The organism is Simplicispira sp. GW247-4R2A (assembly GCF_059424465.1).
Genome location: NZ_JBWKZM010000014.1, coordinates 1 through 56,705, shown reverse-complemented (window position 1 = coordinate 56,705; position 56,705 = coordinate 1). Strand labels below are relative to the sequence as shown.

The 56,705-nt window shown below is 64.5% G+C and carries 50 protein-coding genes and 1 riboswitch; of the genes, 38 read left to right on the top strand and 12 right to left on the bottom strand.

Translation table 11 applies throughout. The features are described from left to right. Positions 1–35 precede the first annotated feature (35 nt). The 6 genes from AC07ZH_RS11065 (at position 36) to AC07ZH_RS11040 (ending at position 4,810) form a co-directional block, all read left to right on the top strand. Positions 36–386 carry a hypothetical protein gene (locus tag AC07ZH_RS11065; protein ID WP_495199772.1) on the top strand — a complete coding sequence of 117 codons (351 nt, stop codon included), beginning with the start codon at positions 36–38 and terminating at the stop codon, positions 384–386. 227 nt (positions 387–613) lie between these two features. Further along, the gene (locus tag AC07ZH_RS11060; RefSeq protein WP_495199771.1) at positions 614–2,266 is read left to right on the top strand and encodes a cbb3-type cytochrome c oxidase subunit I; all 1,653 of its coding nucleotides are present in this window, start codon (positions 614–616) and stop codon (positions 2,264–2,266) included. After that, a complete protein-coding gene (locus AC07ZH_RS11055; RefSeq protein WP_119110340.1) occupies positions 2,256–2,915 on the top strand; it encodes a cbb3-type cytochrome c oxidase subunit II in 660 nt (219 codons plus the stop codon). Before AC07ZH_RS11060 ends, AC07ZH_RS11055 begins: the two co-directional genes overlap by 11 nt. Positions 2,916–2,931: 16 nt before the next feature. Then, positions 2,932–3,543 carry a c-type cytochrome gene (locus AC07ZH_RS11050; RefSeq protein WP_119110341.1) on the top strand — a complete coding sequence of 204 codons (612 nt, stop codon included), beginning with the start codon at positions 2,932–2,934 and terminating at the stop codon, positions 3,541–3,543. After that, positions 3,543–4,178, top strand: a complete 636-nt coding sequence (locus AC07ZH_RS11045; RefSeq protein WP_495199770.1) for an SCO family protein — start codon at positions 3,543–3,545, stop codon at positions 4,176–4,178. Before AC07ZH_RS11050 ends, AC07ZH_RS11045 begins: the two co-directional genes overlap by 1 nt. Beyond that, the gene (locus AC07ZH_RS11040; RefSeq protein ID WP_495199769.1) at positions 4,175–4,810 is read left to right on the top strand and encodes a hypothetical protein; all 636 of its coding nucleotides are present in this window, start codon (positions 4,175–4,177) and stop codon (positions 4,808–4,810) included. Before AC07ZH_RS11045 ends, AC07ZH_RS11040 begins: the two co-directional genes overlap by 4 nt. A 7-nt stretch (positions 4,811–4,817) precedes the next feature. On the opposite strand, the gene ctlX is transcribed toward AC07ZH_RS11040, so the two are convergent. Both ctlX and ocd read right to left on the bottom strand, forming a co-directional pair. Further along, complete coding sequence (gene ctlX, locus AC07ZH_RS11035) at positions 4,818–5,867, bottom strand: citrulline utilization hydrolase CtlX (RefSeq protein WP_495199768.1); 1,050 nt, start codon at positions 5,865–5,867, stop codon at positions 4,818–4,820. A 5-nt stretch (positions 5,868–5,872) separates the two neighbouring features. Continuing rightward, positions 5,873–6,922 carry an ornithine cyclodeaminase gene (gene ocd, locus AC07ZH_RS11030; protein WP_495199767.1) on the bottom strand — a complete coding sequence of 350 codons (1,050 nt, stop codon included), beginning with the start codon at positions 6,920–6,922 and terminating at the stop codon, positions 5,873–5,875. A 195-nt stretch (positions 6,923–7,117) separates the two neighbouring features. Between ocd and AC07ZH_RS11025 the strand changes: the two genes are divergently transcribed. Next, positions 7,118–7,549 (top strand): Lrp/AsnC family transcriptional regulator, encoded by a 432-nt coding sequence (locus AC07ZH_RS11025; RefSeq protein ID WP_495199766.1) that lies wholly within the window; start codon positions 7,118–7,120, stop codon positions 7,547–7,549. 44 nt (positions 7,550–7,593) lie between these two features. Next, entirely contained in the window at positions 7,594–8,820 is a 1,227-nt protein-coding gene (locus AC07ZH_RS11020) for a GGDEF domain-containing protein (RefSeq protein WP_495199765.1), read from the top strand. A 29-nt stretch (positions 8,821–8,849) separates the two neighbouring features. On the opposite strand, the gene AC07ZH_RS11015 is transcribed toward AC07ZH_RS11020, so the two are convergent. Beyond that, a complete protein-coding gene (locus AC07ZH_RS11015; protein WP_495199764.1) occupies positions 8,850–9,695 on the bottom strand; it encodes an HAD-IIB family hydrolase in 846 nt (281 codons plus the stop codon). Continuing rightward, positions 9,695–11,323 carry a peptide chain release factor 3 gene (locus tag AC07ZH_RS11010; protein ID WP_495199763.1) on the bottom strand — a complete coding sequence of 543 codons (1,629 nt, stop codon included), beginning with the start codon at positions 11,321–11,323 and terminating at the stop codon, positions 9,695–9,697. The genes AC07ZH_RS11015 and AC07ZH_RS11010 overlap by 1 nt, the downstream gene beginning before the upstream one ends. Before the next feature lie 121 nt (positions 11,324–11,444). Here AC07ZH_RS11010 and AC07ZH_RS11005 point away from each other — a divergent pair, with 121 nt between their 5' ends. The 4 genes from AC07ZH_RS11005 to metF all read left to right on the top strand — a co-directional run bounded on the left by AC07ZH_RS11005 (position 11,445) and on the right by metF (position 16,127). After that, a complete protein-coding gene (locus AC07ZH_RS11005) occupies positions 11,445–12,671 on the top strand; it encodes an MFS transporter (protein WP_495199762.1) in 1,227 nt (408 codons plus the stop codon). A gap of 10 nt (positions 12,672–12,681) precedes the next feature. Further along, positions 12,682–12,802, top strand: a riboswitch (S-adenosyl-L-homocysteine riboswitch). Between the two features lie 68 nt (positions 12,803–12,870). Beyond that, positions 12,871–14,304 (top strand): adenosylhomocysteinase, encoded by a 1,434-nt coding sequence (ahcY, locus tag AC07ZH_RS11000; protein ID WP_119110353.1) that lies wholly within the window; start codon positions 12,871–12,873, stop codon positions 14,302–14,304. A gap of 159 nt (positions 14,305–14,463) precedes the next feature. Then, positions 14,464–15,249, top strand: a complete 786-nt coding sequence (locus AC07ZH_RS10995; RefSeq protein WP_495199761.1) for a TlyA family RNA methyltransferase — start codon at positions 14,464–14,466, stop codon at positions 15,247–15,249. Then, on the top strand, positions 15,246–16,127 hold the full coding sequence (gene metF / locus AC07ZH_RS10990; RefSeq protein WP_495199760.1) for a methylenetetrahydrofolate reductase [NAD(P)H]: 882 nt from the start codon (positions 15,246–15,248) through the stop codon (positions 16,125–16,127). The genes AC07ZH_RS10995 and metF overlap by 4 nt, the downstream gene beginning before the upstream one ends. On the opposite strand, the gene AC07ZH_RS10985 is transcribed toward metF, so the two are convergent. Further along, positions 16,116–17,009 (bottom strand): 23S rRNA (adenine(2030)-N(6))-methyltransferase RlmJ, encoded by an 894-nt coding sequence (locus tag AC07ZH_RS10985; protein ID WP_495199759.1) that lies wholly within the window; start codon positions 17,007–17,009, stop codon positions 16,116–16,118. The genes metF and AC07ZH_RS10985 overlap by 12 nt on opposite strands. Before the next feature lie 228 nt (positions 17,010–17,237). Here AC07ZH_RS10985 and AC07ZH_RS10980 point away from each other — a divergent pair, with 228 nt between their 5' ends. The 6 genes from AC07ZH_RS10980 to erpA all read left to right on the top strand — a co-directional run bounded on the left by AC07ZH_RS10980 (position 17,238) and on the right by erpA (position 21,946). Further along, positions 17,238–19,163, top strand: coding sequence for a serine/threonine protein kinase (locus AC07ZH_RS10980; RefSeq protein ID WP_495199758.1), 1,926 nt, complete (start codon positions 17,238–17,240; stop codon positions 19,161–19,163). 219 nt (positions 19,164–19,382) lie between these two features. Then, a complete protein-coding gene (gene rplM / locus AC07ZH_RS10975; protein ID WP_119110356.1) occupies positions 19,383–19,811 on the top strand; it encodes a 50S ribosomal protein L13 in 429 nt (142 codons plus the stop codon). Positions 19,812–19,822: 11 nt separating this feature from the next. Further along, on the top strand, positions 19,823–20,215 hold the full coding sequence (gene rpsI / locus AC07ZH_RS10970; protein WP_119110357.1) for a 30S ribosomal protein S9: 393 nt from the start codon (positions 19,823–19,825) through the stop codon (positions 20,213–20,215). 143 nt (positions 20,216–20,358) lie between these two features. Beyond that, the gene (locus tag AC07ZH_RS10965; RefSeq protein ID WP_119110358.1) at positions 20,359–21,075 is read left to right on the top strand and encodes a DUF6776 family protein; all 717 of its coding nucleotides are present in this window, start codon (positions 20,359–20,361) and stop codon (positions 21,073–21,075) included. A 49-nt stretch (positions 21,076–21,124) separates the two neighbouring features. Continuing rightward, positions 21,125–21,523, top strand: a complete 399-nt coding sequence (locus AC07ZH_RS10960; RefSeq protein ID WP_119110359.1) for a bactofilin family protein — start codon at positions 21,125–21,127, stop codon at positions 21,521–21,523. Positions 21,524–21,583: 60 nt separating this feature from the next. Further along, entirely contained in the window at positions 21,584–21,946 is a 363-nt protein-coding gene (erpA, locus tag AC07ZH_RS10955; RefSeq protein WP_495199757.1) for an iron-sulfur cluster insertion protein ErpA, read from the top strand. Between the two features lie 6 nt (positions 21,947–21,952). Here erpA and AC07ZH_RS10950 read toward each other — a convergent pair whose 3' ends face one another. Both AC07ZH_RS10950 and AC07ZH_RS10945 read right to left on the bottom strand, forming a co-directional pair. Next, on the bottom strand, positions 21,953–23,077 hold the full coding sequence (locus AC07ZH_RS10950; RefSeq protein ID WP_495199756.1) for an anhydro-N-acetylmuramic acid kinase: 1,125 nt from the start codon (positions 23,075–23,077) through the stop codon (positions 21,953–21,955). Positions 23,078–23,210: 133 nt separating this feature from the next. Beyond that, complete coding sequence (locus tag AC07ZH_RS10945) at positions 23,211–24,569, bottom strand: peptidoglycan DD-metalloendopeptidase family protein (RefSeq protein ID WP_495199755.1); 1,359 nt, start codon at positions 24,567–24,569, stop codon at positions 23,211–23,213. Positions 24,570–24,770: 201 nt separating this feature from the next. Between AC07ZH_RS10945 and tyrS the strand changes: the two genes are divergently transcribed. Continuing rightward, positions 24,771–26,003, top strand: coding sequence for a tyrosine--tRNA ligase (gene tyrS / locus AC07ZH_RS10940; RefSeq protein WP_119110362.1), 1,233 nt, complete (start codon positions 24,771–24,773; stop codon positions 26,001–26,003). Positions 26,004–26,079: 76 nt separating this feature from the next. Here tyrS and AC07ZH_RS10935 read toward each other — a convergent pair whose 3' ends face one another. Further along, complete coding sequence (locus AC07ZH_RS10935) at positions 26,080–27,084, bottom strand: LysR substrate-binding domain-containing protein (RefSeq protein WP_495199754.1); 1,005 nt, start codon at positions 27,082–27,084, stop codon at positions 26,080–26,082. 116 nt (positions 27,085–27,200) lie between these two features. Here AC07ZH_RS10935 and AC07ZH_RS10930 point away from each other — a divergent pair, with 116 nt between their 5' ends. The 3 genes from AC07ZH_RS10930 (at position 27,201) to AC07ZH_RS10920 (ending at position 29,884) form a co-directional block, all read left to right on the top strand. Continuing rightward, the gene (locus AC07ZH_RS10930) at positions 27,201–27,572 is read left to right on the top strand and encodes a DUF2917 domain-containing protein (RefSeq protein WP_495199753.1); all 372 of its coding nucleotides are present in this window, start codon (positions 27,201–27,203) and stop codon (positions 27,570–27,572) included. Between the two features lie 87 nt (positions 27,573–27,659). Beyond that, on the top strand, positions 27,660–29,090 hold the full coding sequence (gene glmU, locus AC07ZH_RS10925) for a bifunctional UDP-N-acetylglucosamine diphosphorylase/glucosamine-1-phosphate N-acetyltransferase GlmU (protein WP_495199752.1): 1,431 nt from the start codon (positions 27,660–27,662) through the stop codon (positions 29,088–29,090). A gap of 26 nt (positions 29,091–29,116) precedes the next feature. Continuing rightward, positions 29,117–29,884 (top strand): sensor histidine kinase, encoded by a 768-nt coding sequence (locus AC07ZH_RS10920; protein ID WP_495199751.1) that lies wholly within the window; start codon positions 29,117–29,119, stop codon positions 29,882–29,884. 83 nt (positions 29,885–29,967) lie between these two features. Here AC07ZH_RS10920 and AC07ZH_RS10915 read toward each other — a convergent pair whose 3' ends face one another. The 4 genes from AC07ZH_RS10915 to AC07ZH_RS10900 all read right to left on the bottom strand — a co-directional run bounded on the left by AC07ZH_RS10915 (position 29,968) and on the right by AC07ZH_RS10900 (position 33,017). Then, complete coding sequence (locus AC07ZH_RS10915) at positions 29,968–31,071, bottom strand: diguanylate cyclase (protein WP_495199750.1); 1,104 nt, start codon at positions 31,069–31,071, stop codon at positions 29,968–29,970. After that, positions 31,068–31,412, bottom strand: coding sequence for a chaperone modulator CbpM (locus tag AC07ZH_RS10910; RefSeq protein ID WP_119110368.1), 345 nt, complete (start codon positions 31,410–31,412; stop codon positions 31,068–31,070). The genes AC07ZH_RS10915 and AC07ZH_RS10910 overlap by 4 nt, the downstream gene beginning before the upstream one ends. A 3-nt stretch (positions 31,413–31,415) precedes the next feature. Next, positions 31,416–32,408 (bottom strand): DnaJ C-terminal domain-containing protein, encoded by a 993-nt coding sequence (locus AC07ZH_RS10905; RefSeq protein ID WP_495199749.1) that lies wholly within the window; start codon positions 32,406–32,408, stop codon positions 31,416–31,418. A gap of 117 nt (positions 32,409–32,525) precedes the next feature. Further along, positions 32,526–33,017, bottom strand: a complete 492-nt coding sequence (locus tag AC07ZH_RS10900) for an Lrp/AsnC family transcriptional regulator (RefSeq protein ID WP_495199748.1) — start codon at positions 33,015–33,017, stop codon at positions 32,526–32,528. Between the two features lie 118 nt (positions 33,018–33,135). On the opposite strand from AC07ZH_RS10900, the gene glmS reads away from it, so the two are divergent. From glmS to lpdA, 16 genes are all read left to right on the top strand, one after another. Further along, entirely contained in the window at positions 33,136–35,046 is a 1,911-nt protein-coding gene (gene glmS / locus AC07ZH_RS10895; RefSeq protein WP_495199747.1) for a glutamine--fructose-6-phosphate transaminase (isomerizing), read from the top strand. A gap of 199 nt (positions 35,047–35,245) precedes the next feature. Then, a complete protein-coding gene (locus AC07ZH_RS10890; RefSeq protein WP_495199746.1) occupies positions 35,246–36,712 on the top strand; it encodes an MFS transporter in 1,467 nt (488 codons plus the stop codon). Positions 36,713–36,805: 93 nt separating this feature from the next. Further along, the gene (locus AC07ZH_RS10885; RefSeq protein WP_495199745.1) at positions 36,806–38,089 is read left to right on the top strand and encodes a M20 family metallopeptidase; all 1,284 of its coding nucleotides are present in this window, start codon (positions 36,806–36,808) and stop codon (positions 38,087–38,089) included. A gap of 26 nt (positions 38,090–38,115) precedes the next feature. Then, a complete protein-coding gene (locus AC07ZH_RS10880) occupies positions 38,116–38,751 on the top strand; it encodes a trimeric intracellular cation channel family protein (protein WP_119108639.1) in 636 nt (211 codons plus the stop codon). Positions 38,752–38,910: 159 nt separating this feature from the next. Further along, on the top strand, positions 38,911–39,360 hold the full coding sequence (locus AC07ZH_RS10875; protein WP_495199744.1) for a chemotaxis protein CheW: 450 nt from the start codon (positions 38,911–38,913) through the stop codon (positions 39,358–39,360). Positions 39,361–39,375: 15 nt separating this feature from the next. Then, complete coding sequence (locus tag AC07ZH_RS10870) at positions 39,376–40,818, top strand: CheR family methyltransferase (RefSeq protein WP_495199743.1); 1,443 nt, start codon at positions 39,376–39,378, stop codon at positions 40,816–40,818. Between the two features lie 12 nt (positions 40,819–40,830). Further along, the gene (locus tag AC07ZH_RS10865; protein ID WP_495199742.1) at positions 40,831–41,472 is read left to right on the top strand and encodes a chemotaxis protein CheW; all 642 of its coding nucleotides are present in this window, start codon (positions 40,831–40,833) and stop codon (positions 41,470–41,472) included. Between the two features lie 55 nt (positions 41,473–41,527). Continuing rightward, on the top strand, positions 41,528–43,165 hold the full coding sequence (locus AC07ZH_RS10860) for a methyl-accepting chemotaxis protein (RefSeq protein WP_495199741.1): 1,638 nt from the start codon (positions 41,528–41,530) through the stop codon (positions 43,163–43,165). Between the two features lie 37 nt (positions 43,166–43,202). Then, entirely contained in the window at positions 43,203–44,657 is a 1,455-nt protein-coding gene (locus tag AC07ZH_RS10855) for a methyl-accepting chemotaxis protein (protein WP_495199740.1), read from the top strand. A gap of 33 nt (positions 44,658–44,690) precedes the next feature. Beyond that, positions 44,691–46,988 (top strand): hybrid sensor histidine kinase/response regulator, encoded by a 2,298-nt coding sequence (locus AC07ZH_RS10850; protein ID WP_495199739.1) that lies wholly within the window; start codon positions 44,691–44,693, stop codon positions 46,986–46,988. A gap of 22 nt (positions 46,989–47,010) precedes the next feature. Then, positions 47,011–48,057: a chemotaxis-specific protein-glutamate methyltransferase CheB gene (gene cheB / locus AC07ZH_RS10845; protein ID WP_119108464.1), complete on the top strand. Its 1,047-nt coding sequence runs from the start codon at positions 47,011–47,013 to the stop codon at positions 48,055–48,057. A 13-nt stretch (positions 48,058–48,070) separates the two neighbouring features. Next, entirely contained in the window at positions 48,071–51,385 is a 3,315-nt protein-coding gene (locus AC07ZH_RS10840; RefSeq protein ID WP_495199738.1) for an EAL domain-containing protein, read from the top strand. A gap of 465 nt (positions 51,386–51,850) precedes the next feature. Further along, positions 51,851–53,086, top strand: coding sequence for a 3-methyl-2-oxobutanoate dehydrogenase (2-methylpropanoyl-transferring) subunit alpha (locus AC07ZH_RS10835; RefSeq protein WP_495199737.1), 1,236 nt, complete (start codon positions 51,851–51,853; stop codon positions 53,084–53,086). Positions 53,087–53,089: 3 nt separating this feature from the next. Then, positions 53,090–54,142 (top strand): alpha-ketoacid dehydrogenase subunit beta, encoded by a 1,053-nt coding sequence (locus AC07ZH_RS10830; RefSeq protein ID WP_495199736.1) that lies wholly within the window; start codon positions 53,090–53,092, stop codon positions 54,140–54,142. Between the two features lie 2 nt (positions 54,143–54,144). After that, the gene (locus tag AC07ZH_RS10825; protein WP_495199735.1) at positions 54,145–55,452 is read left to right on the top strand and encodes a dihydrolipoamide acetyltransferase family protein; all 1,308 of its coding nucleotides are present in this window, start codon (positions 54,145–54,147) and stop codon (positions 55,450–55,452) included. Positions 55,453–55,456: 4 nt separating this feature from the next. Continuing rightward, on the top strand, positions 55,457–56,705 hold a 1,249-nt coding region (gene lpdA / locus AC07ZH_RS10820), incomplete at its 3' end, for a dihydrolipoyl dehydrogenase (protein ID WP_495199734.1).

Sequence of the window (56,705 nt, the reverse complement as noted above, 5' to 3'; positions counted from 1 at the left end):
CCTACCATCGCACTTTTGCGTGAACGCGCGAACGCATGAAAGCCTCTCCCCAAACCGTTCTGTGGCTGCAGCCGGGCGCACCGCCCAAGCCGGCGCTCGGTGCGCCCTGCAATGGCTGTGGCTTGTGCTGCCTGAGTGCGCCCTGCCCACTGGGCATGCTGGTCTCGCGCCGGCGCACCGGGGCCTGTGCGGCGCTGCGCTGGGACGGCGCTGAGCAGCGCTATCTCTGTGGGCTGATCAGCCACCCAGCCGAATTGACGGGCTGGCACCGCCCCTGGTTGTTGGCCATGGTCCAGCGGGTGGCGCGGCGGTACATCGCCGCTGGCGATGGCTGTGATGCAGACATCGACGTGATTCGCACAGCCAAAGAGCTATCAGAAAAATAGCTAGCAGCGCTTTATCTATAAGCGCTGGAGCCTGATTTTGTCGATATTTTTTTCAAGAATACGCGTGCAGTTCATGCGGGAATTGCGCCCGGCAAAAAAATCATTCGCCATGAATCTTAGAATTCCGCCCGAATCCGCCTAGCCAGGCGGTAAATTTTTGCATTGCGGCAAATCAAACAACTAGCCAGCCGCCGTCGGTGCTGGCGCCATTCCACAAGGACTCCCCCATGGACAGTGCGCTCATGAGCCTGTTAGGCGCCTTTCTGCTTTCGCTGATCGGCTTGTTTGCCTTTATTTGGTCCATGCGCAGAGGGCTGCTGGTAGAGAACCCGCGCGCTGCCTCGGTCATCTTCGCGCCGGGTGAAATCGGCCGTGCGGACGACCCGGCACTGGCCGGAGACGCTCAGCAGCCGCTGCGCCAGGCGGCCGCCGAGGCCGGCGAGGCGGGCCACCCACCCGACCCGGACGAGCTGGAGCACCGCGTCGCGGCAGACCGATCGAGCGCATTTCCCGTCTTCATGTTCATTGCCTTTGCCTGCATGTGGCTGCTGCTGGGTTCGGTGGCGGGGCTGACCTCCTCGCTCAAGCTGCACATGCCGGACCTGCTGGTGAACGAAGCCTGGATGACCTTCGGGCGCATGCGCACCATCCACCTCACGGCGGTGCTCTACGGCTGGATCACCAATGCTGCGCTGGGCACCATCATCTGGCTGCTGCCGCGTCTGCTGCGCACGCCGCTGATGGGCGGGGTCTGGGTGCTGCTGGGCGGCGCGCTGATCAACACCGGCATCGCCAGCGCCATTGGCGCCATCGGCTCGGGCTGGACAGACGGCATGGAGTACCTGGAGATTCCCTGGCAGATTGGCCTGTTCATCGTCGCCGGCTTCATCTGCATCATCGGTCCGGTCCTCTATACGCTGGTGAACCGCAAGGTCGAGTCGCTCTACGTCACCGTCTGGTACCACGTGGCGGCGCTGCTCTGGATTTCGCTGCTCTTCATCGTCGCCAAGCTGCCGGGTGTGCACACCGGCGTGCAGCAGGCCACCACCAACTGGTGGTACGGCCACAACGTGCTGGGGCTGTGGTTCACGCCGGTGAGCGTCGGGGCCATCTACTACTTCCTGCCCAAGATCATCGGGCGGCCGGTGCGCTCGTACAACCTGTCCATCCTCGGGTTCTGGACACTGGCGTTCTTCTATGGCCAGGTGGGCGGCCACCACCTGATCGGCGGGCCGGTGCCCGGTTGGCTGACCACGCTGTCCATCGTGCAGAGCATGATGATGATCATCCCGGTGCTGGCCTTCACCATCAACATGGCCGGCACCATGTGGGGGCGCATGCACCTGGCGCGCTATTCGCCCACGCTGCGTTTCATGATGTTTGGCGGCTTCATGTACATGCTGTCGTCGCTGCAGGGTTCGTTCGAGGCGCTGCGCAGCATCAACCAGGTGACGCACTTCACGCACTTCACGGTGGCGCATGCCCACCTGGGGGCCTACGCCTTCGTCACCATGGTGCTGTTCGGCGCCATCTATTTCATGATGCCGCGCGTGCTTAACTGGGAGTGGCCGTATCCGCGCCTTATCACCCTGCAGTTCTGGCTGGCGGCGGTGGGTATCAGCATTTATTTCGTCGGCCTGTCCATCGGTGGCTGGCTGCAGGGCATGGACATGCTGGATGCTTCGAAACCCTTCATGGATTCGGTGGCGGTCACGATTCCCTATCTGCAGTGGCGCAGCGTGGGCGGTTCGCTGATGGTGGCGAGCCATGTCATCTTCGTCGGCCACTTCCTTGCCATGGCGCTGCGCTTTGGTCCGCAGCGTGCCGGCGCCGCCCTGTTCTGGCCCGGTAAAGCTCAAGAGGTCCTCTATGGAGAATGAAGTCAAGCTCGCAGCGGGCGCCATGGTGGCGCTGGCCGTGGCCACTACGGCGCTGGTCGTGCTGCCCTACATCCAGGTGCGCGACGTCCAGGCACCCGAGGGCCTCAAGCCGTACACCAGTGCTGAGCTGCGTGGGCGCGAGGTGTACATCTCCAACGGCTGTGTGTACTGCCATTCGCAGCAACCGCGTGACCGCAGCTTCGGCCCCGACACTGAGCGTGGCTGGGGCCGTGCCTCGGTGCCCGCCGACTATGTGTACGACAAGCCGCACCTGCTGGGCAGCATGCGCACGGGACCTGACCTGTTCAACATTGGCGCGCGCCAGCCCAGCCAGGACTGGCATCTGGGCCACATCTACCAGCCGCGCGCCTACGTGCCAGGCTCCATCATGCCGTCGTACCCGTTTTTGTTCGACGTCAAGCCCAAGGCGGAAGAGGGGGATGTGGTGCTCAAGCTGCCGCCTGGCACGGTGCCTGAAGGCCGCGTCGTGGTGGCACGCCCAGAGGCGCTGGACCTGGTGCGCTACCTCCAGGGGCTGAACCATACCTACCCCGTGCTGCCCCCGCAGCCGCGCGGTGCCGCGGCACCGGCAACTGCCGCCACGCCGGCACCGGCACCCGCTGCGGCGGCAAGCGCCGCGGCGTCCTGAACCTGGGAGCATCGCTATGGAACCGATACCTCAAAAATCTGACACGCATCTCGCCCAGGAGCGCGAAAACGCCGAACCCGAAGAGCGCATGCGCCCGATTCCGCTGACGGTGGTCGCCGTGGTGATCGCGATGGTGCTGTTCGGCGTTGTCTACCTGCTGACGGCCGATCCGGTCGGCGACACGAACCTGGGGGATCACCGCACGGTTGCCGACCTCTCGGGGCCGGCGCCGGCAGCGCCGGGCGCGGCCGTGGACGGCAAGGCGCTGTTTGCCGCGAACTGCGCGGCCTGCCACCAGGCCACGGGCAAGGGCCTCCCCGGCGTGTTTCCGCCGCTCGACGGCTCGGAATGGGTCAAGGGCGAACCGCGCGTGCTGGCCAATATCCTGCTGCACGGCATTGATGGCGAGATCGAGGTGGCTGGTGCCACCTACAAGGGCTCCATGCCCTCGTTCCAACATCTCGGCGATGCCGATCTGGCGGGCGTGATCAGCTACGTTCGGGGCGCCTGGTCGAACAAGGCCGAGCCGATCAAGCCAGAGGTGTTCGAGCACGAACGCAAGACCAGTACCCGCACCAAGCCGTTCGAGGGGGGCGCGGCGCTCAAGGCGCTGGCAGCCGGGTCCTGATGCTGCGCACCGCGCTCGCTGCCGCGCTGCTGGCCTGCGCCGGCTACGCGGGTGCGAGCTGGCTGACCGACGATTTCCAGGTCTGGACGGCCGAGGGCGCGCGCCGCCTGGAGGTGGCGCTGCAGCCGGTGCCCGTGCCGGAGGTGCGTATCGAAGGGCCGGGTATCCCGGTGCAGCCGCTGGCCGCATGGCTGCATGCACCGGGCCGCGTGACCGTGGTGGATTTCATCTACACCCGCTGCGAAACGCTTTGCCTGAGTCTGGGCGGTGTCTTCCAGCAAATGCAGCGCAGGCTGCAGCTGGGCGGGGGTGGCGCGGGCGATGGCGTGCGCCTGCTGTCCATCAGTTTCGATGGGGCGCACGACACGCCCGATCGCCTGGCGGCTTACGCGCGCGGCCTGGGCGCTGACCCGGCGCTGTGGCAGTTCGCCCGGGTGCCCGATGCGCACGAATCGGCCGCCTTGCTGCGTCGCCTGCAGGTGGTGGTGGTGCCTGATGGCCGTGGTGGCTACGAGCACAACGCGGCCCTGCTGGTACTCGATGCTCACGGTCGGCTGGTGCGCGTATTCGATCTGGCCGAGCAAGAACTGGCGCTCAACTACGCACGCCATCTGGCGGCCAAGGGGGGCGCGTGAACGGCCATCGCCCGCAGCCGCGCTTGGGCGGCTGGCCGATGGTGGCGGGGTGGCTGCTGGCCGCCTTGCTGGCACTGCCCCCGGCGCGTGTGCTGCTGGAGGCGAGCATGCTGCGCCACATGCTGCTGCAGGCACCCTTGCTGCTGCTGGCGGGCGCGCTGCTGGCCGGTGCCGCCGGGCCACAGGCACGCACCGCCATGGCGCGCTGGAACGCGTACGGCATCAGCGGCTTGCTGGCCGCGGGGTGCATCCTGAGTCTGCTGATGGTGCCGCGCGCGCTCGACCTGGCGTTGGTGGCGCCGCCGGTCGAGGCCGCCAAGTTCGTGCTGCTGCTGCTCGCCGGCGCAGCGCTGCGCCTGTCGTGGCAGCCCGCCGGGCTGCTGGTGCAGGGTTTTTTTCTCGGCAACGTCCTGCCGATGATGGCCGTGGCGGGACAGCTCTACGCGGATTCGACGGTGCGCATTTGCAACGCCTACCTGTTGGACGACCAGGCGCGGCTGGGCGAATGGCTGATCGCGCTGGCCTGTGGTTTTGCCGTGGTCTGGTTGGCCCAGGTGGCGCGCACCATGGTGCTGCGGGACGCCCACGCGGCGGCGCTGGATGCAGCACCTTCAATGCTATTGAAAAAATAGCTAAAAATTATTTCTCAATAAGCGCTGCAGCCGAATTATTCACAAGAATATTGTCTGCCTGCCCAATGCAATCGATGTCGCCCGGAGATGCGGCCGGCGTACCGGCAGGCTCGCTGACTGCCGCGCGGCGCCGTGCCAGGTGGATGCCCGCCAGCATGCAGCGCACCGAGCCGCCAGCCAGCTCCAGGGTGGGCACGCGCAGCGGCAGCAAGGTGGCGCTGCGCTCGATCACCGCCTTCTGCCCGCGCGTCAGGCTGGCGCAGGCGCGCTCGGACAGGGCCAGCAGTTGCTCGCCGCGCCGGCCGGTGAGCTCCAGCGCATTGCCGGCAAATTCGCCGATCTGGCGGGCATCGAGTTCGATGAGTTCGCGCCCGCCCTCGCGCAGGCGCTCGCGCACTACCGCGCGGCGCTGCGGGTCGGCGATTAGGTAGAAACCGCCGAGTGCGAAGTCCGTGCCCACGCACAGCATCACGTTGGTGTGGTAGCACGGCTGGCCCTGGGCGTCGGCCGTGGCAAAGGCCATGGGCTCGTAGTTGAAGTGCGTGCAAAAGCGCTCCAGCGCCACCGCGTTGGCACGGTTGGACTGGGCGGTATAGGCGATGCGGGCCACATGGTCGAGCACCATGGCGCCCGTGCCCTCCAGAAACATGCCGTCCTGCTCCAGGCCGGAATAGTCGATCACGTCCTGCACGCGGTACTCGGCTTTGAGCCCTTCGATGATGTCGCTGCGCCGCTCGCGCCGGCGGCTGGGGGCAAACATGGGGTAGAGCGCCACATGGCCGCCCGCATGGGTGGAGAACCAGTTGTTCGGGAAGACGCTGTCGGGCGTGTGGTGCCGGCCATCGTCCTCGAAGAGGTGCACCCGCACGCCGGCGTCTTGCAGCCGCGCGGCGGCGTCGCTCACCTCGGCATAAGCGCCGCGCGCGGTTTCATCGGGTGGCTGACCGGCCGTGCGCGCCTGGAAGGCGTTATCGGCGGCCGTTTCGGGATTGGGCGTGAAATGGCGCGGACGCACCATGACCACGGCGGCTGGTGCCTGCAGGGAGGGCGGCGGCATATCGGTCAGGCCACGCGGCGCAGACGCGTACTGGCCCCGGCGCCGCGCGTGCGCCCGAACAGGTCTTTCGGGTCGCCATCGCTTGGGACCAACTGCACGTCGCGCCCGATGCCGCGCTCCTGCGCCAGGCGGTGCAGGGTGCGCAGGGCGGCATAGTCTTCCAGCGCAAAGCCGACGGAATCAAAGACGGTCACTTCCTGCGCGGACGTGCGACCGGGCGCCTGTCCAGACAGCACGCGCCAGAGTTCGGTCACCGGATGGTCGGGCGCGAGCTGCTGGATGTCGCCTTCGATGCGCGTCTGCGGCTCGTACTCGACAAAGAGGTTGGCCGCACGCAGCACGTCGGGGTGCAGCTCGGTCTTGCCCGGGCAGTCGCCGCCCACGGCGTTGAGGTGCATGCCGGGCTCGACCATGTCGGGCGTGAGGATGGTGGCGCGGGCCTTGTCGGCCGTGACGGTGGTGACGATGTCGGCGCCGCGCACGGCATCGCGTACAGACGCCGCGCGCCGCACGCGCAGGCCGGGGAGGTCCGCGAGGTTGCGCAAGAGCTTGTCCGTGGCGGCCGCATCGACATCGAAAGCGCTCACCTCGCCAATGCCGAGCAGGGTGTGAAAGGCCATCGCCTGGAAGTCGCTCTGCGCGCCATTGCCGATAAGCGCCATGCGGCGGCAGTTCGGCCGGGCGAGGGCGCGCGCCGCCATGGCGGAGGTGGCGGCGGTGCGCAGGGCCGTGGTCAGTGTCAATTCGGACAGCAGCAGCGGGTAGCCTGTGTCCACTTCGGCCAGCACGCCAAAGGCCATTACCGTTGGCAGGCCGCGTGCCGGATTGCCGGGGTGGCCATTGACGTACTTGAAGCTGTAGTGCGTGGCGCCGGCCACCGGCATCAGCTCGATCACCCCGCGTGCGCTGTGGCAGGCGCTGCGGGCGGATTTGTCGAACTCGCTCCAATGCAGAAACTCGGCTTCGATGCTGTGGACCAATTGCTCGATGAGCGCAGCGGGGCCGATGTCCTGCGTCAGCTGCGCGAGGGCGGGAAGGTCGATAAGGCGGGTCATTTTTGTCTCCTGATGCCATTGCTCAATCAAACGATTGCTTTGTCGGCTTCGCTTCGCCTTCGCGTATTCGATGGATTGAGAAGCCGAATGAGATGGCTTCAGAAGATTGTGCTGTGCCACCTCAACCAACGAATAGCGGCAAAAATGTGCTGATTTGGTAGCACTTCTAGCGATATGGCAGTAATAATTATCGCTATGGCAAAAATTGATGACACTGACAGGCAGTTGCTCAGCCTGCTGCGCGACAACGCCCGCACGCCCCTGGCCACACTGGCGCAAAAGGTCCGTGTCTCGCGCGGCACGGTGCAGAACCGCTTGCGCAAGCTCGAAGACGCGGGCGTCATCACGGGCTACACCGTGCGCCTGCGGCCCGATTCCGAACCCCAGCGCATCCGGGCGTGGATGAGCATCGCGGTCGAAGGCAACGGCGCCCCCGCCGTCATACGCGCCCTGCGCGGCGAGGCGGCGGTGGGCACGCTGCACAGCACCAATGGCCGCTGGGACATCGTCGCCGAGGTGCGCGCCGAGAGCCTGGAGGCGTTTGATGCAGCGCTGGGGCGTATCCGCCTCACGCCGGGCATTGCGGCCACGGAAACCAGCCTATTGCTATCGACCTACAAAGCCTGACCGTGTCGGCAAGGTTGCGCCAGTCGCCTTACCATGCAGGCGCCATGTCCGAATCGCCCCCCACTTTTGCTGCCGACCAGTCGCCGGACCGTATCTGGCCCTTGCGTGGGGAGTTTGTCGAGCCCGCGCTGGAGCAGGATTTTCGCGCGAGCACGCTGTCCCGGGTGCTGCCGCAGCAGCGCGCGGGCCTGGTGCTTTGGGCAGCACTGATGGCTGTGTTTGCGGTGCCCGATTACCTCGCCCTGGGTGCCGTGCCGAATTTCTGGATTCTGGCGGCCTACCGGGGCGTGTTCGCATTGCTCCTTCTGGGTGCCGCAGAGGCATTCAAGCGCAGACCGAACCTGGCCTTGCAAGGGTACGTGCTTGTTGGCCTGGCCTTACTGGGGTATTCGTTCTTTTTTCTGCTCTACGGGCTGCGACCAGATATCCGGGCGTTCAATACCGGGGCGATCATGGTCATCCAGGTCATGCTGTTCCTGTTCGTACCGGTGCGTGTGGCCATGGCTGCTCCTGTGGCGCTGTTTGGTGCCATCGGCGCCACGCTCAGTGTCTGGGCCACGACAGCGGACGCGTCGGTGAAGGTCGGAACGGCTTTCCTGGTGGCCCTGCCGGCCGTGCTGGGCTACGCGGCAGCGCTGCGCCAGCAAAAGACGGAACGGCTGGAATTCCTGCTGCGCCGCCAGTTGCTGGACGCCAACCGGGAACTGAAAGATGAAGTCGTCCGGCGCGTGGCCCTGCAGGGCGAACTTGAGCGCCAGGCCTTCACGGATTTGCTCACGGGGCTGCCCAACCGACGTGCGCTTGCTGAACGCTTCGCTACTGAATCGGCACGCGCGCAGCGCCGCAGCGAGCCGCTGTCGCTGGCCATGTTTGACCTCGACCATTTCAAACGGGTGAACGACACCCACGGCCATGCCGGCGGCGATGCGGTGCTACGCGGGGTGGGCGAGGTGTGCGCTCGCAGCTTTCGTGGTGCCGACATGGCGGCGCGGGTGGGGGGTGAAGAATTCGCGGTGCTGTTGCCAGACGTCGATCTGCAACGGGCTGGCACGGTGCTGCAGCGGTTCAACGACTTGCTGGCCGCAACGCCTGCGATGGTCGGCGATCAGGCGGTTGCAGTGACAGCCACCGCTGGCGTGGCCCAGCACCAGCCGGGGGAAGACCTGAATGCGCTGATGGCGCGGGCCGATGCGGCCATGTACGCCGGCAAGCAGGCCGGGCGCAACCGCGTGGTGCTGGTGCCAGCGGACGCTGCGCCCGCGCCAAGTTGATGCTGGCTCCCTACCCCAGGTGGGAAGCGTCAAGCCGGATGTGTTGCCAGCAGGTGCCGCGCCAATTCGGCAAATCCCGTGCCGCGCTCGCCCCGTGTCACGAAGCGCGGCAAATGGGTGAGCTGGGGGACGAAGCGCGCAATGTTGGCGACGCCCACGCTGTGCCCGAAATGCTCGAACATGATCTGGTCGTTGCTTGAATCGCCCACATAGACCCAACGGGCCGTCTCCTGCGCCAGTTCGCGCCCGAACAGCTCGCGCACGATCCAGCGTGCACCTTCCCATTTGTTGTGCGCCCCAAACCAGCCGTTGATGTGGATGCTGCTCACCGTGGCCACCATGCCCGCCTCCCGCATCAGGCCGACACACCGATCGATCGTGGTTTGCGGCAGGTGCGTGAATTCGCTGTGGTCGATGGCGATGTCGGTTTCGCGGCCGGCCGAATCCTGCGCCCGCCGGGCACCGGGCACCTGGCGCTCGATAGCCTCCAGCACTGCGCGCATGGCAGCAAAGTTGACGGCCCGTGTAGCGGCATCTTGTTGGTATATTTTTGATAGCTGCAAGCGCTTGTCCGATAAGCGCTGGAGGCCATTTTCGCTTATATTTTCTGACGATTCGAGGCGCAGGGCGACCGCGCCGTTCTCGGCCACCACGGCGTCCACCGGCCAGGCCGCGGCAAAGCGCTCGCTCCAGCCCACGGGCCGCCCGGTGATGGGAATCACGTGCAGCTCGGCCGCCTTCAAATCGTGCAAGGCAGCCAGCGCGTCGGAGGTGATGGCCCCGTCCGTGGTCAGGGTGTCGTCGATGTCGGTGAAGATGCCGAGCAGATTGGCAGGCGGTTGCCAGGCCGGGAGAGGCTGGAGGCGTGTGCCCATCAACCGCCCGATTGCAGCGCCAGCCCCGCATGCTCGCGCAGCGGGTGGAAGTGGATCTTGGGAAAGCGTTCCTGTGCCAGGCGCACGTCGTAGGGGCTGGTGCACAGGTAGGCCAGCGTGTTGGCCGCGTCGTGCGCCATGCGCAGCGGGTAGGCATTTTCAAATTCGCGCAGCTCGGCCGGGGTGTCGGCGGTGATCCAGCGCGCACCCGTGTACTGGCAGCCCTCCAGCCGCACGTCGGCGTCGTATTCGCCTTTCAGGCGGTGCTGCACCACTTCAAATTGCAGCTGGCCCACGGCGCCCAGCAGCATGTTGCCGCCGGTGTCGGGTTTGAAGACCTGAATGGCGCCTTCTTCGCCCAGCTGGGCCAGGCCTTGCTGCAGTTGTTTGGTGCGCAAGGGGTTCTTGAGCACCACGGTCATGAACAGCTCGGGGGCAAAAAACGGCAGGCCGGTGAACTGCAGGTTGGCGCCATCGGTGATGGTGTCGCCCAGCTGCACGCCGCCGTGCGTGGTGAAGCCGATGATGTCGCCGGCGTAGGCTTCTTCGACAGCTTCGCGGCGCTGGCTCATGAAGGTGACCACGCTGGTGGGGCGCAGCTCCTTGCCGGTGCGCTGTACCTTGAGCTTCATGCCGGGCTGGTATTTGCCCGAGGCCACGCGCACGAAGGCGATGCGGTCGCGGTGGTTGGCGTCCATGTTGGCCTGCACCTTGAAGACCACGCCAGAAAAACCTTCGTCCTCGGGCTGGACGGTCTTGACCACCGGTTGCTTGTTGACTTCCAGCGTGCTGATGCGCGGGCCGGGTGGCGGGGCCATGTCCACCAGGGCGTCGAGCACTTCCATTACGCCGAAGTTGTTCACCCCCGAGCCGAAGAACACGGGTGTGAGCTTGCCCGCCAGAAACTGCGCATGGTCCCAGGTGGGCGACGCGCCCACCGCCAGTTCCATGCTTTCCATGGCGGTATCGAACTCGCTGCCAAAGCGTGCTTGCAGCCGGGCGGTTTCGGTGAGGGGAATGGTTTCGAAATCCTGGGGCCGGCGCTCGCTTCCCGACTCGAACACCGTCATCGCCTGGGTGCGTAGGTTGATGATGCCGCCAAAGCGCTTGCCCTGGCCCACCGGCCAGGTCATGGGGCAGCAGGGCATGCCCAGCTCGCGCTCGACCTCGTCCATGATGTCCAGCGGGTCGCGCACTTCGCGGTCCATCTTGTTGACGAAGGTGATGATGGGGGTGTCGCGCTGGCGGCAGACCTCGATCAGGCGGCGCGTCTGCGCTTCCACGCCGTTGGCGGCGTCAATCACCATCAAGGCCGAATCGACGGCGGTCAGCACGCGGTAGGTGTCTTCCGAGAAGTCCTTGTGGCCGGGGGTGTCGAGCAAGTTGATGACGTGCTCGCGGTAGAGCATCTGCATCACGCTTGACGCTACTGAAATGCCGCGCTGTTTCTCGATCTCCATCCAGTCGGAGGTGGCGTGGCGGCTGGCCTTGCGGCCTTTGACGGCGCCGGCGATCTGGATCGCGCCCGAGAACAGCAAGAGCTTCTCCGTCAGCGTGGTCTTGCCGGCGTCGGGGTGGGAAATGATGGCAAAGGTGCGGCGGCGCCGGGTTTCAGAGGCGTAGGACAAGGGAGATCCAGAATTCAGGGGGTGAGCAGGCGCACGGCAGGGCATGCGTGCTTAAAGCGCGTTGATTTTACGGGGCCGATAAGCAGAGCAGGGTTCGCGCGCCCGTGTCACAGTTGCGCCCATGCAGGAATCCGACCCATCGCCCGCCACCCGCACCTGGGTGCAAGCGGGTTCGCCCGCCTACCGGCGCATCAGCCTGGCCTTGTTTATGGCAGGTTTCGCAACCTTCTCGTTGCTGTACTGCGTGCAGCCGGTGCTGCCGGAGCTGGCGGCGCACTTTGGCCTGGGGGCTGCGGGCAGTTCGCTGGCGCTGTCGGTCAGTGCCGGGTGCCTGGCGGTGGCCATCTTTGTCGCCGGCGCCTTGTCGGAAGGGCGGGACAAACGGCGGCTGATGTTTGCCTCCATGGCGCTGGCGGCGGTATGCAATGTGCTAGCCGCCGTGGCGCCCACCTGGGGCGCGCTGCTGGTGGCGCGGGCGCTGGAGGGCATTTTGCTCGGCGGTGTGCCCGCCGTGGCCATGGCCTATCTGGCCGATGAGATCCACCCGCGCGGGCTGGGGTTCTCCATGGGCCTCTACATTGGCGGAACGGCTTTTGGCGGCATGGCCGGGCGGGTGGGGATGAGTGCGCTGGCCGACCAATTTGGCTGGCGCGCAGCAATGGCCACCATTGGCGCGCTGGGGCTGCTGTCAGCGATCGGGTTTGTGCGGCTGCTGCCCAAAACCAGCGGGGCAGTGCCGTCTGGCACGCGGCAGTCGCAGAGCTTGCGGTTTCATCTGGACGCCTGGCGCGCGCACTTGCACACGCCCGGCTTGCCATTGCTGTTCCTGTCGGGCTTTGCGCTGATGGGGGTGTTTGTCTCGCTCTTCAATTACGCGGGCTTTCGCCTGGCGCTGCCGCCCTATGGCTTGAGCCAGACGCAGATCGGCCTCATCTTTTGCGTTTACCTGTTTGGCATCCTTGCTTCGCCCACGGCGGGTGCACTGGCGGACCGGCTGGGGCGCGCGCCGGTGCTGGTGGGCGGTGTGGCGCTGATGGCCGCTGGCGTGGTGCTGACCTTGGTGGCGCCGCTGCTCTGGGTGATTGTGGGCATTGCCGTGCTCACTTTTGGTTTCTTCGTGGCGCATTCGGTCGCCAGTGGCTGGGTGGGGCAACTGGCGCGCCAATCCAAGGGGCATGCGTCCTCGCTGTATTTGCTGGCGTACTACCTGGGGTCCAGCGTGCTGGGTTCGGCGGGTGGCTGGTTCTGGGAGCATGGGCGCTGGCCGGCCTTGGTGGGGTTCTCGCTGGTGCTGCTGGCGGGCGCGCTGGCGATGGCACTGCGCCTGCGGGCACGCACGCCGATATAATCCGCGTTCTTCTCCCGAGGAGCGTTGCAGCGTCCCGCTATTTCAGCAGGCGTGAGGCTCGGGAGGCCGGGCCGAACGGTCTGTCAGTTCGACAGGCTCACAGATCCGCTGTGCAACGACGCTCATCCACCTTGCGTGCGATGGGCTCTCAATCCCCCTCGCGGCAGGTGGTGTTTCAAAACAGCTTTTGGAGCCACCCATGAACGCCCGTACCCCCCCACTTGATTCCATTGACTGCGCCATTACCGACATCGGCCTGGCTGCCTGGGGCCGCAAGGAAATCCGCATCGCCGAAACCGAGATGCCCGGCCTGATGGCCATCCGCGAGGAATTCGCTGCCAAGCAGCCGCTCAAGGGCGCGCGCATCACCGGGAGCCTGCACATGACCATCCAGACCGCCGTGCTGATCGAGACGCTGCAGGCCCTGGGCGCGCAGGTGCGCTGGGCCTCGTGCAACATCTTCTCGACGCAGGACCATGCCGCCGCCGCGATTGCTGCGGGTGGCACGCCGGTGTTTGCCATCAAGGGCGAGTCGCTGGCCGACTACTGGGACTACACGCACCGCATCTTCGACTTCGGCGCGGCCAACACCCCCGGCGAAGGCCCGAACCTGATCCTGGACGACGGCGGCGACGCCACGCTGCTCATGCACCTGGGCAAGCGCGCCGAAAAGGACGCCTCGCTGATCGCCAACCCGACCAGCGAAGAGGAAACCTGTTTGTTCGCCGCCATCAAGGCCAAGCTGGCCGTGGACCCGACCTGGTACAGCCGCAAGGGTGCCGAGATCATCGGCGTGACCGAAGAAACCACCACCGGCGTGCACCGCTTGAAGGAAATGTCGGCCAAGGGCACCCTGTTGTTCCGCGCCATCAACGTGAACGACTCGGTCACCAAGAGCAAGTTCGACAACCTGTACGGCTGCCGTGAATCGCTGGTGGACGGCATCAAGCGCGCCACCGACGTGATGATTGCCGGCAAGGTGGCCTGTGTGGCCGGCTACGGCGACGTGGGCAAGGGCAGTGCCCAGGCGCTGCGCGCGCTCTCGGCCCAGGTGTGGGTGACCGAGATCGACCCCATCAACGCCCTGCAGGCGGCGATGGAAGGCTACAAGGTCGTCACCATGGAATACGCCGCCGACAAGGCCGACATTTTCGTGACCACCACGGGCAACCGCGACGTGATCCGGCACGAGCACCTGCTGGCCATGAAAGACCAGGCCATCGTCTGCAACATCGGCCACTTCGACAATGAAATCCAGGTCGCCACGCTGGAACAGTACGAATGGGAAGAGATCAAGCCGCAGGTGGACCATGTGATCTTCCCGGATGGCAAGCGCATCATCCTGCTGGCCAAGGGGCGTCTGGTGAACCTGGGCTGCGGTACGGGGCACCCGAGCTTCGTCATGTCGTCGAGCTTCGCCAACCAGACCATCGCCCAGATCGAGCTGTTCACGCACAGCGACTACTACGAAAACGGCAAGGTCTATGTGCTGCCCAAGCACCTGGACGAAAAGGTCGCGCGCCTGCACCTGAAGAAGGTGGGCGCCATGCTGAGCGAGCTGACGGACGAGCAGGCGGCCTATATTGGCGTGCCCAAGCAGGGCCCCTACAAACCCGACACCTACCGCTATTAACGGGCGCTACTGCGCGGCCCGCAGGCGTCGTTGCGGGGCCTCCCGTGAATCCTCACGTAGCGCCGCTACGTTCCGGTTTCCGGGTCCTCCAGCGCCTAGCCTGCGGGCCGCTCGCTATGCGCTGACAGGGCAGAGAAACAAAAAAACCATCGGAACTCCATGCGAATTGACCAACTTCTTGTCGAACGCGGCCTCGCCGCTTCGCGCGCGCAGGCGCAGCGGCTGCTGGCGGGCGGCGCGCAGTGGCGCGTGGGGCAGGGCGCCTGGAAGCCGGTGGGCAAGAATGGCGACAACGTACCGGACGATGCCGAGTTGCAACTGCAGGACAACTCGGAGGCGCGCTACGTCTCGCGCGGCGGGCTCAAGCTCGAAGGGGCGCTGGCGGCTACTGGCCTCGATGTGGCAGGTTCGCAGTGTCTCGACATCGGCCAATCGACCGGCGGCTTTACCGATTGCCTGTTGCAAAAGGGCGCTGCGCATGTGGTCGGCGTGGACGTGGGCCAAGGGCAGTTGCACCCGCGCCTGCGGGGCGATGCGCGTGTTACCTGCATCGAGCAGGTCAACGCGCGGGCACTGGATGCTTCTGATTTGATAGCTTTTAGCGCATATGGAATAAGCGCTGGAGGCCAATTTGACCCTAAATTCTCGGTCATTGTGGGCGACCTCTCGTTCATCTCGCTGACCTTGGTGCTGCCCGCGCTGGTGCCGTTGCTCGCGGACGGCGGGGCGCTGCTGATGCTGGTCAAGCCCCAATTCGAACTGCAGCCAGGCCAGGTAGGCAAGGGCGGCATCGTGCGCGACGCGGCGCTGTACGCGGTGGTCGAGCAGCGCATCCGCGCCTGCTGTGCCGAGCTGGGGCTCACGGTCCAAAGCTGGTTCCCAAGCCCTATTGAGGGTGGCGACGGCAACCGCGAATTTTTTGTTTTTGCGAGGAGGGCCGCATGAGCGCTGCCAATATTCCTGATGCCTCTAATGCCGCCTGCCCGGTGAGCTTTGAATATTTCCCGCCCAAGACGCCCGAAGGGGCGGCCAAGCTGCGCGGCGTACGCCAGCAATTGCAGGCGCTGGCGCCCGAGTTCTGCTCGGTGACCTACGGCGCCGGCGGTTCCACCCAGCAGGGCACCTTCGACACGGTGCGCGAAATCCTGCAGGAAGGCGTGGCCGCCGCTTCGCATTTCTCCTGCATCGGCGCCACGCGCCAGTCGGTGCGCGAGCAGCTCGCCATGCTGAGCGCCATGGGCGTCAAGCGCCTGGTGGCGCTGCGCGGCGACTTGCCCAGTGGCTACGGCATAGGCGGTGAATTCCATTACGCCAGCGACCTGGTGGCCTTCATTCGCGCCGAAACGGGCGATGCGTTCCACATCGAGGTCGCGGCCTACCCCGAGGTGCACCCGCAGGCACGTTCGCCTGAAGCCGATCTGCGCGCCTACGTCGCCAAGGTGCAGGCGGGCGCTGATTCCGCCATCACCCAGTATTTCTACAACGCCGACGCCTACTTCCGCTTTGTGGACGACGCCACGCGCCAAGGTGCGCGCGTGCCGGTGGTGCCCGGCGTCATGCCGATTGGCAGCTCCAGCCAGTTGCTGCGTTTTTCTGATGCCTGCGGCGCCGAGGTACCGCGCTGGATCCGCCTGCGCCTGCAGTCCTATGGCGACGATGTGGCCAGTATCAAGGCGTTTGGCCTGGATGTGGTGACGCGCTTGTGCGAGCAGTTGCGCGCCGGTGGCGCCCCGGCGCTGCACTTCTACACCATGAACCAGAGCCAGGCGGTGCTGGAACTGTGCCGGCGCCTGGGACGTACAGCGCCTGTATCAGCCGCCTGATTCCAGTGTGAACGCCGCGTGCTGGTCCTGCCCCAGCCGTGCGACGAGCTGCGGCATGGCCGGCGCTAGCGCGGCCTTGAGCGTGTGCGGCGGGTTGATGAGGAACATGCCGCTGGCCGGCAGGCCAGGGCGCACCACCTTGCCGTCGGCGAGCTCCTTGACCTTGCCCGCCTTCACGGTCAGCGTGGCGTGCAGCCAGCTTTTGCCACTCTTTGTCGCCAGCGTTTTCAGGCGGCGTGGCAGGTCATGCGCTTCGGGCCGGGCAATCAAGGGGTACCACACGGCGTAGGTGCCGGTGGGGAAGCGCTTCATGCCCTCGGTGGCAAGGTCCAGCACCTTGGCGTAGTCGCTCTTGATTTCGTAGCTAGGATCGCAGATCAGCAAAGCGCGACGCGCTGGTGGTGGTAGGAATTTGCGCCAGCCTTCAAAGCCATCCTCACCCAAAACGACCACCTGCCGTCCGGCGCCCAGCTGCGCCACGTTGCCGGCCAGTGCACGGGCGTCGGTGGGGTGCAGCTCGAACAGTTTGAGCCGGTCGTGCGCGCGCAGCAGGTGCTGGACGATGAAGGGCGAGCCCGGATACACCTTCAAGTTGCTGCCATGGTTGAACGAGCGCACCAGGTCCAGGTAGGCCTGCAAGGCAGGTGCCAGGGGCTCGGCATCTGGCGCAGGCGCTGCCAGGCGCAGCAGGCCCCCGCCTGCCTCGCCGCTGGTGCGTGCGTAGTCGCCGTCGAGCCGGTACAGGCCGGCACCGGCGTGGGTGTCCACGACGGTCAGCGCGGCATCTTTCTCGGTGAGGTGCTGCAGGACGGCAATCAGCACCGTGTGCTTGAGCACGTCGGCGTGGTTGCCTGCATGGAAGGCGTGGCGGTAACTGAACATGGGGCGATGGTAACCATGCCTGCCCGGACCTTGGGCACTGCGGGCCGGTTTGGCATGTTTGTTGCTGAAAATCAGGAGATGCACCTGCGCGCCGGCCATGCGCTACGCAAAACGTGCAATTTTTGTCTCAGAAAGTCATTTTTGCTCTCACCGACCCTGGAAACCTATGATGATGGAGCCGGCCAGCGCCTTGGCCGGCCTGTGTCCCGCTACGTCTCCTTCGCCCGCATGACCGAAAGCTCCCGTTCAGAACACCGCTCCCAGGTGCGCCACCTTGATGCGCTGCCGGCGGGCACGCGCCTGGCCGAATTTGAAATCCTGTCGCTATTGGGCGTGGGCGGCTTTGGCATGGTCTACAAGGCGTTTGACCATTCGCTGCACCGCACGGTGGCCATCAAGGAATACATGCCGGCGGCGCTCGCCGCCCGCGCGGGCGATGGGACACTCTGGGCGCGTTCGTCTACCGACGAGCCAGCATTCCAGGCGGGCCTGCACTCGTTCGTGGACGAGGCGCGCATGCTGGCGCAGTTCGACCACCCCTCGTTGGTGAAGGTGTTTCGCTTCTGGGAGTCGCACAACACCGCCTACATGGTGATGCCGCTGTACCGGGGCATGACCTTCAAGCAGGCACGTACCCAGATGCGCGCACCGCCCCCGGAAGCCTGGCTGCGCCAGGTGCTGTGGGCCGTGCTCGACGCGCTGCGTGTGCTGCACGGCGCCAACACCTTGCACCGCGATATTTCCCCCGACAACATCTTCTTGCAGGATATGGGGCCTCCCGTGCTGCTGGACCTGGGTGCCTCGCGCCACGCCATCAACGACCGCGACCGCAAGCACACGGCGGTGCTGAAGGTGAACTACGCTCCCATAGAGCAGTATTCGGATGGCGAAGGTGAGGGCCACGCCGAGATGGCCCAAGGGCCTTGGAGCGACCTGTACTCCCTGGCGGCTGTGGTGCATGGTTGTTTGTGCAACGACGCGCCGCTGCCGGCCACGCTGCGGGCCCTGCGCGATCGTATGGTGCCGTTTTCGCGCGTGGCCAGGACGGTGCACAAGCAGTTTGGCCAGGAATATTCCCCGCCTTTTATCGAGGCCATCTCCCAGGCGCTCAAGCTGCAGCCTGAAGACCGACCCCAGAGCATCGACGCGTTTCTGGCGTTGATGGCGATGCCATCGGCGCCAGCGGGACTGGACCATTTCGACTTCCGCGCGGGTTTGGGGGACCTCTGGGTCGAGCCCACCGACCAGCCTGACGCCACCATGACGGCGAGTACCGTGGACCTCACGGGCCAGGCGCCTGCGGGGGGTGCTGCAGTGAAGCTGCCGGCGGGCCCTGCGTCCGCTCCCCTGCATGCCAAGCCCGTAGCTCCCCAGGTGACCGCTTCCACCGCCCCGGGGGCCCAGGACGCGGTGCAGACCGATGCCGCTGATACGGTCTTTCTAGGCCCGGACACGGTGTTTCGTGACCCAGACACGGTCCAGCCGGCCGAGCCCCTGGCGCCGGCACGGCAGGCTCCTCCCAAGAAGGCTTTGCTCGAATCCGAGTGGACCCGCGAGAGAGCTGCCGCGCCGCCTGCGCGGCGTTTGCTCTGGCCCTGGCTTGGCGCGGGCGCGGTCGGGTTGGCGGCGGTTGCCGTGGCATGGGCCCTGCGCGGACCGGCTCAGGCGCCGCTGCCGAAGCCGACGACAGCGCCGGCCGACGCCATCATCACGGAATTGAAACCGCCGGTGTCGGCGCCCGAAGCGGCTCCCGCTGAACAAGGCGCCGCAGACCTCACCGCTGCGCAGGCGGCCGCGGGTGAGCCCGTGCCCAGCGACGGACCGGCACCGGCGTTTGTGTCTTCCGGCGACCCGCGCGCGGTGTCCAAGACGCCGCCCCGATCGGCACGACCAACCAAAGCCACCAAAGAACCGCCCTTGCCAGCGACAAGCCCGGTGCAAGAGCCGGCGCCAGCTCCGCCGCCTGCGCCGCTGCCATCCCCCGCGCCGCGCAAGGCACCACCGCCAGCGCCGCTGTGCGCCAACACCAATGTGCTGACCCGCAGCATGTGTCTGCGCGAGGAATGCGGCAAGCCGGGCAATGCTGGGCGCTCGGCCTGCGTCGAGTTCCGCAAGGCTATGGAGCCGCTGGAGAGCAACCACTTTGCCAATTGAGGCGGCGCCTGCATGAAAGCCAGTGGACTGTTTTGATGTGGCCCCGTTATAATGGCGGGCTTCGCAGCGCTTGCGTGCTCCGCGGCGAAGTGTGGAAGCGGGTTCAATCCGGTTTTGCAAGTACCACCTAAGAGGTTTCCATTTCAAGAGAAACACCGACCGTGGAAAAGAGCCCAAGGACGCCGGCCCCTTTTCAGGCCGGCCAAACCAAAGAAACTCATGAAAACCTTCAGCGCCAAACCCGCTGATGTGACGCACGAGTGGTTTGTGATTGACGCCACCGATAAGGTGCTCGGCCGGGTAGCCAGCGAAGTTGCCCACCGTCTGCGCGGCAAACACAAAGCCATTTATACGCCTCACATCGATACCGGTGACTTCATCGTCATCATCAACGCCGCTCAGCTTCGAGTGACCGGCGCCAAGTCGACGGACAAGATCTACTACCGCCATTCGGGCTATCCCGGCGGTATCTCGGCCACGAATTTCCGTGACATGCAAGCCAAGCACCCCGGCCGCGCGCTGGAGAAGGCCGTCAAGGGCATGCTGCCCAAGGGGCCGCTGGGTTACGCCATGATCAAGAAACTCAAGGTGTACGGTGGTGCTGAGCATCCCCACACCGCCCAACAGCCCAAAGTGCTGGAACTGTAAGGAGCCTTGAGATGATTGGTGAATGGAACAATGGCACCGGCCGTCGCAAATCCAGCGTCGCCCGCGTGTTTCTGAAAAAAGGCAGCGGCAAGATCACGATCAACGGCAAGGACATTCAGTCCTACTTCGGCCGTGAGACCTCGATCATGATTGCCAAGCAGCCGCTGATGCTGACCAGCCACGCCGAAACGTTTGACATCATGATCAACGTGCACGGTGGCGGTGAATCCGGCCAGGCTGGCGCAGCCCGCCACGGCATCACGCGCGCGCTGATCGACTACGACGAAACCCTCAAGCCGGTATTGAGCCAGGCCGGTTTCGTCACGCGCGATGCGCGCGAAGTGGAACGCAAGAAGGTCGGCCTGCGCTCTGCACGCCGCGCCAAGCAGTTCTCCAAGCGCTGATCCGCAGCGGCGGATCTCGCACAAAAGCCGCACCGGTTCGCCGGGGCGGCTTTTTTCATGGTGGACGCGGTTTGGCCCACAATCGCCCCTTTTGCCCACCACAGAGTGCCCATGTCCTTCACCCGGCTCGCCACAGGAGACGCATGCGTTTTCGACTGCTCAGACGCCGCCTGACGATCAGTGCCCCACGCGTCGCCGTGCGCAGCGCGCTGCCGTGGCCGCTGCGCTGGCTGGTGCTGGCGGTGTTCCTCGGGTTTTGTGCCGCTGTGTCGCTGTGGGCGTTCGATTTTGGCCGCTCGATTGCCGGCTTGGACGCGGGTAGCCGCGAAGAACTGGTGCGCCTGCGCAGCGATCTGGCGCGCTTGCGGGCCGACTCCCAGCAGGCGCAGACGATTGCCAACACCTCGGGCAGCCTGCTGCTGGCCGAGCGCTCGGCCCTTGAGCAACTGAAGCTCCAGCTCAAGCAACTTGAGAGCGAAAACCGCTCGCTGCGGGAGGATCTGGGGTTCTTTGAAAAGCTTATTCCCAGCAGCACCTCGGGCGATGACCTGGCGATTCGCGGCCTGCAGGCCGACCAGCAGGCCGATGCCAAACTGCATTGGCAGGTGCTCCTGATGCGGCCGGTGAAAAACGCCACGGAATTTTCAGGTCAGCTGGAGCTGGTGGCCGCGGGAACACGCGATGGCAAACCCTGGAGCCAGCGCTTCGCTGGCGACGCGCAGGCCTTCAAGCTGCGCCAGTACCAGCGGCTCGAAGGCATTGCGCCGCTGCCGCCCCATACCGTGGTAAAAACCTTGACTGTCAGAATCCTGCACGAGGGGCGTGTTCGTGCCTCGCAAACCACGGACCTCAGTCCGTGAGCGGTGGCGCCCACTGCTCGCTTGATTCGTCCCCAGAGGAGCCTCGCCCATGTTTTCCCGCAACAAGCAACCCGCCATTAAAAGCCTGATCGCCCAGGGCAGCCGCATCGAGGGCGATGTGCATTTTACGGATGGCCTGCGCATCGATGGTCAAGTGCGTGGTGATGTGCGTGCCGAAGAGGGGCAGAACGGTTTGCTGGTGATTTCAGCGCTGGCCAAGGTGGAGGGTGCCGTTCATGCTGCGCACGTCATCGTCAACGGCGAGGTCGTGGGGCCTGTGCATGCGACGGTGCTGCTTGAATTGCAGCCCAAGGCGCGCATCACGGGCGATGTGCACTACAAGGCCTTGGAAATGCACCAGGGCGCCACCATCTGCGGCAGCATGGTGCCTACCGACGCTGTGCTTGAAGCAAAGCCCCCACTGAAATTAGCGTCTAACGCCCAGTGAAAAGAAATCCCCCAAGGACTTCATTAGTATTCCCCCAAGACCCAATTCTGGAGCCTCGCCATGACTGCCGCCATCCAAGCTGCCCCTACTGAAATGCCCGATCCCATTCTCTTCACCGAGAGCGCCGCTGCCAAGGTGGCCGATCTGATCGCGGAGGAAGGCAACCCCGGGCTCAAGCTGCGCGTCTTTGTGCAGGGCGGCGGGTGCTCAGGCTTCCAGTATGGCTTTACCTTCGACGAAATCACCAACGAGGACGATACCGTGATGACCAAGAACGGCGTCTCGCTGCTGATCGACGCCATGAGCTTCCAGTACCTGGTGGGCGCCGAGATCGACTACAAGGAAGATCTCCAGGGCGCGCAGTTCGTCATCAAGAACCCCGGAGCCACCTCCACCTGCGGCTGCGGCTCCAGCTTCTCCTGAAACGCTTCAGGCGGGGTAGATTCCGCCGAGTACACGGGCGCCTTGGGCGCCCGTTGCTTTGGGCAGATTGCCCGGCAGGCCGGCGATGGCCTGGTGCGCCAGCCAGGCGAAGGCCGCCGCCTCCACCTGCTGCGCGGGCAGGCCGAGCGCATCGGTGGTCGTCACCCGCGTCGTGGGGAGCAGCGCCTGCAGCCGCGCCATGAGGAAGGTGTTGCGCGCGCCGCCGCCGCATACGGCCAACAAATCGCTATCACTCCCATAGCTGTTAACACAGTCTGCACAAGCGCTGGCGGTCAATTCCGTCAAGGTGGCCTGCACGTCCCGCGGCGCCAGCGCGGCGTGGCGCGCCAGGTGCGCTTCCAGCCATTCCCTATGGAACAGGTCGCGCCCGGTGCTCTTGGGCGGCGGCTGGGCGAAGTAGGGCTCGGCGCGCAGCGCCGACAGCAGCGGGGCCGCCACCCGGCCGCTGGCAGCGAAGGCGCCGCCGTCGTCGTAGGCCTGGCCGGTGTGGCGCTGGCACCAGGCGTCCATGAGCGCGTTGCCGGGGCCGCAGTCGAAGCCCAGCACCCCGCCGCCCGCCTGCAGCACGCTGAGGTTGGCGATGCCGCCGATGTTGAGCACGGCGCGCGTTCGCCCCGGCAGGCCGAAGACGCGTTGGTGGAAGGCGGGCACCAGGGGCGCGCCCTGGCCGCCGGCGGCCAGGTCGCGGCTGCGGAAGTCCGCCACCACTGTGATGCCGGTGCGCTCGGCGAGCAGCGCGGGGTTGTTGAGTTGCAGGGTATAGCCGGTGCCGCCGAATTCCTGCGGCCGGTGGCGCACCGTCTGGCCGTGGGCGCCGATGGCGCGCACGGCGCCGGGCGCCAGGCCGCTTTCGGCCAGCAGCGCCTGCACGACGCCGGCATAGGCCAGGGCCAGCGCGTTGCCGGCCAACGCGGCGCGGTGCAGTTCGTTCGGGCCGGGGCTGTTGAGCGCCAGCAATTCTGCTCTTAATTCAGGAGCTATCGGGGCGGACTGGTAGAGCGCTACCGTGCATTTTTGCTCTGAAATCTCGGCCAGCACCCCGTCCACCCCATCGAGCGAGGTGCCCGACATCAGGCCGATGTACAGCCCGGGAGCGCAGGAGGTGCTCACGCCGGTCCACAGCCACCAAGATCGCACAAGAGGCACTGCGCGCCAGGCCAGCGGTCGCCGCGCAAGGGCCGTCCCGCCGCGCAGGCGGCGTCCCCCTGGGGGGAAGACGCCGCAGGCGGCTCAGGGGGGAGCATTATTCGGCGCTGGCCTGCTGGATCAGCTCGGCCGAATTGAGTTGGGTGCGCATCAGCGCGGCCACGCGGTCAAAGGCTGGCCGCGAAGCCGCGGAGATGGGGGCCGCTGCCTCGCTGGAGCGGGCGACGCCCATCGGGTCCTCCTGCTTGCCATTCACGCGGACCTCGAAGTGCAGGTGCGGCCCGGTGGCCCAGCCGGTCTGGCCCACGGCGCCTATGGTTTCACCCTGCGTGACCGACTCGCCCTTCTTCACGTCGATGCGGCTCAGGTGGGCATAGACTGTCTCGTGTTCGCCCCGGTGCTTGACGAAAATCACGTTGCCATAGCCATTTTGTACGCCGGCAAACTCGACCACGCCATCGCCGACGGTGCGCACGGCCGTGCCGGTGGGGGCCGCGAAATCGGTGCCCAGGTGGGCTTTCCACTTCTGGAGAATGGGGTGAAAGCGCATGGAGAACGTGCTGGAGATGCGCGTGAACGCCACTGGGGCGCTCAGGAAGGCGCGCCGCAGGCTTTCGCCCGCCAAGGTGTAGTAAGCCCCCTTGCTGCCGGGTTCTTCGAACCACATGGCTTCGTGCTTCTTGCCGTTGTTCACGAACTCGGCGCTCAGCACGCGGCCCGTGCGCAGCGGTTCGCCGTCGGCTTCCAGGGTTTCATAGACCACCGAGAAGCGATCGCCCTTGCGCAGCGAGCGGCGGAAATCGATATCGCCCGAGAATATTTCAGCGAGCTGGACCGCCACCGGGTCGGGGATATTGGATTCGTCGGTCGCGGCAAACAGCGAGCTGCGGATCACGCCGCCCGACAAGCGGCTCGACGCCGTGAGCGGTGCCGACTCGACGCGGGAGGCAAAGCCGTCGCCCGAACGCTCAATGACGAGGCGTTTGAAATTGCCGCTATCGTCCGGTGCCCAGCGTGCCGTCAGACGCGTAAGGCGGTGGTCGTCGGTGGTCTCGGCCGTTACCGAGCGGCCCGTGCGGCCGAGCAGGTTCTGGTGCACGTTGGGGTCGCGGCGCAGCCAGGCGGCAGCGGCCGGATCGGCCACGCCCAGGCGCTGCAGCAGCGACTCGGCCGTGTCGCTGCTGCGCAGCTGCTCGCTGCGGTACAGCGTGAAGGCAGGACGGTCGGTGAGTTGGGCCAGCGTCGCGTCGCTGGCGAGCGACTGCACGGGTTGCGCGATGCGCTGCTGCGGCAGATCGGCGGCGTCGGGCCCCAGAGAGGCCACGGCGAAAGCGCCGCCGCCAGCGGTCAGCAGCAGGGCCGCAAGGGCGGCAGTAATGCGTTTGGGGTGGTTGCGCAGGCTGCGGGAAAGCGGTTGCAGCAGCGCGCGGCTGGCATCGGTCAAGCCATTGGTCAAAATTCTGTCCCCAGGGTGGCGTGGGTCTGGCACGGCAGGCGACCGGGTCGGTCGAGGGCTTGCCAAGGCGCACATACTGTCAGGAGGGCCGTCCGGCAGTGCAAACCAAGCCGCATAAACGGGGTGGCTACTAGAATCCGCGACGGCGAGGTGGCCCGCAGTATAGCCAACCGGCCGCCAGAGGCACCCTTGAAAACCCTTATGAATCATTCAGTTGTTACAACTTTTCCGCTCACTGAGACTGTAGGACAAGCGCTGGAAGTGTCGCTCCGCGGTGCCGACGAACTGCTGCCGCAGCAGGAGTGGGTGCAAAAACTGGCCCGCTCGCAGGCCACCGGCCAGCCGCTGCGCATCAAACTCGGCCTGGACCCGACGGCGCCCGACATCCACATCGGCCACACCGTGGTGCTCAACAAGATGCGCCAGTTGCAGGACCTGGGCCACCAGGTGATCTTCCTAATCGGTGACTTCACCAGCCTGATCGGCGACCCGTCCGGCCGCAACAGCACGCGCCCGCCGCTCACGCCCGAGCAGATCAAGGTGAACGCCGAAACCTACTACCGCCAGGCCAGCCTGGTGCTGGACCCGGCGCGCACCGAGATTCGCTACAACAGCGAGTGGAGCGAGCCCCTGGGCGCCAGCGGCATGATTGCCCTGGCCGCCAAATACACGGTGGCGCGCATGATGGAGCGCGACGATTTCCACAAGCGCTTCACCAGCGGCCAGTCGATCAGCGTGCACGAATTTCTGTACCCGCTGATGCAGGGCTACGACTCCGTGGCCTTGAAGAGCGACCTGGAACTCGGTGGCACCGACCAGAAGTTCAACCTGCTCATGGGCCGCCACCTGCAGCAGGAATACGGCCAGGAGCCGCAGTGCATCCTGACCATGCCCTTGCTCGAAGGGCTCGACGGCGTCGAGAAGATGAGCAAGAGCAAGAACAACTACATCGGCATCAGCGAGCCGGCGAACACCATGTTCGCCAAGGTGCTGAGCATTTCCGACACGCTGATGTGGCGCTGGTACACGCTGCTGTCGTTCCGTTCGCTGGCCGAGATCGCACGGCTCAAGGCCGAGGTGGAAGGCGGGCGCAACCCCAAGGATGCCAAGGTGATGCTCGCCAAGGAGATCACCACGCGCTTTCACAGCGCTGCGGCGGCCGATGCGGCCGAGCAGGATTTCGCCAACCGCAGCAAGGGCGGCGTGCCGGACGATATTCCCGAAGTGCAGCTCGCGGGCGCGCCGCTGGGGATTGGCGCTTTGCTCAAGCAGGCCAACCTGGCGCCCTCGTCCAGCGAGGCCAACCGCCTGATCGACGGTGGCGGCGTGCGCGTGGATGGCGGCGTGGTGAGCGACCGGGGCCTCAAATTGGCGGCAGGCAGCTACGTGGTGCAGGTGGGCAAGCGCAGGTTTGCGCGCGTGGTGCTCGCCTGAAATCCGCCTAATTTTTGGCTAAAAATAGCCTCTAGCGCTTATTTGGTAAGCGCTTGAAGCTATTTAATTAATAGCGTTAATAGGGCGAGGCCAGCGTGTCCGGGTCGGGCATGTCGCCAATGGCGCGGCGGGTGCTTTCGGCTTCGAGGGCCAGCCAGGCGCAAAAGGCCTGGATTTCGGGCCGCTGGCTGCTGCGCGGGCCCGTCAGCAGCCAGTAGGCCAGCGGCGAATCGAGGCGGTGGCCCGGCATCACCTCCACCAGGTCGCCCGAGGCCAGGGCGTCGGCAATCAGCGGCATGCGCGCCAGCGCCAGGCCCTGGCCGGCCAGGGCCGCCTGCACGATCTGGTGCGCGTAGTTGAAATACAGCCAACGCTTGGGCTGGAGCTGGCCGCAGCCCTGCGTATCGAACCAGCGCCGCCAGCTCAGCCATTCGAGATTCGCCGTGCGGTGCGCATCGCCTGCTTCAATCAACGTGAAGCGCGCCAGATCGGCCGGCATCTTGGGCGTCCCGCTGGCCTTGAGCAGCCAGGGGCTGGCGACCACGGCGAGCTGCTCCCCAAACAGGCGCTGGCCGCCCTGCATGCGGTGGCCGGGCAGCCCGTAGCGCAGGGCCAGGTCGACATCCGAGGTGTCCAGGTCGACGGCGAGGTCGCTGGCGTCGATGCGGATATCGATGTCCGGGTGCACACGCTGGAAATCCTCCATGCGCGGAATCAGCCACATCGAGGCAAAGCTGGCCCAGGTGGTGATGGCCACGCTTTTGCGCCCTGCACTTTGGCGCGCCAGGCGCACGGCGGCATCAATGCGCTCGATGGCGGGCGTGCAACTGCGCAGCAACTGGGCGCCGGAGCCGGTGAGCTCCACGGCCCGCGTATGGCGCAGGAACAGCGGCAGGCCGATTTCGTCCTCCAGCGCCTGAATCTGGCGGCTGACGGCCGATTGCGTGAGCGACAGGGACTCGGCCGCGGCGCGAAAGTTGAGGTGCTCGGCCACGGCCAGGAACGCGCGCCAGTGGCCCAGCCCCACGGGACGGCTGCGGGGCAGTGGGCGCGAAGGAGGCGGGGTGGATGCGTTTGCCATGGCACCATTCTATTGATGCGCCTGGTGCATCAATGCAGCCAGGCGTTTTCATTGGACGGATGGGGTCTGAACGCCGACCATGACAAGCCTCATCACTGCATTTTCAGGAGCTTCTCATGTCCGCCCCCGCATCGTTGTTCCGTAGCCGTAGCACGGACGCCGCGTCTGCCCTGCCCGCCACCGCTGCTGGACAGCGCCTGGCGCCGGGCGAGGTGGCCCGGCTGTCGGCGCCCCGCGCGCAGCTGCTGCGCATCGATTCCGGCTGTGCCTGGCTCACGTTTGGCCGCGGCCCGTTCGAGCCGGGTGGTTCGCGCGCGGGCGACGTCTTTGTGTGCGCCGGCCAGACGCTGCGCGTGCCGGCCGGCTCTCGCGTGCTGATCGAGGCGGCGCGTGGCATGGAGCTGCGCTTTGCCTGGCAGCGGCCCGATGCCGTGCAGCGCCAGGTGCTGCGCCGCGCGCCTGCTTGTGCTCCGGCAGCCAGCTGCTGAGCCCGCCCCTCTGCGCCATGGGCCTCCACGGGCGGCGGGGATAATGCGGCGCGAGGCCGGGCGCCGCCCGGTGCACAGACGCGAAGCATGAACCCCATTGACACCGTGATCATGGCTGCCGGCAAGGGCACGCGCATGAAAAGCCGCCTTCCCAAGGTCTTGCAGCGCCTGGCGGGCCGCCCGCTGCTGCAGCATGTGCTGGGCCAGGCGAGCGCGCTGGGCGCGCGCAGCGCCATTGTCGTCACCGGCCATGGCGCTATGGAAGTAGAAGCTGCTTGCGCAGGTGTGGTAAGCGCTGGAGGCCAATTTGACCTGAAATTCGTGCGCCAGGAGCCGCAGCTCGGGACCGGCCACGCCGTGCAGCAGGCGGCGCCGCTGCTGCAGGACGACGGCACCGTCGTCGTGCTCTCGGGCGACGTGCCGCTGACCCAGCCGGGCACCGTGCGCGCCCTGGTGCAGGCCTGCGCCGACCAAGCGCTGGCGCTGCTGACCGTGCACCTGCCCGACCCCAAGGGCTACGGCCGCATCGTGCGCGGCGCCGACGGCACCGTGCGCGGCATCGTCGAGGAAAAAGATGCCAGCGACGCCGAGCGCGCCATTACCGAGGTCTACAGCGGCATCCTGGCCGTGCCTGCGCGCCTGCTGCTGCAGTGGCTGCCGCGCCTGTCGAACCAGAACGCCCAGGGCGAGTACTACCTGACCGAGGTGGTGGCCATGGCCGTGGCGCAGGGCGTGCCGGTGGCCACGCACACCATCGACGACGCGGTGCAGGTGGCGGGTGTCAACAGTCCGGCGCAACTGGCCGAGCTGGAGCGTGCCCACCAGACCCGCACCGCCGCCGCCTTGATGGAGCAGGGCGTGCGCCTGGCCGACCCGGCACGCTTTGACTTGCGCGACGACGCCCGCAGCGGCGCGCGCGCCGAACTGGTGTGTGCGCAGGATGTGGAGATCGACGTCGGCTGCATCTTCACCGGCCGGGTCGAACTGGGCGAGGGCGCGCGCATCGGCGCCTACTGCTGCATTGCCAATGCGCGCATCGCAGCGGGCGCGGTGATTCACCCCTTCACGCACATCGACGGCGAAGCGGCCGGCGTGCAGGTGGGCGAGGGCGCGCTGGTCGGCCCCTTTGCCCGGCTGCGCCCCGGTGCGCAGCTCGGGCGCGAGGTGCACATTGGCAATTTCGTCGAGGTGAAAAACAGCCAGTTGGCCGACGGCGCCAAGGCCAACCACCTGGCCTACCTGGGCGACGCTACAGTGGGCGAGCGCGTGAACTACGGCGCCGGCAGCATCACCGCCAACTACGACGGGGCCAACAAGCACCGCACGGTGATGGGGGCCGATGTGCACATCGGCAGCAACTGCGTGCTGGTGGCGCCGGTCACCATTGGCGCGGGCGCCACGGTGGGCGGCGGCTCAACCATCAGCAAGGACGTACCCGCCGGCGCGCTGAGCGTGGCGCGCGGACGGCAAACCAACATCACCGGCTGGAAACGGCCGGCCAAGAAGCCCGCGCCCTGAAAGCGGCGCGCCGAAGGAGCGAGAGCATGACCGGCACCGCACCCGAAGGTTTTTCGTCCACCTCCCCCCAGGGTGAGACGCCCGCCCAGGAGCTGGCGCGCCTGCGGGCCGCGCACCAGGACTTGCTGCGCGCCATTTCGCACGACCTGCGTGCGCCGCTGCGCCACGTCACCGCGTTTGCACCGCTGCTGCGCGAAATTCTGGAGCCCGCTGCCCTGCCGCCGCCCGAGCGCGAAGAAGCGCTGGAGTTTCTGGGCACCATGGAGCAGGCGGGCCAGCGCATGGGCCGCATGCTCGATGCCCTGCTGGCGCTCTCGCGCATCCAGGCGGCGCCGCTGCGGATCGAAACCGTGGACCTGCAGGACCTGCTGGCACAAGTGGTCAATGAGCTCTCCAGCGTTTCCCAGGGCCGGGCCATCGCCTGGCAGATCGCCTCGCCACTGCCCGCTGTGCAAGCCGACGCGCAGCAGCTGCGCCTGCTGCTGAAGGAGCTGCTGGCCAACGCCATCAAGTTCACGCGCTCCTGTCCGGCACCGCACATTGCGGTTGCCTGCACGCGCGATGCCTCAGGCCTGTGCCGCTTGAGCGTGCAGGACAACGGTGTGGGGTTCGATCAGGCGCAGTCCAAGGGCCTGTTCGATCTGTTCCAGCGCTTGCACCCCGAGCGCGAATTCGAAGGCGTGGGCGCGGGTTTGGCGTTGGTGGCGGCCGTTGCCGGGCGCCACGGCGGCAGCGTCAGCGCGCAGGCCGAGGTGGGTCGGGGCTGCACGGTCACCGTGCAATGGCCGGGTTAGCCGGGTTAGCCGGGTTAGCGGAATATTGCTATTTTTTAAGTAGCTGCAAACGCTTGTCAGATAAGCGTTAGAGGCCGAAAACGCTATAAATATGGGCGCTGAAGTTCGCCGCCGTCCAGCGCGCCGAACACGCTGGCGACCTGGTTGCGGCCTTCGTGCTTCGCGCGGTAGAGCGCTGCGTCGGCCGCATTGAGCCAGTCGCGCAGTGTCATGTGGCTGCGGCTGGCACGCGCCATGCCAATGCTGCTGGTCAGGCGCAGCTCGGGCAGTTCGGCCAGGCGCAGCGCTTCGATGCGCTCACGGATGCGCTGGGCGATGGCATGGGCATGGGCTTCGTCGGTATCGGCGCAGACCACGGCGAACTCGTCGCCGCCATAGCGCCCGGCGCAATCACGGTCGCGCACCGATTCGCGGATGACTTCGCCCACCACGCGAATCGCTTCGTCGCCCACGGTGTGGCCGTGTACGTCATTGATCGGTTTGAAGTGGTCGATGTCGATCATCAGCAGCCAAGCTGGCCGGTCGCTGCGGCGCGCGCCTTCCAGCACGGCCTGGGCTTGCTCCTGCCAGTGTGCGCGGGCGAAGAGCCCGGTCTGCGCATCGCGCTGGCGCAGCGCTTTCAACTCCTTGTTTTGCCGCGCCACGGTGCGAATCAGCCGGTAGCTCGTAAAACTCACCGCCAGGCTGTGCAGCACGATCACTGGCAGCGTGGCGATGATGACGGACAGCGAGCTGGCCAGTACCGGCTCGGGGCGCAGTACCAGCGTGCCCAGCAGCGCCATGCCTGCCATGCCAGGCAGCGAATACAGCCACAGCCGCTTGATGCCGGTGCCGAATTTGTCGTGCGTGGTGATCACCGCGAGCACGACGGAGGGCAGCAGGTTGAAGTGCATCAGCGGAATCCACAGGCCGACGATGGCCGAGTCGATCAGCAGGTTGCGGACTTCAGCGCGGTAGGGGTTGCGGCTGGTGCGCGCGTGCAGGTAGGCCAGGTGCGGCCACAGCCCCAGGGTCAGGAGCGCCAGCCAGCCAAAGCGCGCCAGATCGCCGGTCTGAATCAACACGCTGCAGATCACCCACAGCCCGAGCCCCATGCCCAGGATGCGCAGCGGGTAAATGCTGCGGTAGGTGTTTGCGCGCGCGCTGGCGCTGCGGTGCTTGGGGGCAGGCTGCGGGGCGGCTGTCATGACCCAGGCACGGGGGGGCGCAGTTGCCGCAACTGGCGGCGCAGATCGCCCACTTCCTCCATCAAATCCACGGTGAGCGCCGCCAGATGCGGGTCGGCGTCAAAGCAGGCCTCGAGCTGGGCCACACGGCGCGCGCGGACCAGCGTGGTGCTGGCAAAGCGCCAGGTGACCATCCCGCCGCTGACTGCGTCGGCGGGCTGGGGGGCAATGACCCCGGCTTCGACATGTTCGCTCACCCATTCGGGTGCGCGGCGGCAGGCGCGGGCCAGTTCTTCGAGGCTCAAACTGTCGTCGCCCAGCAGTTCCGCCATCTGGGCAGGGAGGTGAAAGGCATGGGGCATGGTTCAGGCTCCTTGCTGAGTTTGCGAGGGGGCGCGCGGGTTGAACGTGGGGAACGCTTTGCCAAGCGCCGTCCAGGCAGCGCGCGCGGCGTCGCTGTCGGCCGGTGGCAGGGCAATGTCGATCTCCAGGTACAGGTCGCCCGGCGTCGCCGCAGGAATGCCGCGGCCCTTGAGGCGGAGCTTGCGCCCCGCGCGTGAGCGCGCCGGTACGGTCACTTCGACGGTGCCGCTGGGCGTCTGCACCTCGACGCTGGCGCCCAGCGCGGCTTCCCATGGAGCCAGTGGCAGCGGCTGGTACACGTCGCGCTCCACGCTGCGCCAGCGTGCATCGGGCCGGAAGTGCACTTCCAGGAACAGATCGCCCGCCGGCGCGTCGCCCATGCCCGGGGCGCCCTGGCCAGCGAGGCGAATGAGCTGGCCTTCGCGTACGCCCTTGGGAATCTTCACTTCGAGATTGCGTTCCTCGCTCACCATGCGCCCGTTCGGGCCGGGGCGCGCGGCGTGCAGCGAGAGCGTGCGCGTGCCGCCCTGGTAGGCGTCGAGCAAATCGAGCTCGATCTTGGCGTGGTGGTCGCTGCCGCGCCGGGCCGCATGGCCGCCGCCTTGGCCAAACCCGCCTGCACCGCCGCGCTGGCGCGCGGCCTGGCCAAAGAGCTGCTCGAAAAAGTCGCTGTAGTCGCCGCCATCCCCACCTTCATACGGGCTGCCCGAGAATTCAAAGCCGGTATCCCAGCCCGGCGGTGGGCGGAACTCGCCGCCGCCGCGCGCCCCTTGGGCGGCTGCCTGTGCGCTGACGCTGTCGTAGGCGGCGCGCTTTTCCGGGTCGGAGAGCACGGTGTTGGCCTCGTTCAGTTGCGCCATCTTGGCGGCGGCGTCCGCCTCTTTGCTCACATCGGGGTGGTACTTGCGCGCCAGCTTGCGATAGGCCTTTTTGATCTCGTCCTGGCTGGCGCTTTTCTCTACGCCCAGCGTCTGGTAGTAATCCTTGAATTCCATGCGTCAGGACTCCGGTTGGGGTGGCTCAGGCCATAGTGTGAACTCTACGCCAGGCGCTCTGTGTGCTGCACATTGGACAGTGTCTCAGAGTGAGAAAAATTTGATAGCGGCAAGCGCTTACTGTGCCTGCGCAAGAGGCAGTTTTGTCTCGAATTTCGCTCGGCGTGTGGCGAAGTGCAGTTTGACGTTGCGCACGTTGGCATCCTGTGTGAACAGGCGTGCGGCAAGCTCCAGGTAGTGCGGCATGTCGCGCACTTGCAGTACGAGCACGAAGTCAGCCCCCGAGGCCATGCGCCAGCACTGCGCCACGCAGGGCTCGGCCACGGCGCGCGCCTCGAAGGCGTCCTGTGCCTCGGCAGTCTGGCGGTCCAGCAGCACTTCACCAATCGCGTGCAGGCCATGGCCCAATGCCGTTGCCAGCACCTCGGGCTGCAAGATGGCGACCTGGCGCGCGATGAGCCCGGCCTCCCACAGCCGGCGCACGCGGCGCAGGCAGGTGGGAGGGGATATCCCCAGCTGTGCAGCGAGTTGCTGGTTGGTGGGCGTGGCGTCTTCTTGCAAGACAGCGAGAAGTTTTTTATCAACTTTATCAAGCAATAAATTTTCCATAAATTTCATATATTTGATTGAATGAATTTTATGGAAATAATTTGTTGAAAACAATGCCACACATTTCTAGTCGCCGCACCTAGCATGCCGGCTGTTCCTTCCACAGCAAAGGCTTTCCATGTGCGGCATCGTTGGCGCAGTTGCGCTCCATGACATCGTTCCCACCCTCGTCCAGGGCTTGCAGCGCCTCGAATACCGTGGCTACGACTCCTGCGGTGTGGCCATTCACGCCGCCAGCCTGAATCCCGCCGCCGCCGGAGGCTTGGTGCGCGCGCGCAGCACCCAGCGCGTCGCCGAGTTGCTGGAGCAGGTGCGCACCGAGCACTTGAGCGGCGGCACCGGCATTGCCCACACCCGCTGGGCCACGCACGGCGCACCTGCGGTGCACAACGCCCATCCGCATTTCAGCCATGGCTGCACGCCGGGCGCCGCGGAGCAGCCAGGCCGTGTCGCCGTGGTGCACAACGGCATCATTGAAAACTACGAGCAGCTGCGCGAGCGCTTGCAGGCACGGGGGTACGTGTTTGCCAGCCAGACCGATACCGAAGTCATTGCCCACCTGATCGACCACCATTACAGCGGCGACCTGTTTGCCGCCGTGCAGGCCAGCATTGCCGAGCTGCGCGGCGCCTATGCCATTGCCGTGATGCACAAGGACGAGCCCCACCGCGTGGTGGGGGCGCGCGCCGGCTCGCCGCTGGTGCTGGGTGTGGGGGCGGGTGGCGAGGCGCACTTCCTGGCGAGCGATGCCATGGCGCTGGCCGGCGTCACCGACCAGATCGTCTACCTCGAAGAAGGCGACATTGCCGACCTGCAGCGCGGCCGCTACTGGATTGTGGGCAGCAGCGGCAAACCGCTCAGCCAGGGCGATCGCCCGGTGCGCACCGTCCACGCCCACAGCGGCGCGGTGGATCTCGGGCCTTACCGCCACTACATGCAAAAGGAAATTTTCGAGCAGCCGCGCGCCATTGCCGACACGCTCGAAGGCGTGGCCGGCATTGTCCCCGAACTGTTCGACGGCCCCGAGCACAACGGCACGCCGGGTGCGGCTGCCTGGCGCGTGTTCGAGCAGATCGACCGCGTGCTGATTCTTGCCTGCGGCACCAGCTACTACAGCGGCTGCACGGCGCGCTACTGGCTCGAAGACATTGCCGGCATCCCCACGCAGGTGGAGGTGGCGAGCGAATACCGCTACCGCACCAGCGTGCCCGACCCGCGCACCTTGGTGGTCGTCATCAGCCAGTCGGGCGAAACGGCCGACACGCTCGCCGCCCTGCGCCACGCGCAAAGCCTGGGCATGGAACACACGTTGACCATCTGCAACGTCGCCACCAGCGCCATGGTGCGCGAATGCAAGCTGGCCTATGTGACGCGCGCCGGCGTGGAGATCGGCGTGGCCAGCACCAAGGCCTTCACCACGCAGCTTGCCGGCCTGTTTTTGCTGACGCTGGCGCTGGCGCAAACCAAGGGGCGCCTGACCCCCGAGCAGGAAGCCACCCACCTCAAAGCGATGCGCCACTTGCCCGTCGCCTTGCAGGCAGTGTTGGCGCTGGAACCCCAGCTCATCGCCTGGGCCGAAGATTTCGCCCGCATGGAAAACGCCCTGTTCCTCGGCCGTGGCCTGCACTACCCGATTGCCATGGAAGGCGCTCTCAAGCTCAAGGAAATCAGCTACATCCACGCCGAGGCCTACCCGGCTGGCGAACTCAAGCACGGCCCGCTGGCGCTGGTGACCAGCAGCATGCCGGTGGTGACGGTGGCGCCCAACGACGCGCTCTTGGAAAAGCTCAAAAGCAACATGCAGGAGGTGCGCGCGCGCGGCGGCGTGCTGTATGTGCTGGCTGACGCCGATACGCGCATTGCCAACGGCGAGGGCGTGCACGTCATCCGCATGCCCGAGCACTACGGGGCGCTCTCACCTATTCTGCACGTCGTGCCGCTGCAACTGCTGGCGTACCACACGGCCTGCGCGCGGGGGACGGATGTGGACAAGCCCAGAAACCTGGCGAAATCGGTCACGGTGGAGTGAGGCAGGGCCGGGAATACAGGGGCAACATCAGATCAACGGGCAGAACGATTGGAAACGTATTGCTCAGAAATGCCAAGAGGCATATTGTGATTCGTCGGCCTTGACGGCCGATGCCGGCGGCAGTGGTCGATCAGAAGGTACTTACCGGTGACGCAGCCGCCGAGACAAACCCGGTTGCGTAGGCGCAATGGAGAACGAGATGAATCCCAGCGTTCAATCCAAGGTGGCGTACAAGGGCAACGACCGGCTGCTATTCGGCATCATCATGGGCGTCATCGCGTTCTGGCTGTTTGCCCAGACGACGCTCAATATCGCGCCCGACATGGGCCGAGACCTGGGCATGGATGCGAACACGATGAACGTCGCGGTGGCCATCACCTCGCTGTTTTCTGGCATCTTCATCGTGGTGATGGGCGGCCTGGCCGACCGTGTTGGCCGGCTAAAGATCACTCGCATTGGTTTTTACCTGAGCATCGTCGGCTCGCTGCTGGTGGCCATCACACCGCAGGGGCAACTGGCAACACCGGTTCTGCTCGTTGGCCGTGCGCTGCAAGGCCTGTCGGCCGCCTGCATCATGCCGGCCAGCCTGGCGCTGGTGAAAGCATTTTGGGATGGCTCCGAGCGCCAGCGTGCCATCAGCATGTGGTCGATCGGTTCGTGGGGCGGTTCAGGCCTGTGCGCGCTGTTCGGCGGCTTGATGTCGCAGCACTTCGGTTGGCGCTCGATCTTCTGGGTGGCCATCGTCGTCAGCGTGCTCGGCCTGTGGATGATGCACGGCGCACCCGAGAACAGGGCTGAAACCAAGGGTGGGTACAGCTTCGACCTGTCTGGCGTGCTGGCTTTCATGGTCACCATGGTGGCACTGCAGGTGCTGGTGACCCAGGGCAACAAGCTGGGGTGGACCAGTCCGGTCGGCCTGGGTCTGCTGGCGGTAACAGTGGTCTTCGGCTGGCTGTTTTTCCGCTTCGAAGACAAGGCGCCAAATGCGTTCTTTGATTTCAGCCTGTTCAAGAACGCGACCTACACCGGCGCGACGATTTCCAACTTCCTGGTCAACGGTACCGCTGGCACGCTGATCGTGTCGCTGCAACTGGTGCAGATCGGTGGCGGTATGAACGCCCAACAGGCCGGCTTTCTGACGCTGGGCTACGCGATTGCCATCATCGCCTTCATTCGCGTGGGCGAGAAGCTGCTGCAGCACTTCGGGCCGCGCAAGCCGATGGTCTGGGGCTGTCTGATCACGGGCCTGGCGATTCTGTTGGTGTCGCCTGCCCATCTGCTGCTGTCGGACTACAAGATCCTCGCGAGCGTCGGCTATGCCCTGTTCGGTGTCGGTCTGGCGTTCTATGCGACGCCGTCGACCGATGCGGCGCTGTCGAACCTTCCGGCGGCCCAGGCGGGCTCGGGTTCGGGCATTTACAAGATGGCTTCGTCGCTCGGCGCTGCCTTCGGCGTGGCGATCTCCGCCGCCCTTTTCACCGCGCTCAGCGGCGACAGAGCGAGCATGCACTGGCTGGAAGGGGTGATCACCTTCAGTGGCCGCCAGGACAACCTGGCCGTGCGGGAAGCCGCCATCGTTGCACTGGGCTTCAACGTGCTGATGGTCGTGATGGCCATTGTCTCCATCATGCTCACGGTGCCCAAGGGGACGAAGGCGCAGGCCTGAATCCCCAACCGTCATGTCAAGCGCCGAAGAGTCCCTCAAGCACGCTGTCTGCCGGACATCTTTCAACTTTGCTTCATCACTTCTGGAGTTGTCATGAATGCCCTCACCCAAGCTCTCGGCTCGGTCGGACCCACCCTGATGGCCGAACTTGAAGCACTCTACAAAGACCTTCACCAGCATCCCGAGTTGTCGATGCAGGAAGTCCGCACCGCGAAGATCGTCGCCGACGCGATGCAGGGTCTCGGCTACGAGGTGACGTGCAACGTCGGCGTGACCGGCGTGGTCTGCGTGATGCAGAACGGTGCCGGCCCGACCGTGATGCTGCGCGCGGACATGGATGCGCTACCGATGGCCGAGAACACCGGGCTGCCCTATGCCAGCACCGTGACGGCGCGCGACGCGGAAGGTGTCGAGGTCGGCGTGGCACATTCGTGCGGTCACGACATGCATGTGACCTGGATGATCGGCGCCGCGCGCATCCTGTCCATGCATCGCGCCGCCTGGCAGGGCACGCTGATGATCGTCTTCCAGCCCGGCGAAGAAACAGCGGAGGGCGCGAACGCCATGGTGCGCGACTGGGGCGCAGGCCGCTTCCCCAAACCCGACATCATCCTCGGCCAGCACGTGATGGTCGGTGCCGCCGGCACCGTGAGTTACCGTCCCGGCGTCACACTGTCGGCCGGAGACAGCCTGAAGATCAAGCTCTTCGGGCGCGGCTCACACGGTTCACAGCCGCAAACCTCCATCGATCCGGTCATCATGGCCGCCGCGACCACGCTGCGCCTGCAGACCATCGTCTCGCGGGAGATTGCACCGACCGAGCCGGCGGTGCTCACGATCGGCTCGCTGCAGGCTGGCACCAAGGAAAACATCATCCCTGACGATGCCACCATCAAGCTGAACATGCGCACCTTCAGCGAGGACACGCGTGAGTACATGCTCAAGTCGATCCGTCGCATTTGCTGCGCCGAGTGTGATGCCTCCGGTGCCGAGCGGCCGCCCGAGTTCACCACCATCAACAGTTACCCGCTGACCGAGAACGACCTTGTCGCGACACAAAAGGTGGCGCAGGCGTTCGGCCACCAGTTTGGCAAGAACGCCTCACTGGCACCCAGCCCAGCGTCGGCCAGTGAAGATTTCAGCATCTTCGGCCGCACTTGGGGCGTGCCCTATGTGTTCTGGTTCGTCGGCGGCACCGACCCAGCGGTGTACGCCAAGGCCCAGCAGGAAAAAACCGTCAACAAGATTCCCAGCAACCACTCGCCGAAGTTCGCGCCGCAGATCCACCCGACGCTCGAGACAGGCTTGCAGGCCATGCTGACCGCCGCTGCCGCGTGGCTGTGCCCCCCGGTGCCACGGCCTGAAACGAACACATGAACGTCCACGAATTGGCACTTGCCGGCCTGAACGACCACCGCCTGTTCACAACGCTCGATCTGGCGGGCACATTCGCCTTTGCCATCAGCGGTGCCGTCGCTGCCAGAGACCGCGGCCTCGACTGGTTCGGCGTCGTCGCGATAGCGTTCACGGTCGCTTGCGGCGGGGGCGTGCTGCGCGACCTGTGCATCGGCGCTGTGCCGCCGGCCGGGCTGACCGATTGGCGCTACCTTGCCGTTGCCATGGCGGCAGCCTTGATGACGATAGCCGCAAACACGCTGGTCGTGCGCCTGGCGCACCCGGTGATTCTCTTCGACTCCATCGGCCTGGGACTCTTTGCCGTGACCGGCGCGCAGAAGGCCATGATTTTTGGCCATAACGCGGAGGTGGCGGTTCTGCTGGGCATAGTCACTGCCGTGGGCGGTGGCGTGGTGCGTGACGTGCTGCTCAATCGGGTGCCGGTGATCCTTCAGCGTGAGATCTATGCGTCGGCTGCGCTGGTGGGTGCCAGCATTGAAGTGTTTGGCGAGCATCTAGGATGGTTGTCGAGCAGTAGAACCTGGGTTGCTTTAGTGGCGTGCTTTGCGTTTCGTTATCTATCGCTGCACTACAAGTGGAACCTGCCGCACTCTTCCGAACACGACGGCAACGGCTCGGAATAGGGCCTGCTAGACAGCAGGGTCGTCGTTTCGTGATGCAGCAGGTATCCGTTCTGTCTGACCAATGCGTGCAGCATCGGCCTTGAACCGCCCCGGGTGATTCAGTCTCCACGTTGCGCTATTCGTCCATATGAGAGATCCTTAGTGGAAAGGGGGACTCCCATGATTAAACTGGTTCTACTGAGGGTTGACGGGCAGACTTACGCTCTGCCGCTGGCCGCGGTGGACCGTGTCCTGCGCATGGTTGAAATTACGCCGCTGCCAGGGGCGCCTGAAGTCGTCGTGGGGGTCATCAACATCCAGGGCGAAGTCGTCGCGATCGTTAGCATCCGCAAGCGCCTTGGCCTTGCTCTGCGGGCAGTCGTAGCGGCCGACAGTCTGGTTGTGGTGCGTGCACGCACCAGGCGACTCGCCATCATCGCGGAGTCCGTCTTGGGTGTAGTCGAACGCCCGGCTGATGCTGTCGTGTGCACCGGTGACATTGTCGGAGGCACCCCTCAAATTGAGGGCGTGCTCAAGACGCACGATGGTCTGGTTTTGATTCAGGATCTGGATCGGTTCTTTTCTCCAGAGGAAGAGCAGTCTCTGGATTTGGCGTTGGAAAAGCACTGACCGACGTGCATCGATATGCCGATTTCCTTGCCCGACTCGTTACTGTCGCTCCTGAGCGATTTGCTCGAATCGCAGATGGGGCTTTACTTCCCGAGCGCGCGATGGCGTGATCTGGAGCGCGGCATCGTCGCCGCATCCCACAAGTCGGGATACCCGCAAGCTGAAGACTACATCCGCTGGCTTCTTGCTGCGCCTCTGACGCGAGCACAAATAGAGATGCTTGCGAGCCACTTGACGGTGGGCGAGACCTATTTCTTCCGCGAAAAAAGAAGTCTCGACATTCTTGAGCAGCAGATCCTGCCGGAGTTGCTTCGGGCCCGTGCAAAAACCGGAAGGCATATTCGCATTTGGAGTGCGGGATGTTGCAGCGGCGAGGAGCCCTATTCGATCGCGATGTTGCTCGATCGGTTGATCCCCGATCTCGATAAATGGAATGTGACTATCCTGGCGACGGACATTAACCCGCAGTTTCTGCGCAAGGCGGCACAGGGGGTATATGGTGCATGGTCGTTTCGCGACACGCCCGGCAGGCTTAAGGATCAGTATTTCATCCGGCGACAGGACGGAAGCTTCGAAATCCAGCCGCGGATACGCAGGATGGTCACCTTTTCCTATCTCAATCTCGCCGACGATGCTTACCCATCGTGCATGAACAGCATGAATGCGGTGGATGTGATCTTCTGCCGCAACGTGCTTATGTATTTTGCTCAGCAAAGGGCAAAAATGGTCATCGCGAAGCTGCACGGCTTGCTCGTCGATGGGGGTTGGCTGATCACCAGCCCCGCTGAAACCGCGCAAGTGAATCTTTCCGAATTCACCACGGTCGAATTTCCAGGCGCCTTCCTGTATCGCAAGACAGCGGTCGGCGGACCCTTGTCCGTCGCCACCAACGCTCAAGGCATGTTGCATGCTGGAGAGGCTGCAGCAGCCTACGCGCCGGGTCCAACTGCGCCTTTGAAGGTAGCCTGGCCGACCTTCGCGCTCGAAATTCTGCATGCAGAAGGTGGCGTGCACGCGACACAAGCAGAAGAGGCAGACTCGCCCAAGCACGAAGAGCGAGAAACGCCGAGAAGCAAAGCCCGTGCTTGCGCCGATGAGGGTAGGCTCGCCGAAGCGATCGAATGGTGCGAAAAGGCGATTGCCGCCGACAAGCTCAACCCGGCACACTACTATCTGCTTGCTGCTATTTGTCAGGAGCAAGGGCAAAGCGAGACCGCCGAACGTGCTCTTGGGCGCGCGCTTTATTTGGAACCTGATTTCGCGCTGGCCCATTTCGCCTTGGGCAACCTTTGCCTGTCCGGTGGGCGCCAGCGAGAAGCGCAACGGCATTTCGTCAATGCACTGACCCTGCTACGGGCGTGCCCGGCCGATGCCCTGTTGCCGGAGTCGGACGGGTTGAGCGCTGCTCGGTTTGTGGAAATCATCACCTCGGCACAGGCGAGCCTGGGGCACACATAAGGAGGTTGTCGCATGAGGACGAACCCATCAGGGCCCCGCAAGACCCATCGAGCAGCCATTGATTGGGTCGAAGTGCGCGCCCGCCTGGATACGATTCAAGCTGCCAGCGAACAGGCCTGGGCGCTCGGGAGCGATGAGACCGGACGGATCTTGCATGAGAGAGCGCTAGCACTCGCCTTGGAGCCCGACAGAACGCAAACCATAGATCAAAGCATCGAGGTGGTGGAATTCCTGCTCGCTCATGAGCACTACGCTGTCGAATCCTCTTATGTGCGTGAGGTTTCTTTGCTGGAAAACCTCACTCCGCTACCGTGCACGCCGACCTTCGTGCTTGGCATCGTCAACCTGCATGGCGAGATCGTTTCGGTCGTCGACGTGCGCAAATTCTTCGACCTCCCGCAAACCGGTTTGCCCGATCTGAACAAAGTCATCGTTCTCGGGTCCGGAAGCATGGTGTTCGGCATCCTCGCGGATGCCATCCTTGGCGTGCGCCGCATTGCGCTTGCCGCAATCCAGCCCGCGCTACCCACGCTCACCGGCGTCCGGGAGAAATACCTGAAGGGGGTCACCCCGGAGCGCACGGTGGTTCTCGATGCTGGGAAGCTGCTTGCTGACGAGGAAATCGTGGTGCAGGAACAGGTGGACGGCCAATGATGCCTCGGGCTGGATCCAGAATGGCAGGCAGAAAAGCATGCATGGAGAAGCAGACATGAAATGGTTTCTGGATCTTACGACCCGCAACAAGCTGTTTGTTTGCTTCGGGCTGATTTTCGCGCTGATCGTTGCAGTGATTGCAAGTGCCTACACAGGCATCAACACCATCCGCGAGTCGCAGAATCGACTCTACCAACAAGACTTCACTAACCTGAGCGAGCTACAGGCCCTGCGCGTGTATCAAAACCAGATGCGGGCTTTGATACTCGAAGCACAGCTCTTGAGCAAGCGCGCGGAACAGGATCCGCTGCTGGCGCAAGCCGCGGAACTCTCGAAACAGATTGACCGCCTCATCCTCAACCTCCTTGCGCGGGCGAAGAACGACCCCAAGCAGTTATCGCGGCTAGAGGAGCTGAAATCGGTCTGGCAGGCATTCGCCCAAACGAAGGACTCCGAGGTCATTCCGCTGATCCTCGCCGGCAAGATCGCGGAAGCGGGGCAGCGCACAGTTGGCGTGCAGCAGGAGCGGGAGGAAAAGATTCGCACCATTGCCCAGGAACTCGGCAACGCAGCCCAAGAAAGCGCGCGTCTGGCCGTAGCCAATTCCGATCTACAGGCCCATCAGTCATTTCGCGGTTTTTTATTTGTCGGGATCGCGGCCTTGGCGATTGGCCTCGTGCTGACACTATTGCTGGAGCGGGTGATCGCAGGGCCGTTGCGCGAGTTGTCGCGCGCCGCCGAACGGGTGGCTGCGAGCGATCTCACTGTCGAGGTCCCCAAGAACAATCGCGCTGACGAGGTCGGCAGCTTGATGCGTGCATTCGGCGCTATGGTCGAGAGCCTGCGGCGCACAACCCGAGAACTAAATGAAGGCGTCGGGGTACTCGCTTCCTCGTCCAGCGAGATTCTTGCCACCACGACGCAAGTGGCGTCCGGTGCGGCGGAGACGGCCAGCGCGGTAAGCGAGACCACGGCAACGGTGGAAGAGGTGAAGCAGGCCGCCGGAGTATCGAGCCAGAAGGCCAAGTACGTCTCGGAGAGCGCGCAGAAGGTGGCGCAAGTGTCGCAGGCTGGGCGCAAATCGGTGGAGGACACGATTGCCGGGATGCAGCGCATCCAGGAGCAGATGGAGTCGGTTGCCGAGAGCATCGTGCGGCTGTCGGAGCAAGGCCAGGCGATTGGCGAGATCATTGCCGCCGTGAACGATTTGTCCGAGCAGTCGAATCTGCTGGCGGTGAATGCCGCGATCGAGGCGGCCAGGGCAGGCGAGCAGGGCAAAGGCTTCGCAGTTGTCGCTCAGGAAATCAAGAGCCTGGCCGAACAGTCCAAGCAGGCGACCGCGCAGGTGCGCACGATTCTGGGCGACATTCAAAAGGCGACCGGTGCCGCGGTAATGGCGACCGAGCAGGGAGCCAAGGCGGTGGAGGCGGGCCTGAAGCAGTCTGGCGAAGCGGGCGAGTCGATCCGGTTGCTTGCCGAGAGCGTGAGCGAAGCGGCGCAAGCGGCGATGCAGATCGCCGCCTCGAGCCAGCAGCAGATGGTGGGCATGGACCAAGTGGCGTTGGCGATGGAGAACATCAAGCAGGCGAGCCTGCAAAACGTCGCGGGCACCAGGCAGGCCGAGACTGCCGCGCACAGCCTGCACGAACTGGGACAAAAGCTCAAGGGGCTGGCGGAGCAGTACAAGGTATGACGGCAAGCCTCAATAGCCGAATTCTGAGAGAGTAACTATGACTATCGGAAAAAAAATAATCGGCGGCTACGTTGTCGTACTGGCGCTGCTGACGATCGTGGCAGGTGTCGCGTTCTACTCGCTGAAGGCAACCGAAAGTGCGTACGCGGCGTTTCTGGACGAAGACACTCAGTCCATTATTGTCGCCAAGGAGCTCGGGGGGGAGGCGAGAGACCAGGTCGCGCAGTACCGTGGCCTGTTACTTTTTCCGGAACAGCGCTCCCGGCTGGTGAATGAGCTGCGGGAGAGCCACCACCAGTTCGATACGCTGCTAGACAAGGTGCGCAGCCTCTCACGTTCGGATGCGGGGGTGCGTCTCGCAGATGAGATCGCCGATGCCCAGAAAAAATACAGGGAGGGCCAGGAGGAGGGGATCCGGCTGATAGAGGGCGGAAAGCTCAAGGAGGCGCTCGCCCTGAACGACAAGCTGCTTCCATTTGCCTTGGTGTTGCGCCAGAAATCCGATCAATACATCAAGCGGCAGCAGGAGCAGTTGGCCGAAGGGCGGGCTGAGGTTTCACGGACCCTCGATCACACCTTCCTGCTGTTGTTGTCGATATCAGGCGTTGCCATCGTCCTGGGGCTGGCGTTCGGAGCGCTTCTGACGCGGTCCATCACGCGGCAGCTCCGGGAGGCTATCAATCAGCTGTCATCGTCCTCGTCTGAGATTCTTGCCACCACGACGCAAGTGGCGTCCGGTGCGGCGGAGACGGCCAGCGCGGTGAGCGAGACCACGGCAACGGTGGAAGAGGTGAAGCAGGCCGCCGGAGTATCGAGCCAGAAGGCCAAGTACGTCTCGGAGAGCGCGCAGAAGGTGGCGCAAGTGTCGCAGGCTGGGCGCAAATCGGTGGAGGACACGATTGCCGGGATGCAGCGCATCCAGGAGCAGATGGAGTCGGTTGCCGAGAGCATCGTGCGGTTGTCGGAGCAAGGCCAGGCGATTGGCGAGATCATTGCCGCCGTGAACGATTTGTCCGAGCAGTCGAATTTGCTGGCGGTGAATGCCGCGATCGAGGCAGCCAGGGCAGGCGAGCAGGGCAAAGGCTTCGCAGTTGTCGCTCAGGAAATCAAGAGCCTGGCCGAACAGTCCAAGCAGGCGACCGCGCAGGTGCGCACGATTCTGGGCGACATTCAAAAGGCGACCGGTGCCGCGGTAATGGCGACCGAGCAGGGAGCCAAGGCGGTGGAGGCAGGCCTGAAGCAGTCTGGCGAAGCGGGCGAGTCGATCCGGTTGCTTGCCGAGAGCGTGAGCGAAGCGGCGCAAGCGGCGATGCAGATCGCCGCCTCGAGCCAGCAGCAGATGGTGGGCATGGACCAAGTGGCGTTGGCGATGGAGAACATCAAGCAGGCGAGCCTGCAAAACGTCGCGGGCACCAGGCAGGCCGAGACCGCCGCGCACAGCCTGCACGAGTTGGGGCAGAACCTGGGCGCCATGATCGGCAGCAAGGCCTGATCAACGGGGGCGGCAGCACAGGACTGGAAAGCCATGGCCACCAACAACGACGACGATTTCCTGAAAAAACTCCTCGTGACCTTTCGCGTCGAGGCGGGCGAGCACATCCAGGCGATGTCCTCGGGACTGGTCGAACTTGAAAAATTGCCGGCGGGGGAGTCGCGGTCGGAAAGCGTTGAGAGAATCTACCGTGAAGCGCACAGCCTCAAGGGTGCGGCGCGCGCGGTGAATCTCGCGGAAATGGAATCAGTGTGTCATGCCCTGGAGAGTGTGTTCGCTGGGTTCAAGCGCGACCGTGTTGCTGCCACGCCTGCACTTTTCGATCTGTTGCATCAAACGCTGGAGGTGCTCCGCGGGCTGCTTGATTTCTCCGGCCAGGCCAAGGCGGGCGCCCAGAAGCAGTCGGTTGCGGCGTTGGTGCGCCGGCTTGAGGCTGCATTGCACGATGCGTCCCCTGTGGTGCAGGATGCGCCTGACCCGCCGTCCGCCGTGCCCGCCGAGTTGGGTGTGAATGCCGACCCGGCTGCTGGGCTGCAGACTTCCAACCGGGAGACCGAGACCATACGGGTGCGCACCGCGAAGCTTGACTCGGTGATGCGCCAGACGGAGGAGTTGCTTGCGCCGCGGCTGGCGGCGGGCGAGCGGGCGCGCGAACTGCGGGAGCTCGGGGCTACGCTTGGTGCCTGGAAAAAGGAGTTCGCCAAGCTTCGGCCTGCCATGCGGGCGGTGGAACGGTCGTTTGGACAATCAAAAAAACCAAATGGCGCTGCCATAGTGCAGCGGGAATTGGTACAGCTGCTCGAGTATCTGGATGCGGAGCCCCCGCTAATAAAGCTTCTGGAGGACCGGCTGGCGAAGCTGGAGGCGTCAGCCGCGCACGATCATCGCGCCTTGAGCGCCATGGTGGACGGCCTCCTGCACGATGTGAAGGAAATGCACATGCTGGCGTTCTCTTCACTGCTCGAAGCCTTCCCACGGCTGGGTCGCGAGCTTGCGCGCAATCAAGGCAAGCAGGTGGAGCTGATGATTCGCGGGGATGAGATTGAAATCGACCGGCGGATTCTTGAGCAGATCAAAGACCCGCTCAATCATCTGTTTCGGAACAGTATCGATCACGGTGTGGAGCCCCCGGCGGTGCGTGAGCGCAAAGGCAAGCCGGTGCATGCGACGCTCACCATCGCCGTTGCGCACAAGGACGGCAGCAAAGTCGAGATCCTGGTCGCCGACGACGGGACGGGTATTGATGTGGCGAAGGTCAAGGCTGCTGCGGCGAAGCTTGGGGTGATGTCTGCGGAGGATCTGGAAAAGTTGAACGAACGCGAGGCGCTGGCACTGGTGTTTCAGTCCGGCCTCTCTACCAGCCCTATCGTTACCGACCTTTCGGGACGGGGTCTGGGGCTCGCTATCGTGCGCGAGAGGGTCGAGCGGCTGGGCGGCACCATCGCTCTGGAGGCGCAGCCAGGCGCCGGCACGACCTTCCGCATCGTGCTGCCGCTGACGCTTGCCACGTTTCGGGGCGTGCTCGTTCGCGCCGGCGATCGGCTGTTCATCATTCCAGCAGTCAGCGTGGAACGGGTGGCGCTGGTGGCGGTGCAGGAGATCCAGACGGTGGAGAACCGCGAAACGATCGCCCTCGACGGACAGGCGCTGTCGCTGGTCCATTTGGCCGATGTGCTGGAAATTCCGCGTGCAGGAGGAGTGTCTGCAGACAATGTCCAGGTAGTGGTGCTCGGCCTGGGCGTTGATCGCATTGCATTCCGGGTGGATGCGGTCCTCGCGGAGCAAGAGGTGCTGGTCAAGGGGCTTGGGCCGCAACTTAAGCGCGTGCGCAACCTCGCTGGCGCGAGCGTCTTGGGGACGGGCCAGGTGGTGCCGGTCCTGAATGTGCCCGACATGATGCAGTCGGCCATTAGGCCAGCGGCAAGCCCGCTCGCGAGCGTCATTGGCGAGCAGCACGTGTCTGCAGTGAAACGGTCCATCCTGGTCGCCGAGGATTCGATCACCTCAAGGGCCCTGATAAAGAACATCCTGGAATCGGCGGGCTACAGCGTCACCACAGCGGTGGACGGGGGCGAGGCCTACACGGCGCTCAAGGCGGGAACTTTCGATTTGCTCGTGTCGGACGTGGAAATGCCGCGCATGGACGGCTTCGATCTCACGGCGAAGGTGCGCTCGGACAAGCGGCTTGCACAAATGCCGGTTGTGCTGGTGACGGCACTTGAGTCGCGCGAGCACCGCGAGCGCGGCATTGACGTCGGTGCCAACGCGTACATCGTAAAAAGCAGCTTCGAGCAGAGCAATCTGCTGGAAATTGTCCGGCGGCTGATATGAGCACGAGCAGGCGGAGTTGCCCATGATTAAAGTCCTGGTGGTGGAAGACTCACCCGTGGTGCGCGAGTTTCTCGTTCACATTCTCAGCGCGGATGCCGCCATCCAAGTCATCGGGACGGCGAACGATGGTGAGCAGGCGCTTGTGGCTGTGGCACGCCAACGGCCTGATGTCATCACGATGGACATCCATATGCCCAAGCTGGATGGTTTGGAAGCCACGCGCCGGATCATGGAAACGTACCCCACGCCTATCGTGATCGTCAGTGGGAGCACGGATCCGCGCGAGGTCTCGACGACGTTTCGTGCCGTTGAAGCGGGGGCCGTGGCAGTTCTGCGTCGGCCGGCGGGCATCGGTCATCCGGACCATGAAGCCACCGCCCGTGAGCTGGTCCAGACCGTGAAATTGATGTCCGAAGTCAAGGTGATCAGGCGCTGGCCCAAGGCGCTGCGCCAACCGCAAGTTCTGCCCCCTGCGCAAGCCCATTTCGTGCCGGTCGCGGCGAAAGCAAGGGTGATAGCCATCGGTGCCTCGACCGGCGGTCCGCCGGTGCTGCAAACCATTCTCGCGGCGCTGCCGCAAGGTTTCCCGGTACCGGTACTGATTGTGCAGCACATGGCGATCGGTTTTACCCAGGGCTTTGTTCAGTGGTTGGCGCAAACGTCCAGTCTGCCTGTTCATCTCGCCGCGCATGATGAGCCTATTCGTCCGGGCCATGTGTATGTGGCTCCCGATGAATTTCAGATGCGGATGGAGCGGGGTGGAAAAATCGTGCTAACCAAAGACGAGCCCGAGAACGGCTTGCGCCCCTCGGTTTCCTATCTTCTGCGTTCGGTCGCCGAAGTCTATGGACGTGATGCAGTCGCTGGCTTGCTGACCGGTATGGGACGCGACGGCGTCGAGGAGCTGAAGCTGCTGCGGGACAGGGGTGCGACGACATTCGCTCAGGACAAGGAAAGTTCCGTGGTGCACGGCATGCCGGGCGAGGCGATCAAGCTCGATGCGGTGACGCTGGTTCTCCCGCCGGAGAAGATCGCCCCGGTGTTAATAAGCTTGGTGTGCAAAAAATAAGACAGAACGATCCATGAAAACCAACCAGAAAACGAACGGCAAGGTGGAGGTTCTCATTGCCGAGGACAGTCCAACCCAGGCGGCGCAGCTTGCGCACCTGCTCGAGCAGAGAGGTTATTTGGTGACGGCCGCCGCCAACGGCCGCGAGGCGCTCGCATTGCTCGCACGCTGCAAGCCCAGCCTGGTGATCAGCGACGTCGTGATGCCCGAGCTCGATGGCTACGGTTTGTGCAAGGCGATCAAGGCGGACGAGAGCCTGAGGGACATTCCGGTCATGCTGGTAACCACGCTCTCGGACCCTCAGGATGTGATCCGGGGGCTGGAGTGCGGAGCAGACAATTTCATCCGCAAACCTTATGGCGGGGACTACCTGCTGTCGCGCATTGACTACCTGCTGATGAGCCTGGAGATGCGCAAGAGCCAGAAGATGCAGATGGGCCTTGAGATTGAACTCGGCGGTCAAAAGCATCTTATTACCGCCGAGCGGCAACAGATGCTCGATCTGTTGATTTCGACCTACGAACAGGCGGTGGAGATCAACAGCGAGCTCAGGCTACGCAAAACGGAATTGGAGCATTCGAACCAGGTACTGCATGGGTTGGGCAGTATCGTGGCCGGTCTAAATCAAGCAATTACCGAACGTGAGGTGGCAGAAGTTGCATTAGAGCGGGCTTTGGAGTTACCCGGGGTTCAGGCTGGCTGGATATCGCTATGGGAAAGGGAGTCGAGCTTCCGGACCGTGGCCGCGCGCAATCTGCCGCCAGCCTTGTTGCGTGAAGGTGCCATGGATGGATTGTGCGACTGCCGGCGCCGTTTTCTCGCGGGAGAGTTGGGCCATGTCGGCAACATCATGGAATGCGAACGCTTTAAAGGGGGCAAGGGCGACATGCAGGGCTTGCGGTACCACGCCAGCGTGCCCTTGTGGACCGGTGACCGGGCCATGGGCGTTATGAACCTGGTCGGGCCTGAGCAGGGTCTGTTTGACGAAGTGGAGCTGAAGATGCTGTGCGTCGTCGGCAACCAAGTTGCGGTGGCGCTGGAGCGCGCCAGGTTGCACGAGCATTTGGAGCAGTTGGTCCAGGAGCGGACCGCCGCGCTGACGCTGGAAGTCGCGGAGCGCAAGCGTATTCAGGAGGAGCAGGCGCGGCTGGTAGCGATCATTGAGGCAACCCCCGACTTGATTGGTACCGCGACGCTGGATGGCCGAATGCTTTACAGCAATCAGGCAGGCTTGCAATTGATGGGGATTGAAGAGAAGGATTTGCCAAAGATCCGAAGTCAGGATATTTATCCGGAATGGGCCGGCAAGCTGGTGATGGAGGAAGGTATTCCGCATGCGCTCAGCCATGGGGTATGGAGTGGGGAAACGGCCATCCTCGGGCCGGACGGCCGCGAGATTCCGGTTCTTCAGGTGATTCTCGCCCACAAGGGGCACAACGAATCGGTGGAGTATTTGTCCACCATCGCGCGCGACATCACTCTGCGCAAGGTGCAGGAATCAAAGATCGAGTTCCTTAATAGAATTTACAGTGTCCTCAGCGGCATCAATACAACAATTGTGCGTGTCCGTGAGGAAGGGGAGTTGTTCAGGGAAGCCTGTCGCATCGCGGTGGATCAAGGTAGGTTTACTTTTGCGTGGATAGGAAAATATGCCGCAGACAGCCAGCAGGTGACGCCGGTCGCCCAGGCTGGCCACGATGACGGATATCTGGCGCAGGTCAATTTGACAACCCATGATGACGCACCAGGAAGTTGTGCGTTAACCGCACAAGCACTGACCGAAGCGAAGCCGGTGATCTGCAATGACATCGCCAGCGACGAACGCATGGCCGCCTGGCGCGACGAGGCGCTAAGCCGTGGCTACCGCTCAGTGGTAGTGCTCCCCCTCATTCTGGAGGGTAAGCCGGTCGGCGTGTTTGTGCTCTACGCGGCGGAAACAGGTGTTTTCGATGAGGAGGAAATGCGGCTTTTGATTGAAATAGCGGGAGATATTTCATTCGCCATGGGTAACCTGAAAAAAGAAGGGAGACTCAATTATCTTGCCTACTATGATGCTATTACCGGTCTACCGAATCGCACGGTGTTTTACGATCGCTTGGGCCAGCATCTGCATGACGTGAGAAGTGGAGAAACGGTGGCGGTACTGGCCATCGATCTGGAACGTTTTAGAGGTATCAATGAGACGTTTGGGCGGCACGCTGGGGATGCATTGCTGAAAATGGTAGCCGAGCGCCTAATTGAAACGGGGGTTGGGGTGGACCATCTGGCGCGTATCAGTGCAGACTGTTTTTCCATGGTTTTGTCAAATATCAGGGAAGAGGCAGATGTGGTGCGCTTCTTTGAGAGTCAGGTTGCGACATCTCTGGGCAGACCCTTCACGCTGGAAGGTCAGGAACTGCGCATATCGGCCAGAACGGGTATCGCTATTTTCCCTAATGATGGAAAAGATGCCGATGCCTTGTTCCGCAACGCCGAAGCTGCTCTGAAGAAAAGCAAGCTCTCGGGTGACAAGTATTTGTTCTATACCCCGGTGCTCAATGCCCGGGTCGCCGAGAAGCTGACACTTGAAAACAAGCTGCGTCGGGCACTCGAGCTAGAACAACTGGTTCTACATTACCAGCCTAAAGTCGATCTCAAGAGCAACCAGATCGTGGGGGTGGAGGCGTTGATGCGCTGGAACGATCCGGAAACCGGCTTGGTCCCGCCATGGAAATTCATTCCACTGCTTGAAGAAACCGGGATGATCATTGAGGCGGGCGCCTGGGCTTTGGCGCAAGCGATGACGGATTTCCGTGGATGGCAGGCGAAAGGCTTGACCGCCCCTCGCATTGCCGTCAATGTTTCGCAAGTTCAACTGCGAAGAAAAGATTTCGTCAGTACTGTAGAACGCGTACTAAGCAGTTTAGGAAGAGACAGCGGTGGGCTGGAGATTGAAATTACCGAGAGCCTGATCATGGAGGATGTCGAGGCCAACATTCAGAAGCTTTATGCTATTCGGGAAATGGGTGTTGAGGTGGCGGTTGACGATTTCGGAACGGGCTACTCTTCGCTCAGCTATATCGCTAAGTTGCCGATCAATTCATTAAAAATTGATCGGGCATTCATCATCAACATGACCAGCAATGCCGACGATAGGAGCATCGTCTCTGCCATCATCTCTTTGGCGCATTCCCTGAACTTGCGAGTTATCGCGGAAGGCGTAGAAACCAATGAGCAGGCCAAGCTTCTTCGGCTGCTAAAGTGCAATGAAATTCAGGGCTTCCTATTCAGCCCGGGGGTTCCTGAAGCGAAAATTGAGGAATTCTTGCGCAATAAAAAAACCCTGTAGGGGGGGCTCTAAAAACTGCTGTTTTCAGCCCAACACTGACTGAGGCGTCTTGTCGTTTCAGTTTCGCTTATTTTTTGAGCGCATCAACTCTGGCCGATGGCAGCGAAGAGGGCCTCCCGCTGTCAAACGTGCATGTGGCTGGCACGCACCCTTGAGCGCCAGGGGACGGCGTTGTGCGCGCGGCCCAGCCCAACCGGTTCACGCAACGGGAGCAAGCGACAACGGTGCCCGTGAGTGCCATGGCATAGCTCCGTCTCCGTCTGGGGTGGGGCGTCTCGTCTCGTTTCGTTTTTTGGGCTTGTGCAGCAACGCCGTGCCGGAGCAACAAGTTCCGTGCTGAGCAACCTGGGGTTCCGGGCTTAGAATTTCCGGTTGCGCTACCGCGCAAGAAGGGCGTACGCTGAAAGTTGGCGCATCGCCCGACCCGAAACCATGGCGCGACACCATCGCGCACGGAGACCGTGGATGACATCGCACACAGCCCTCAAGCTGCATGTGCCGGAGCCTACTGGGCGACCCGGCTGCAAGACTGATTTTTCTTTTTTGAGCGTATCGCCCGCTGGCGCGGTGCGCAGACCCCCACCCGATTGCCCCGCTGCCGAGACGGCCGACCTGGCCCAGCATCTTGTGCGCGTGCTGGACGAAGATGGCCAGGCCGTGGGGCCCTGGGCGCCGGCCCTGCACCCCGAGCGCCTGCGCCGCGGCCTGCGGGCCATGATGAAGACGCGCATCTTCGACGCCCGCATGCTGGTCGCGCAGCGCCAGAAAAAGCTCTCGTTCTACATGCAGTGCCTGGGCGAAGAGGCGATTGCCGTGGCCCATGCGCAGGCACTCGAAGACGGCGACATGTGCTTTCCCACCTACCGCCAGCAGGGCCTGTTGCTCTCGCGGGACGACATCTCCATGGTGGAGCTGATCTGCCAACTCATGAGCAACGAGCGCGATCCGCTCAAGGGCCGGCAATTGCCGGTGATGTACTCGTACAAACGCGCGGGTTTCTTCTCGATCTCGGGCAACCTTGCCACCCAGGTCATCCAGGCCGTGGGCTGGGCCATGGCGTCGGCCATCAAGGGCGATACCAAAATTGCGTCGGGCTGGATTGGCGACGGTGCCACGGCCGAGGCCGACTTCCACACCGCGCTCACCTTTGCCCACGTGTACCGCGCGCCGGTCATCATCAACGTGGTCAACAACCAGTGGGCGATTTCCACCTTCCAGGCCATTGCCGGCGGTGAGGGCACCACGTTCGCCCAGCGCGGCGTGGGCTGCGGCATTGCCTCGCTGCGGGTGGACGGCAACGACTTCCTCGCTATCTACGCCGCCTCGCAGTGGGCGGCGCAGCGGGCCCGCTCCAACAACGGCCCCACGCTGATCGAGTGGGTGACCTACCGCGCCGGGCCGCATTCCACGTCGGACGATCCGTCCAAATACCGCCCGGCCGATGATTGGCAGCGCTTCCCGCTGGGTGACCCGATAGCGCGGCTCAAGCAACACTTGATTGCCATAGGCGAATGGACCGAAGCGCGCCACGACGCTGCCCAAAAGGAGCTGGAGGCCGAGGTGATTGCGGCGCAAAAGGAAGCCGAAAGCTACGGCACCCTGCTCGATGGCCGCGTGCCCAGCGCTGCGACCATGTTTGACGATGTCTACAAAGAAATGCCGGAGCACCTGCGCCGGCAGCGCCAGCAGTTGGGGGTTTGAGCCATGGAAACACAAGAAAAAAACCCTGCGGCGCTGGCAGGCGCCGTGCCCATGACCATGATCCAGGCGCTGCGCTCGGGCCTCGATGTGATGATGGAGCGTGACAGCAACGTCATCGTCTACGGACAGGATGTGGGCTACTTCGGCGGCGTGTTCCGTGTGACCGAGGGCCTGCAGGCCAAATACGGCAAATCGCGCTGTTTCGATGCGCCGATTTCGGAAGGCGGCATCGTCGGTACGGCGGTGGGCATGGGCGCCTACGGGCTGCGACCGGTGGTGGAAATCCAGTTTGCCGACTACTTTTACCCAGCCATGGACCAGATCGTCTCCGAGGCAGCGCGCCTGCGCCACCGCTCGGCGGGCGACTTCACGGCGCCCATCACCATCCGCATGCCCTGTGGCGGCGGCATCTACGGCGGGCAGACGCACAGCCAGAGCCCCGAGGCCATCTTCACGCATGTCTGCGGGGTGCGCACGGTCATGCCCAGCAACCCGTACGACGCCAAGGGCCTGCTGATTGCCTCCATCGAGAACGACGACCCGGTCATCTTCCTGGAGCCCAAGCGCATCTACAACGGCCCGTTCGACGGCCACCACGACCGGCCGGTCGTGCCCTGGTCCAAACACGAAATGGGCAAGGTGCCCGAGGGCTACTACACGCTGCCGCTCGACAAGGCGGCGGTGTTCCGCCCTGGCAAGGCCGTGACGGTGCTGACCTACGGCACCATGGTCTGGGTGAGCGAATGCGCCGCGCGCGAAACCGAAGTGGACGCCGAGATCATCGACCTGCGCACCATCTGGCCGCTGGACCTGGAGACCGTGGTGGCCTCCGTCAAGAAGACGGGCCGCTGCGTCATCGTGCACGAGGCCACGGGCACCGGCGGCTTTGGCGCCGAACTGGCGGCCCTGGTGCAGCAGCATTGCTTCTACCACCTCGAAGCCCCCATCGAGCGCGTGACCGGCTGGGATACCCCCTACCCGCACGCCCAGGAATGGGCCTATTTCCCTGGGCCGCAGCGCGTTGGCGCGGCGCTCAAACGCGCAGTGGAGGCATGACCATGGGTATTTACGCAATCCGCGTGCCCGACATTGGCGAGGGCATTGCCGAAGTGGAGCTGGTCGTCTGGCACGTGCAGCCGGGCGATGTGGTGGCCGAAGACCAATCCATTGCCGACGTGATGACCGACAAGGCCACGGTAGAGATTCCGTCGCCCGTGTCCGGCAAGGTGCTGGCCTTGGGCAGCGCCGTGGGCGACACCATTGCCGTCGGCTCGGAGCTGGTGCGACTGGAAGTGGAGGGTGCCGGGAATTTAAAGGAAAATTCGGCTCCAGCGCCCGCCCATAAAGCGCCAGCAGCTCCTGTTTCGGTAGCGAAAAACGATCCGCCTGCAGCCGCACCGGCCCAACGCGTGGCTCCGGCGGAAGCGGCTCCCGCGTCCTTGCGCCCCGTTGCAGCGCCGCGCGGTGCGCCCGCCGTGGTGCGCACGGCAGGTGAGCGCCCACTCGCATCCCCCGCCGTGCGCCAGCGCGCGCTCGACATGGGCGTGGAGCTGCGCTACGTGCACGGCAGTGGCCCGGCCGGGCGCATCCTGCAGGCTGACCTGGACGCCCATGCGGCCAGCGGCGGCCAGGCACCCGCCCAAGGCCCTGCGGGTTACGCCGAACGCCATGGCGAAGAGGCCATCCCCGTCATCGGCCTGCGCCGCAAGATTGCGCAGAAGATGCAGGAGTCCAAGCGCCGCATTCCGCATTTCAGCTACGTGGAAGAGATCGACGTCACCGAGTTGGAGGCCCTGCGCGCCAAGCTCAACCAACTGCACGGCGCCACGCGCGGCAAGCTCACGGTGCTGCCCTTCCTGGCGCGCGCCATGGTGCTGGCGCTGCGCGAGTTTCCACAAATCAACGCCCGCTACGACGACGAGGCGGGCGTGGTCACGCGCTACGCCGGCGTGCACCTGGGCGTCGCCACGCAGACCGAAGGCGGGCTCATGGTGCCGGTGCTGCGCCACGCCGAAAGCCTGGACCTGTGGGCCTGCGCTGCCGGCATTGCCAGCGTGGCCGAAGGCGCGCGCAGTGGCAAGGCGGCGCGCGATGCGCTGTCGGGTTCCACCATCACGCTCACCAGCCTGGGGGCCTTGGGCGGCATTGCCAGCACGCCGGTCATCAACCACCCCGAGGTGGCCATCGTCGGCGTCAACCGCATTGTCGAGCGGCCCATGCTGCGGGGCGGTCAGGTGGTGGGCAGGCTGTTGATGAACCTCTCCTCCTCGTTCGACCACCGCGTGGTCGACGGCATGCACGCCGCGCAATTCATCCAGGCCATGCGCGCGCTGCTCGAAACCCCGGCCCTGTTGTTCGTGGAGTGAGGCGATGACGAAGGACATTACAACGAAATTGCTGGTCATCGGCGGCGGTCCCGGCGGCTACGTGGCCGCCATCCGTGCCGGGCAACTGGGCATTCCCACCGTGCTGGTCGAGGGCGAGCGCCTGGGCGGCACTTGCCTGACCATTGGCTGCATCCCGTCCAAGGCGTTGATCCATGCCGCACATGAGTTCGAGCGGGCCCAGCACCATGCGGGCGGCTCGACGCTGGGCATCCGGGTGCAATCGCCCAGCCTCGACATTGCGCAGACGGTGCGCTGGAAGGATGGCATCGTCAACCGGCTCTCGGGCGGTGTGGGCGCGCTGCTGCGCAAGGCCGGGGTGCAGGTCATCAAAGGCTGGGCGCATATTGAAGATGGCAAGACGGTGCGCGTGCAGAGCGCCGAAGGCGAAGCCGTACAGGTGCGTTGCGAGCATTTGCTGCTGGCCACCGGCTCGGAACCGGTTGAGCTGCCCACGCTGCCCTTTGGCGGACCGGTGGTGTCTTCGACGGGTGCGCTCTCGCCCGAAACCCTGCCGCGCCGCCTGGTGGTGGTGGGCGCGGGCTACATCGGGCTGGAACTCGGCATGGCCTACCGCAAGCTGGGCGTTGAGGTGGCGGTGGTCGAGGCGGCTGAACGCATCCTGCCCGGCTACGATGAGGAGCTGACGCAGCCCGTGCTCGATGCGCTGGAAAAAAGCGGTGTGGTGCTGCACCTGGGCTGCAGCGTGCAGGGTTTTGACGAAAAGCACGGCGTGCATGTGCGCAGCGCCCGCGCGGACGAATTCGCGCTGCCCGCTGACCGCGTGCTTGTCGCCGTGGGCCGCAGGCCGCGCACCGCGGGCTTTGGCCTGGAGTCGCTGCAGCTCGACATGGCGGGGCGCTTTGTGGCGGTGGACGCGCAGTGCCGCACCTCCATGCGCAATGTCTGGGCCATTGGCGACCTTACGGGCGACCCGATGCTCGCGCACCGTGCCATGGCGCAGGGCGAAGTGGTGGCCGAGGTGATTGCGGGCCAGGCACGGCGCTTCGAGCCCATGGCCATCCCCGCCGTGTGCTTTACCGACCCCGAAGTGGTGGTGGTGGGCCGCACGCCGGGCGAGGCGCGTGCCGCCGGGCTCGACTGCACCGACGCTGCTTTCCCCTTTGCCGCCAACGGCCGCGCCATGACGCTGGAAGCCACCAAAGGCTTTGTGCGCGTGGTGGCGCGACGCGACAACCACCTCATCGTGGGCTGGCAGGCGGTGGGGCAAGGGG

Bases quoted from the DNA above. Each gene is read 5' to 3' on its own strand.
- AC07ZH_RS10960 (WP_119110359.1), top strand. From the start codon at position 21,125: ATGTTTTCCCGCAACAAGCAACCCGCCATTAAAAGCCTGATCGCCCAG.
- AC07ZH_RS10935 (WP_495199754.1), bottom strand. From the start codon at position 27,084: ATGGCAAACGCATCCACCCCGCCTCCTTCGCGCCCACTGCCCCGCAGC.
- AC07ZH_RS10995 (WP_495199761.1), top strand. From the start codon at position 14,464: ATGCGAATTGACCAACTTCTTGTCGAACGCGGCCTCGCCGCTTCGCGC.
- AC07ZH_RS10840 (WP_495199738.1), top strand. From the start codon at position 48,071: ATGAAAACCAACCAGAAAACGAACGGCAAGGTGGAGGTTCTCATTGCC.
- AC07ZH_RS11045 (WP_495199770.1), top strand. From the start codon at position 3,543: ATGCTGCGCACCGCGCTCGCTGCCGCGCTGCTGGCCTGCGCCGGCTAC.
- AC07ZH_RS10865 (WP_495199742.1), top strand. From the start codon at position 40,831: ATGAGGACGAACCCATCAGGGCCCCGCAAGACCCATCGAGCAGCCATT.
- AC07ZH_RS11020 (WP_495199765.1), top strand. From the start codon at position 7,594: ATGTCCGAATCGCCCCCCACTTTTGCTGCCGACCAGTCGCCGGACCGT.
- AC07ZH_RS11050 (WP_119110341.1), top strand. From the start codon at position 2,932: ATGGAACCGATACCTCAAAAATCTGACACGCATCTCGCCCAGGAGCGC.
- AC07ZH_RS10850 (WP_495199739.1), top strand. From the start codon at position 44,691: ATGGCCACCAACAACGACGACGATTTCCTGAAAAAACTCCTCGTGACC.
- AC07ZH_RS10980 (WP_495199758.1), top strand. From the start codon at position 17,238: ATGACCGAAAGCTCCCGTTCAGAACACCGCTCCCAGGTGCGCCACCTT.
- erpA (WP_495199757.1), top strand. From the start codon at position 21,584: ATGACTGCCGCCATCCAAGCTGCCCCTACTGAAATGCCCGATCCCATT.
- AC07ZH_RS10985 (WP_495199759.1), bottom strand. From the start codon at position 17,009: ATGTTCAGTTACCGCCACGCCTTCCATGCAGGCAACCACGCCGACGTG.
- AC07ZH_RS11060 (WP_495199771.1), top strand. From the start codon at position 614: ATGGACAGTGCGCTCATGAGCCTGTTAGGCGCCTTTCTGCTTTCGCTG.
- glmU (WP_495199752.1), top strand. From the start codon at position 27,660: ATGAACCCCATTGACACCGTGATCATGGCTGCCGGCAAGGGCACGCGC.
- AC07ZH_RS10835 (WP_495199737.1), top strand. From the start codon at position 51,851: ATGACATCGCACACAGCCCTCAAGCTGCATGTGCCGGAGCCTACTGGG.
- ctlX (WP_495199768.1), bottom strand. From the start codon at position 5,867: ATGCCGCCGCCCTCCCTGCAGGCACCAGCCGCCGTGGTCATGGTGCGT.
- AC07ZH_RS10890 (WP_495199746.1), top strand. From the start codon at position 35,246: ATGAATCCCAGCGTTCAATCCAAGGTGGCGTACAAGGGCAACGACCGG.
- rpsI (WP_119110357.1), top strand. From the start codon at position 19,823: ATGATTGGTGAATGGAACAATGGCACCGGCCGTCGCAAATCCAGCGTC.
- AC07ZH_RS11005 (WP_495199762.1), top strand. From the start codon at position 11,445: ATGCAGGAATCCGACCCATCGCCCGCCACCCGCACCTGGGTGCAAGCG.
- AC07ZH_RS10860 (WP_495199741.1), top strand. From the start codon at position 41,528: ATGAAATGGTTTCTGGATCTTACGACCCGCAACAAGCTGTTTGTTTGC.
- AC07ZH_RS10965 (WP_119110358.1), top strand. From the start codon at position 20,359: ATGCGTTTTCGACTGCTCAGACGCCGCCTGACGATCAGTGCCCCACGC.
- AC07ZH_RS10910 (WP_119110368.1), bottom strand. From the start codon at position 31,412: ATGCCCCATGCCTTTCACCTCCCTGCCCAGATGGCGGAACTGCTGGGC.
- AC07ZH_RS10825 (WP_495199735.1), top strand. From the start codon at position 54,145: ATGGGTATTTACGCAATCCGCGTGCCCGACATTGGCGAGGGCATTGCC.
- AC07ZH_RS10885 (WP_495199745.1), top strand. From the start codon at position 36,806: ATGAATGCCCTCACCCAAGCTCTCGGCTCGGTCGGACCCACCCTGATG.
- cheB (WP_119108464.1), top strand. From the start codon at position 47,011: ATGATTAAAGTCCTGGTGGTGGAAGACTCACCCGTGGTGCGCGAGTTT.
- AC07ZH_RS11025 (WP_495199766.1), top strand. From the start codon at position 7,118: ATGGCAAAAATTGATGACACTGACAGGCAGTTGCTCAGCCTGCTGCGC.
- AC07ZH_RS10855 (WP_495199740.1), top strand. From the start codon at position 43,203: ATGACTATCGGAAAAAAAATAATCGGCGGCTACGTTGTCGTACTGGCG.
- AC07ZH_RS11065 (WP_495199772.1), top strand. From the start codon at position 36: ATGAAAGCCTCTCCCCAAACCGTTCTGTGGCTGCAGCCGGGCGCACCG.
- AC07ZH_RS10915 (WP_495199750.1), bottom strand. From the start codon at position 31,071: ATGACAGCCGCCCCGCAGCCTGCCCCCAAGCACCGCAGCGCCAGCGCG.
- AC07ZH_RS10930 (WP_495199753.1), top strand. From the start codon at position 27,201: ATGTCCGCCCCCGCATCGTTGTTCCGTAGCCGTAGCACGGACGCCGCG.
- AC07ZH_RS11055 (WP_119110340.1), top strand. From the start codon at position 2,256: ATGGAGAATGAAGTCAAGCTCGCAGCGGGCGCCATGGTGGCGCTGGCC.
- rplM (WP_119110356.1), top strand. From the start codon at position 19,383: ATGAAAACCTTCAGCGCCAAACCCGCTGATGTGACGCACGAGTGGTTT.
- tyrS (WP_119110362.1), top strand. From the start codon at position 24,771: ATGAATCATTCAGTTGTTACAACTTTTCCGCTCACTGAGACTGTAGGA.
- ocd (WP_495199767.1), bottom strand. From the start codon at position 6,922: ATGACCCGCCTTATCGACCTTCCCGCCCTCGCGCAGCTGACGCAGGAC.
- AC07ZH_RS10830 (WP_495199736.1), top strand. From the start codon at position 53,090: ATGGAAACACAAGAAAAAAACCCTGCGGCGCTGGCAGGCGCCGTGCCC.
- AC07ZH_RS10905 (WP_495199749.1), bottom strand. From the start codon at position 32,408: ATGGAATTCAAGGATTACTACCAGACGCTGGGCGTAGAGAAAAGCGCC.
- AC07ZH_RS10870 (WP_495199743.1), top strand. From the start codon at position 39,376: ATGCCGATTTCCTTGCCCGACTCGTTACTGTCGCTCCTGAGCGATTTG.
- AC07ZH_RS10920 (WP_495199751.1), top strand. From the start codon at position 29,117: ATGACCGGCACCGCACCCGAAGGTTTTTCGTCCACCTCCCCCCAGGGT.
- AC07ZH_RS11015 (WP_495199764.1), bottom strand. From the start codon at position 9,695: ATGGGCACACGCCTCCAGCCTCTCCCGGCCTGGCAACCGCCTGCCAAT.
- AC07ZH_RS10900 (WP_495199748.1), bottom strand. From the start codon at position 33,017: ATGGAAAATTTATTGCTTGATAAAGTTGATAAAAAACTTCTCGCTGTC.
- AC07ZH_RS10875 (WP_495199744.1), top strand. From the start codon at position 38,911: ATGATTAAACTGGTTCTACTGAGGGTTGACGGGCAGACTTACGCTCTG.
- ahcY (WP_119110353.1), top strand. From the start codon at position 12,871: ATGAACGCCCGTACCCCCCCACTTGATTCCATTGACTGCGCCATTACC.
- glmS (WP_495199747.1), top strand. From the start codon at position 33,136: ATGTGCGGCATCGTTGGCGCAGTTGCGCTCCATGACATCGTTCCCACC.
- metF (WP_495199760.1), top strand. From the start codon at position 15,246: ATGAGCGCTGCCAATATTCCTGATGCCTCTAATGCCGCCTGCCCGGTG.